The organism is Mucilaginibacter gracilis, from assembly GCF_003633615.1.
Taxonomy (GTDB): domain Bacteria; phylum Bacteroidota; class Bacteroidia; order Sphingobacteriales; family Sphingobacteriaceae; genus Mucilaginibacter; species Mucilaginibacter gracilis.
Genome location: NZ_RBKU01000001.1, coordinates 2479868 through 2537013, shown reverse-complemented (window position 1 = coordinate 2537013; position 57146 = coordinate 2479868). Strand labels below are relative to the sequence as shown.

Here is a 57146-nt window from a genome sequence, read left to right as displayed (position 1 = left end):
ACTGCGATAGCGATCAGGCCAAGGGAGGTTTCAGACATGGGCATGGGTTTACGGGATTTTGATGAATTGATTTTTAAGTTCAGCAAGGCGTTCAGCAGACCAATCGCCGCAGTGACGAAAGGCACCAGAATAAGTAATAGCTTCATATGCTAAATAGTATGTTTTGTGAATGAAATAGCGCCTGTGCAGACCATAGCACAGTCCCGCGCGGTTGTCAAGGAATTACCCCACGCAGAAAGACGCCTTTGATTTTTTTGAATAGTACTCAGGCTTCGCCGAAAGTTTCAGTAAGCGAAAAAAAACTTTACTACTCTTTCCTTAATAGATAAAATCCGGTATCCCCGTCTTAAAAAAACAATTCCAATCGGGCAGAAAAAAGACATTGCAGGATGCTTTTTACCCCTTAAACAGACATGATCAAAAATAAATCTGCCTGTTTATCAGATAGATAGCCGCAAAATGCTATTTATTTCAATTTTATTTGTGCGCGGCCGGCTCAAACGCAGCATAATAGCCCGGCAACTTGTTGGGGAAGAAAACACCATGCCGGCTTCTTGCAACAGCTGACCCGGCTTTAGCAGCCCGTGCTTTCATGGCCGTTTCCTACCTCAACGGCAGCAAGCTTAAAATTTCCCTCATTTTTTCTTCCTGATTATCAACAGGGTACCGGGGAACCACCCGGGCACCAGTCCAAATTGTGCTTTATGCGCCTTGCCCGTTCCGGCAACTTTGTACCAGCAACAAAACGGAATGAAACTCAACAACAAGACCATGAATAAACTACTCAACCCCATCAGCTGGAGCGCCTACCTCGAAACCGTCGCCGTGCTGGCCATCGCCTGGTACGCCTTCATCGGCTGGAAATATTACCGCCATGAAATCAGAGAACTCATCGCCCGCATCAGCGGCCAAAAGGATGACAGCCGCGAGCTGCCCGCCGCACTGCAATACCAAAGCGAAGCCGACGCTGACGCCACTGCGGCGCAAAGCGCCATCCCCGCTGAACAAGCGCAAAGCATTTATGAAGAACCCCTGCTTAATCAAGATGAGCTGGCGCAGGAACTGACCCGGTGTATCAGCGAGGCCACCGACAAACCCTACGCACCGGCCAGCCTCATCCCCAAACTCAAAAAGATACTCAACGATTACCCCGACGTCGCGGCCACACCCGACCGCGACGAGATCAACGCGCTCATTGTCCGCGAGTGTGAAAGAACAGGCACGGCGCTGCTGAGCGAGAGCGAAGTGGATATGTGGTGGAGCGCTTAGCGCCCGTGCCTTACCAACAAGCCAGTAAGCTGCCCCGGCCCGGTGCTGTAGAGCCATGACCGGAATTGTGGGCACCGGAGGCAGCCCGATTTCCCGCCCCTCCCGGCATACCGGGAGGGGTAAGGGAAAACCATGCCCGATTATTTAATAACAAACGATAGTGAAATGGAAAAGTGTAAAAGAACATCGTGGGGCAAGACCCTGAAAAAATGCGCGCTGGCCGTCCTTCTGACCAGCCTTTGTTACCTGCAAACCCGCGCCCAGGACGGCAACGCCGGCATCCAGCAGGCCAATACCCAGGTGCGCAGCTATTTTGAAAGCGGCACCAACCTCATGTACGCCATCGGCGCCATCCTCGGCCTGATCGGCGCCGTCAAAGTCTATTCCAAATGGACGGCCGTTATGCCTACCGGGAGCAGCCGAAGATGGAGAAGCAGGATATCGGCGAAGGCAAAACGAAGATGGTGCCGACAGGTGAAACCTACCTCGCCTGGAGAGGAATGGATTTCAAAAGCGCGGATGGGTACGGGAACTTTAACCCGAAAGTTATCTTCTGGGACCATGCTAAGGAAATTCAGAAATACCCGATCAAAGGTGTTGACGAAAAATATGACCTGAGCCGTATCCTGCGCGCGATCGAAAAGGGCAACCGGGTGGATATTGTGCTGCTTAGGGACGGGCAGGAAACGCCCGCCAAAATCGTGGCGAACCCGCGTATGATGCGTTTTGACTTTTATGACAGTAACGGGCAGACCATGGTTGTCCGTCAGGTAGAAAAGCAAAAGCTGGCGCAAACTGAAAAAGCGGAGCTGACACCGCAGGAAGTGCAGCGTGCGGCCATTGCCAAAGCGGCGGAGCAAAAACAGGGTGCCGGTCAATCGCAGTCGGCGGCTGAAGCGGCCAAACCAAAGGTTGCTGAACAACAGCAACAGGGCGAACGCCGCAGGCAAGGACAACGTGTTGCGTAATGGAAAGATGCCAGCCGCTATCGGTTTTCTTTGAAGCCATCGGCCGCGATGCACGGATCTGCATTACCCATATCGGGATATATGCGGCGCTGGTGCAGTACTGGCAGGCCAGCGGTTTTCAAAATCCGCTGCGCGCCTATGCGCATGAACTGATGCCACTGGCAAAAATCTCGGCAAGCACGACCTACCACCGATGTATCCGGGATCTGCATGATTTCGGATACATCTTATATGAACCTTCTTATAAGCGCAACGTTCGGAGCGCGATCTATTTAAAAACGGGGATGAGTGAGGATGGACAAAATAGAGATCATATGCCTCCAGAGTGAGGCGTTTTACAACCTGCTGGATACGGTAATTGAACAAGTGAAGCGGGCGCAACCGGCTGTCAGGGACAAATGGATATCCGGGCCGGAAGCCATGCAGATGCTGCGGATCAAAAGCAAAACTACCCTGCAGAAACTACGGGATGAAGGACGGATCAGGTTTAGCCAGGCGGATAAAAAAAATATCCTGTATGACTCCCAATCGATCTATGATTACCTGGAAGACTTTGTGTATGAGCCTTTCGATGCGCCGCTCAACAAAAAAAGGAAGCCCTGAGCTTCCTTTTTTTACAATGAACCCGGTATTTTCCGCTATTGAATTTGCGCTTCTTGTTTTTTTCCCTCACGAGCGAGGGCAAATTTAAACATAGTTCTACTTAATGTTTTTCCTCAAAATCTAAAAACGAGTTGTTACACTTACTTAGATGAATCCTTCCTGGCGGGATTGATTAGCGTTTCCCAACGATTCAGGGACAATATGCTCGTTCGATAAATCACCCCAGCTTTCCATGCTCGGATGCAGGGCGGCTGCCAGGCAGGGCCGTCAATTTTTTTAGCGGTCTGGGCGGAACGACTGCGTGGCTGCAAGGCAAAAAAATAAGAGGATCAGGTTTTTCATTGGGTAAAACACTAGTTAAATATAAAGAAGTTAATAGTCCCGCTTTTCCGTAAAACTGCTGCCGTCCTGGTAGACACGGACAAAGCCGGTCACTTTGTCTCCCTGCTTGGTGATCTTGAGCCGCAGGTAGGGTAGCGCGGGCACCTGGAAAAGATCTTCTGCTAAGGGTTCCAATGCATATTTGGGCTGTCCCGTCCGCTGGAAATACAGTTTGCCATCTTCCAAAAATAGTTTTCTGATACCTTCGGAATAACTGCCCTCGTATGAACGTAGCAGGTCTAATGGGAGGACCACCGGATATTGGGCCGCCTTCAAAGGCGCCAACGCCCATGCTGCATTGGCATTAGTCGGCTGTAACGCCAGCAAGCTTTCCAGGGCTTTGGCCTGTGCGCTGAGCAAGGCATCATTGACCGGAACAGCGATATCCGGGACGACACCTGTATTTTCCCAATCCGTCTTTGTTATGGGATCGATTGGCCGGCCGTACGGAATAAAAATGCTAAAGCGATCACTCAGGGCCTGGTGATGTACTGGATGCGCTCCGCCGCCGGTCTTTTCACCAATGATCGTCGCCCGCTTTCGGTTTTTAAGGAAATAGGTAAAGCTCTCCGCTGCGGAAAAGGTTTCCGGGCCGGTCAACACGTAGACGGGTTTTTCCGGCATCCGTTTACCGGGTACATAAGGCAGCGTCCAGTCCTGTTTGTGCCGGTCGTCTTCCCGGGAGTACAATTCCAGGATCAGCACCTGTTCGGTGTCGAATAAATAACTTGCCACCAACTGGACCATATCGCCGTAACCACCGCCATTGTGCCGCAGGTCGATGATCAGGGCGTCGGTATTAGCCAGGAAATTCATGGCGGCAGTTGCTGTTTCGGCCCCAAGGGCCGGGTCATAGAATTTAGTGAGGTTCAGGTAACCAATATTGCCATCAAGCACCCGCACTTCTTTAAAACCGAAGTTGTCTGCGCGGGCATTTGGAAAATCTTTATGGATCAGTTCCAGGCTGTCCTGTTTGCTGAGTGTCTTTTTACTGGCCTGCACCCAGTCGGGATCAAAAGTAATATTGAGGTGTCGGTCATGCGAGACTGCAACCAGATCTTCCCGAAGTTTGGCGGCAAAGGCAGAAGGATCTGAAATGAGATCGTAGCTTCCTTTTTTTTCGAGCGCAGACAGCGCGGTGGTCATTTTCCGGCTCATATCCGGGTATACGTAAACGTTGGTCAGTTTTTGTATGACGGCAGCGATTACCTGTTTTTTTTCCGCTGGGGTCAATAGCACGACGGGCTGCTGGCCGTAGACCACACCAGCTGTCATTAAAAGGAATAGCAGAAAGCACTCTTTCAAACGGAGATAATTGTACATAGATTTGTTATCTTAGGATACACAATGATACCGTTTAAATCGCGTTGCTATTTGTAAAAAACGGCCATTGTTCAATTATGGAGATTATCAAAACCTATCCCACGGTGCTGCAAGATCACATCAGATCCTTTTATACAGTAAAGGCGAAAGACGTGTCCTCTTTGTTAAAGCAAGGGGACTTACGCGGTCAGCATCGGCTGCCCGACGGCACTTTAGACCTGGTCTTTAATCTGGGTGATCCGGTGGAGATATCGCGGAACGGGGGCGCTTTCCAGGAAATGCCCACAGCAGCTGTTACAGGACTTTATCCGGATAGCAGCCTGGTTCGATATCTCGGGCGTGTTCATCTGGTCGGGGCTGTGCTTCTGCCTGGCTCCGCTCATTTGTTTATCCGTGAAGTATTGACGCAGTTCAGGGCCGCCACTATCGATGCGTCCTTGATCTTCGGCGGCAACGTTACATTATTGCTGGAGCAGCTGCATGAGGTGCAAGCCGAACCTGAAAAGCACAGATTGGTCGAAGGTTTCCTGAATGGTTATTTACGCGGCAACAGGGAGCAGGATACCTTTGACCGGATCGGCGCGGCGATCCGGCAGGTGCACCGGTATCACGGCGCCATAGATATGCGTGTCCTTCGGGCGCACTGTTGTATGAGCGAACGCAACTTCAGGCGAAAATTTAACGAGTATGTGGGCATGGGTCCGAAACAATATGCCGGAATCGTCCGCATTAAGGAATTAATGAAGCGCTATGAGCCGTCAAAGAGTAACTATCTTGAACTTCTTACAGATTCCGGTTACACCGATCACGCACATTTCAACAAGGACTTTCAGCGGGTTGTAGGTATGGGTCCAAACACCTATTTCAAAACCCAGGCGGCGGTGGATAAAGCATTTATAGATCTGATATAACGGGCCGGCGACACAGAAGAGCGTCCGGAAAAGGCAGCTCAATCATCACTGTTTTACTGCATTAATACCCGCTATGCCTGATAACAAATAAGGCCCGGCTAAGCCGGGTCCATAATTCATTTTTATAAACCTAACACAGCATCCAGGGCTTCATCAGCTTTCCGATGTGAAAAGTTGGATTGATATTTCATTGTCGTTAATATCGACTCGTGCCGGTATAACTTTTGTAATACTTTAGGGTGTACATCCTTTTCTTCAGCACGTTGCGCAAAAGCATGGCGGAACTTGTGTGGCGAAGTATTTTTGGTGCTGCCGATCATGCCCATCACTTCCTTGATCGCTTTATTGATGCGTCCTTCAGAACTATTTACCGCCCGCCGCAGGTTTGTCCTGTCCAGGAGGCTTTCAAGCCTTTTCAGGTCGGGGAATACCAGGTCATGAGCTGGCTTGTCGTCCTTATATTGATTAATGATCGCCATGGCTTTTTCAGGAATCTTCAGTGATCCCGGCTCGCCATTTTTGGACATGGTATAATGGAACCTGCCGTTCTGAAAGTCTGTCCACTTCATCAGCAGTGTATCGGTTATCCGCATACCCGCAAAATAATAACTGACCAGGCAGATGTTACGCGCATGATGAAGTCTTCGTTTTGTCAGTTCAATCTTTTCCAGCTTTTCGAGTTCGTCAAAATCAGGCCCTATTTTAGGTGACTCCGGGAATTTGATGGAAATCTTGCCTGCACCGAATGGGTAATCATCGCGCGAGGCCATTTTAGCAGTGATGGCGCGGTTCCAAAGCGTGCGGACGCCCAAAAGATGGTTCATAATCGTCCGGTTGCTGAGCGGTTTCCGCGGCGTATTTTCATTGCCGTTCCGGTTTTTATCCTTTTTGAGAAATATGACATAACGGCGCAGATACTCCACGGTTATTTCTGAAAACGGTATCTGCCCGCCATCGCTGAATTCTAGGAACCGTTTTATGCGACTTTTTTCGGAACGGTAAACATCAAGGTCGCCGCTATCAAGGGCGTCCTGCAAATACTGCCCTGCGATGTCGGCGAACATTAAGCGCTTCCTCCCGGCCTCGGTGTTTTCGAGCTCATTCTGAAAAACCTTCTTGATCCGCTGCGGCGAGGGGTTTTCCTTGTTGGTATCCATCTCAAGCGCTTGGTCGCGGACCTCTGTCAGTTTTTTGGTTAAATAGTTTGTTAATCTGGCTGCATTGGGTACGGCTTTTCTGACCTCCTGCTTCTTGGCGTTCCACGCATCCCTTGATGGTACGGTATGGCCTTCAAAGATGTAGGACGTCTTTCCGTTGTTGTAAATTTTGATGCCGATTGGATATTGCCCATCTTTGTTGGGGCGGCTCCATGTAATAATTTTTGCTGTTGCCATTGCTCAATTTTTTGATGAAAAAAATCTTGTTTTTAGCACTAGCAATCTATGATTTTGTTAACAGTTTTGTTAACACTTTTGCTGTATTAACCTGTTATTATGCGGTCTAAAATGGCATTTTCAAAAATCAAAAACCGCGTTTTTGACCATTTTAAGCCATTTTTCGATATTCAAAGGGAAATTCATAACCCTAAGGTCGGCAGTTCGATCCTGCTCCCCGCTACTTGAAAATGAGGCAGTTACAGTAAAACGTAACTGCCTTTGTTTTTTCTGGTCATACAGTGTTCATACACACCGATAAGCCATTGCATGAAGTTAATTAACGATTGCCGCAACCTCAATCGCGACATATAAATATACGCAAAATCCTCATTATTAGCGTATAAAACAGCGTTTTTATTTTCATTAAGCGTTAAATAACCAATGCCGTAACCATTTCTTTCACTTTATAATATTGGCAAATTTTGCCATGCTGTCTATAATGGCAGAGATTAATTTTTGGAGAGTAAAGTCGTGAAAGCAATTACAGTAACTAAGAGCAAAGTAACCGTTGAGATGACAATCGACAGTTTATATACTATTTTTAATTCGCTTAATGTCGTTGAGGAGCAATACGATTTATTGGGTTCAAAAGCGGTTAACCGTGCTGTCGAAGAAATCAGTAACGTTCTTGAAGAAGTAACCGATTTACTTGCAGGTATAACCGATGATAAAGGGAATCCGATACCAACCTTGTAGTAATTAAATAAGCGCAGATTGATCCCGCATTAAAAAGTAAACTGCGGCTTTGGATTATTCCACAAAGATTTTTACCTTCATAAAAACCTTATACACAGTGGAAGTAATCTGTTTTGAAGACCGCGCGTTTTACGCGATGATCGATAAGCTTGAAGCCTATATCGACAGCAAAAAGCCACAACAAACAATAAGCGACAAATGGATTTCCGGCACCGAAGCTATGAACATGCTGCGCATTAAAAGCAAGACAACTTTGCAGAAACTACGCGATGAAGGCAAAATCCGCTTCACCCAGCCGGAGAAAAAGATTGTGCTTTACGACCGCCAGTCAATCGAAGATTACCTTGAAGATTTCACCTACGAAACTTTTTAAACATGGAAGAAGAACAAGACCCATCGCCCGAATATATCAAAGGCTTTAACCAGATGTACAATCTGAAAAAAGAAATGCCAGAAGTTGCGCAGCAAATTCTATCCGCCAAAGCCGAAAACGACCGCTTCAAAGGCATGGTCGGTGGAGCAAGGCAATACGAACTGGAACGCATCCGGGAAGTTTCGCAAAAAGGTCGCGATCAAAATCGCAATCCTGAAAGATAAGGAGCTATCCGACTGGTTTTGTGAAATCGGGCTTGGCAATAAGTCATATCCCGTTTGATATTGTTGTAAAACTATACGTCGAATCTGTTACAGGAGATCTAACTTTGCCTCCAAACCTGTGTATTACTGTAAAACCCTGTCAACAAGTTTCAATCTCAGTTTTTTATTTTCGGCTTCCAATGCTTCAATCTGCGGCACGTAGAACTCCTTCAGCAAATCGTTTTGAAATTGGAGCAGTTCAGTCAATTGTTCTTCTTTCATTTGCATTCCTTTCGCGTAATTGGCAGCAGCCAGTATAATCATCGCCGCAATATTTTCAAGATTATTTGTTGTCACAATGCCTGTTATTAACTGATGGTCCCACCGCTTATATAAAACCGCATTTTTCCGGCTTTAAGATTGTTTATTTCATCCGCTATCCGGCCCTATTCTGCATGGCCTTCATATAACCTTTGACGAGGCGAATTTAATGCAATGAAGAAATTGCTGGATTTTCCCTTGCATCTTATTATGAAGTATTAAAAAATAATTTTTTCGGATTTATTTGTTTAATACCTTTTTCTATCTATTTTTATCAGGTCGATTAACAATAATACCCTGATTAGTTTATCAATTGATCTTTATAAGTAGTTAAAGAATCCCCACTTTAATTACTTATATGTATGCTGTATTTATTGCATTCTTTTTTTTGCTTTTTTTAAATTTTCACTAAAATTCATCTATCATAATTTATGTTGCAATTAATAATAAAGTATGGAAACATAGACTTTGTTACAATAAAGTTATTGAAGCTATTGCGAAAAGGGGTTAGTTATGAGGACGTAATTAACGAATTAGAAAAACACCCGGACTATCCCAGTCTTTTAACTATAAGTGATGTACTCAATTGGTTTCAGATCGATAATGCGGCCTATCGTGTAAATGCGGAAGAGCTAAACAGTGTGCCCGTACCTTTTATAGCACATACCAATGTGAACGATGATTTTGTTTTGGTAACTAAGCTTGGGGAGGATGGCGTGACGATCTCCGATCATAAAAGCAACAAACAAAAGCTATCACTTTCCGAATTTAAAAAGCGATTTAAAGGTGTTGTACTTACCGCCGAGGCACCATTAAATGGTGAAAGTGTATATAAACAGTCTCTGCCCCAACGCTTAGCACCTTACAAGTTTCCCGCTGCCATATCAATACTAACTATTTGTTTTGCATTAGCCATCACTTACCATAGCAGTTACTTATCAAACCTAAACTGGCAAGTATTATTACTAAGCATATTTAAATCTGCGGGGTTGGTAACATCCATATTATTGCTCATCCAAAGCATTGATAAAAACAATCCATTAGTACAAACGCTGTGCGGTGCAAGCGGAAGTAAAACTAATTGCAACGCTATACTTACCTCAAAGGCTGCAACGGTTTTTGAGGGTCTTAGCTGGAGCGAAGTTGGCTTTTTTTTCTTCGCCGGTACATGGCTTGCGATATTGTTTGGTGGTAACAGCGTTGCTGTTATGCAAGTTTTGGCTGTATTAAATGTGGTTAGCCTGCCATATACAGTATACTCTATTAATTACCAGGCTCGTATAGCCAGGCAATGGTGCTTGTTTTGCACATTTATACAAGGCTTGCTTTGGTTGGAGTTTATACCATTGGTAACAATATTTAAGCAACCTATACAACTGTTAAATACTGCTCAAACTGGTACGTTAATAATTTGTTTACTTGCGCCTATAGCTTTATGGTTGCTTATTAAACCAATGTTACTCAATACTCAACAACTAAAAGCAGTTAAGCAACAACTGCGTAAGGTTAAATACAATAGCCAGTTATTTTATAGCGCATTAAAAGAACAACCCAAATATGTTTTACCCCATGAGGACTGGAGTATTGTGTTAGGTAACATAGAAGCCAACACCATTATTACTATGGTAAGCAACCCATACTGCCCGCCATGCAGCAAAACTCATCAAATATTAGACGAGTGGTTGAACCGATTAGATGATATACAGTTAAGAATAGTGTTTACCGCTAACAATAACGAGAGTGATATTAAAACATCGGTTGTACGGCATTTAATGGCCTTAAACCACTTAACGGATAAAACCTTAATAAAACGCGCACTGCACGATTGGTACGAGCAAAAGCAGAAAAGCTATGAAGCCTGGGCCAAAGTTTATCCAGTAACTTTAGACGAAAGTAAATTTAAGGTTTTGGAAAGGCAAAGAGCTTGGTGCGATTTAGCCGAAGTAAAAGCCACGCCCACAATACTGGTTAACGGGAGCCGTTTACCTGATAGTTACCAACTGCACGATATTAAATACATGCTGGCACAGCAATAACGAAACTTTTGGCCAAAGTAGAGAAGTATGCACTTTAACAATACATACCGCCCAAATTGCCGGGGCGTGGTAATGGCAAAGCTAATTAAAATTACACACAATTTATTTATGGAAAAGTTTATGAAACTCAGCAGAGTTGAAATGAAAAATGTTTTAGGTGGTAACATGAGTGACGTCTGTGATGACGAATGTGGCGACGGTGATTCTTGTAAGATCAGTACAGATACTTGTACACAAGTACATTCAAGCTATTGCACAAATCCCGACTATGTTTGGATTTGCGTTCCAGCCGCGTTATAATTCTTAACTAAAAGATGCTGTCTTATCAGAAATTGAGGCTTTGAGAATTGTTTATTAAACCGTTATCAATCGATTCGATTAAAAAGCATGAGGCTGATCCTATACTTGTGGGACAGCCTCTTATCAACAAGTAACATTATTATTATAATGAAATATAAAACAACTTTTAGAAACATTCTTATTTTATATATTTTAATTGTAAATTTTGCTTACGCACAAAAAATTCCAAACATACAAACAACGTCGTTAAAAATACCCGACAACATAAAGTTTGATGGCAAGGCAAATAAATGGAATAATAATTTTCAAGCCTATAACCACGCTACCAATTTGTATTATAGCATTGCAAATAACGATAAACTGCTCTATCTAATTTTTCAAATCAAACAACCGGATATTATCACTAAGGTATTTTTAGGCGGCGTAACGTTAACCATAAGTTCTGCAATTAACCCGCAAAAATTTAAAACATCAGTTACATACCCGGTTTTTATTGGACAAAAAGCCCCTTTGTATTCTATTTTTAAAAATAAGCCTAAAAAATCTAACGATTCGATTCAATATGCTATGCAGGTTGATTCATTTATTTATAACCTTAACAATACCTTTTTGAATAATTTAAAATTGATAATAGTTGAAAAAAATGAAAATGCAACGGACACTATCTCTATTTATAATCAACAAGGAATTAAAGTTGCTTCGAGGTTCGATAATAACTTTTACTTTACCTGTGAAATAGGCATTCCCATTAAATTGTTCGATCAGAGTAGTTCGGCCTCCGAATATAATTATAATATTAGGCTTAATGGCTCGTCAGTACAGAAGGGGAAAATTCAATTTTCATCCAATGGTCGCTTTATAATAATTTCAAATGCCCAAGGTAAACCTGTAGACGCAATTCCAGTAATTCCTGAAACAATGAATACAACTTTCCCCACTGATTTTGGAGGAAAGTATAAAATGCTTAAATAAAAACGCGAATTGAAGCATTTATCGCCTGACGGAGTAAATTATAATTTAGGACATAACCACTCCAAAATATGAACATGGTTTATCCAACAGATTTTTGGGGCAAATATACATTGGCAATAACGTTATAACTAAATAGTGAAATCCTAGCCACGCCAGCAATTGTTCTTACTTGTAACCAATATGGTATAGGGAAGTTTTGTAAATTTTTTTTTAATATTACATAAATGCATCAAAACAAAATCTTCTTCCTATTATTCTTTTTTGCGGCCTTACAGGTGAATGGGCAAAAAATATCTAAGGTTAGTTTGTTCGGGACGTTAAAGAATTTTGATCGTCAAGTAGAAATTGAAGACCAATCCGCAATTTCCGATATTAAGAACTCCCCTACCGGGTTAATCATTTCCACCGATAGCGCAGGTAGGTTTTCTATTACGTTTAATTTATACGAGCCAAATTATTATCGAATAGGACGTAATATATTATACTTATCGCCAGGTGATAGCTTATACATGCTAATTGACCACAAAAAACATGCTGATGCAGTTTTTAAAGGAACCCATAGTGAAGAAAATAATTTCCTGAAAAATACATTGTTTCCGAAAGCTGGATCTTTTTTGGAATCCGGTACTCATATTAAGCCAACAGTACAGCAGACTATTGATTATATCATCAATGCTGCGGACCAAAAAGAAAATGAACTTCAAAACTATAAAAACATATCCCCTAAATTTAGAGCCTTGGAAATGGGCCGAATTCGGGCCGATGTTATTAGAAGCATAACTTTTATTAGATTTTATTATCCTTCAATTCATAAAATCCCAGTCGATTCTTTAAAAAAATTCGATGAGGAGTTTAGGTCAGTAGCCAATCCATATATTAATAAATATGCCAAAGACTTTATAAACCCAGCCTTTTTAGATTTGGCCGTTTATCGAAATGTGATTGAATATATAGTTGATAACAATAACGAAAACACTCCTGGTTATGAGCAAATTACAGACTACGTTAAAGCAAAAAACGTTTATAAAACGATGGTGAATTTGAAGGATAAAGATAAAATCAAATCTTATATTTCAAGTATTAACGAAATTAAAAACCCTACTTATAGAGAGATAGAAAAAAATGTTTATAATAACTTATTAGCTTTCGGAAACGGAGATAGCGCAATAAATTTTTCGGCCCGAAACTTAAAAGGAGAGCCCGTAAATCTCAACGATTTCAGGGGTAAAGTTATCGTTGTTGATTTTTGGGCAACCTGGTGTATACCTTGTTTAGAGGAACTAAAATATTGGGTAGCACTTGTGGATAAATATAAAGATGATCCCAATGTAGTTCTTATCGGTGTTTCGATAGACGATGATAAAAAAAAATGGAAAACATACGTTAACAATCATAAACTTCCAGGTATTCAAGTATTATTAAACAGATCAAGTATTCCCTCCTATTCAGTTAAAGAGATACCGAGAACTGTCTTTATAAACAAAAATTTTATAATTAGTGAAATTAGGGGAACTCTGCCATCTAATAAAAAAACAGTAGAGTACATTGAGACTCTGTTACACAAAAATAATTCCATTGCAACAGAATAAAATCTCTTAAAATATCGCTACTACGAGATTTGAAAACTATTATTAAAATGCTACAGGCGCGCAATTGTGATTGTGGCAGATATGATAAATAACTATTAAGTTAACCCGTAGTGCATTATCAGACTAAATTTATTTTAATGTGATTCATGTTCCTTTTAAAGATAAATTTGTTGAGGTATTGAATGGTGGTCAGGGCAGTTATTTTACTTAACGTCCTTGTCTTAAACCCCTCAAAAGTTTTGGCATAATTTCTTCTGATCATAAACTGATCGCACAGTTGCGAAAATAGCGTTTCAATCCTTTTCCTTGATTTTTTGAATAGGTATGGATACGGTTTGAATTTCTTTTGATTGTTTCTCATCGGGGTTTCCAATCTAATGTTTACAGATTCAAAAAGATTGACCTGTACCTCTGCGGACAAATAGCCTTTGTCTCCAAGTAGCACGCAATCAGTCATTTGTTGTTGTATATCTTTCAGGTAATGTATGTCATGTACGGAAGCAGGGCTTAGGTCAAAGTTCTCAAAAACACCATCTACTGAACAAACTGCATGCAGTTTGTATCCATAATACCTCGAACTTTGCGCAGCACAAAAACCATGGTTTGGAAAAGCGTATTCCTGTTCTTTGCAGATTTTACTTCTTGCTGCACGGGCATTTTTACATACCTCTAAAGGCATTGAATCGACAATGAAACAGTCCTGGACAGCGTTCAGTTTCTGAACAAGCTTTTTTCTCACCTCATTTATGTGCGGGAACAATTTTCTTTTTCTCTTATTGTAAACACTTCGTTCGATCAAGATATCAAGCGGGGTACCTTTCAGGTTTCTAAATAACTGATATTCAGAATCTATTCCACAATATTCAGCGGTCAAATTTAACGTAATTAACTCTAAATCAGACAGTCTTGGCCTTACTGGTTTGTAATAAAAGTCCTCTTTTATTGACAGTTTCCTAAACTCTTCTAAAATAAAAGTGTAATTTTGAATCAAGTTGTTCATGTTTGTAATTGATTGTCAGTCAATACAATATACCATTTATTGGCGAAATGAACAACTTTCTTTATAATGCACTACGGGTTAAGTTACATTAAATATACGTTATAATATTCGATATTTAAATTACCTTTTGTAAACATGAATACTTCTAACATTTCAAAGCACAATAAGGCAATAGTTGCTGCATTTTTAATAACATGTTTAGTTTTCTTTTTTCACGTTTGCAAAGCCGGTTTTAAAATTGATGTGCACGTTGCTGGTTGCAAAATAAATTTAAAAGCTTATCTAGTGTTATGTTAATCGTGTAATGACGGATAAAGTCTTTTCAGTTTTATTCGCGCATCTTTATTTTCGAACTGCCAGTTAATTTTGCTGTTCTTATTATTTCTGTTGTGTTGCCATGCCGCTACCTCTTCATTGATCTTCAGCATTGTTGAAATATGCCTGTTTAGGCATTGCCCATTCAATACATGCAATTCTATCTCGGCCATATTGAGCCAGCTTCCATGCTTGGGCGTATAAACAAACTCAAACCTATCCCATAGCCTTTTGGCTTCGGCTGGTTCAAATGTCTCGTAAAATGCAGAGGCCGAATGGGTTTTAAAATTGTCCATTACTAAAGTTATTTTTTTCGCTGTCGGGTACCATTCATCTGCTATTCTTTTTACGAATAAAGCCCAGTCCTTTTTGGTTTTAAACGCCGTAATTTCTACAAAGCGCTTGCCCCTCAAAGGCTCGTTGGCCATAAATATATTGACTACCCCATGCCTTATGTACTCGTAATCTACTCTTGCCTCCTGGCCAGGCTTCATGGCTTGAGAGGGCTGCCCTTCTTCTATCAATTGTTTTGGCGACTCATCCATACATACAACCGGAAATTCCTCATCATAAGGTTTTTTGTATACATCCAATACGCGTTCCATATTGGCTACAAATTCGCTGCTTTTTTCCGGTGGTATTACCCAGCCCTTTACTTTCCAAGGCTTAAGTTCGTTTTTTTAAGCACACTTCTTACTGTTACATGCGAAATACTTTCTACATATTCCAACTCTACCATTTTATCGGCGAGTAGCCTTAATGACCATTTAGCAAACCCCTCAGGCGGCTCGCTGCAACACAAGGCAACCAGCTTCGCTTCTACATCGCCATCTGATTTTGTTTCATAAACACGGCTGGTGGGGCGACGATCTAAAACACCTTCAAAACCCTCTTCAATAAACTTTTTCTTCACCCGGTCTATCGTTCGCATCCCTACTTTCAGGACTTTGCTGATCTGTTCATTTGTTATTTTCTCCGCATATTCCCCTTCATCACAATTCAATAGTATATAGGCTGTCCGGAATGTTTGAGAACTATGGGAGCCCTTGTTGATTATCGAGTATAACTCTCCAACCTCCTCTTTTGTAAGTTTTATCGTATAACGTACCATCTGTAATTTGTTTTACAAATATACGCTTTTATACGTCATATTATATTTAACTTAACACTAGTAAAAAATGTAAATGGTAACATTATTACCAATGTAATTGACAGTACAGTCATTAATAATGATACATTCACTTTAACAGGACACGTAAACGAACCGCAACTTTTAACCATATTTTTAACAAACGATGGCAAAGAGTTATTAAGTTCAACGCCTGCTATATGCTTATTCGTAGAAAATTCGGAAATTAATTTAGATGCGAATTTTGCCGACATCCCTCCATATTCTGATATTGTTGAAGGCATTTACCCTTATACAAAGCTTAAAGTAAGTGGTTCCGCATCCCACAATATATTAACTAACTATTTGGCAAAAACGGCTGTTATTCAAAAAGAATATGCATCACTTTTTTATAAATACGTGAATTACAACAAGTCGATCAAACCAAATTCACAAAAATATGTCTCCGGAGGCATCAAAATAGTAATGCAGTTGGATAGCGTTAAAGCCATAGTAAATAAAAACACTATAACTTTTATAAGCGAAAATCAAACAAGTCCGGTTGCAACATTTGTAGCGAAAAAATATTTATATCGTTTTACAACAGCCGAAATTAAAATAATTTATAATATGTTGCTCCGCAACCAAAAAAACAATCCGGAATTAATTGAGTTGGCTGCAAAGATTGAAATATATAATAAATGTAACGTAGGTGCCGCTTTTTCTGACTATACACTTCAAGATACTTCGGGTAAATCTGTTAAACTGTCGAGCTTCATCGGCAAAAATAACAAATATATTCTCCTTGAATTTTGGGCTTCCTGGTGTAATCCGTGCCGACAAGATTTCCCTCATTTAAAAACTGCTTATAACTTATACAAATCATCGGGATTTGAAGTGATTGGCATTTCCATAGATTCTGATAAAAAAAAATGGAAAAAAGCTTTAAAAGAAGATGGCAATCCCTGGATTCAATTGATAAATCCACAAGGATTATACGGTGATTTAATGACATTATATAATTTCAACTCTGTGCCAACAAGTATCTTAATTGGGCCAGATGAAACAATCGTAAATTTAAACATGAGAGAGTCGTGGCTTGATAACAAATTAATATCCCTTTTTGGAAATAAGTTTGGAGCATTATATTGATATACATAAAAGCACTTTTGGCCAAAGTAAAGAAGTATGCACTTTAACAATACATACCGCCCAAATTGCCGGGGCGTGGTAATGGCAAAGCTAATTAAAACTACACACAATTTATTTATGGAAAAGTTTATGAAACTCAGTAGAGTTGCAATGAAAAATGTTTTAGGTGGCAATGCGCCGGTTGTATTTGTATGTAAATATATAGGACAAGACGGCAAATCGCACAACATAAGTTTTACTGCTGATAATGCTGATGCGGCACAAGGCGCTGCTGACTATGTCGCTTATTCAGATGCTTACAGTCAAACTTACCCAAGTGGTATAGATTGCCCTGGTGCAACTGGTGCAGAATAATTAGTGCTATAGATAGCGATGGGTTAAACTCATCGCTTCTTAGAAACGCATCCCAATCTACAATATTCCCTACCGAACAATTTTAATTTTTAATATGAAGTCAGCGTTAACATTTTTCTTTTGCCTTTTTAGCACTTTAGTTTTTCCCAAAAAAACTGTTTTAATCAAGGGACTCGTAGCCAATGACAATATTAAATATGTTAATGTTTCATCTCCGTTAAGGGACCCTATTGAAGGTTGGATATCCTTAGCGCATATCCCGATCGACAAAACACGTCATTTTAGTCAGGAAGTTATTATTGATGGGCCAATGGTCATTTATGTCAGTTGTCTTGATTACGTCGAAACCTATGTTGTTCCTGGAGATTCTCTTATTATTAATGTTAGTGAATTATCTATTCCGAGGCAATCTTTCAACGGCTCCTTTCAGACGGATAGCTACTACCAATCAGATGTAATATCGAGTCACTCTTATAATATATTTTTTTCACTATTGGAAAAGAAGACATTTAAGATGGGAGATCTTCCCTTTTTAATTGATAATAAGTTTGATAGTAACTACAAAAGGAAATTGGTCAAAGACCTTTGTAATCAAAGGCTAGATTTCCTAAATGATTTTATTAAAAAGAATCCAGGTTTAAGTGAGGACTTCAAAACTGTAGCCAAAAGAGAAATTATTGGCACCTATTTTGGCTATATTAATATGTCGTTCTCAATTAATCCACCAAAAGACTCTTTAACGACCGCATTTTTAAAAGAAGCAGATGATCAAAAATATGATTGGCCTGGAATCAGCACTTCTCAGTATTTAAATTCCGCAGCATACAGTTATTTCAACTATTATCTGAGCACTAAACTTGGTCATCGGTATTCAACGAAAAAGATTGAAGAAGATTTTGACATCATTCAGGAATATAGCACAGATAGTAAGGTAAAAGACTATTTTCTTACATCATTATTAATTCGCTTTCTGGATAAAGAGCCGGATAATTATCAGGAAATTTTCGAAAAATATAAGATGATTTGCAAAGATGCCGAGTACATAAAGGGGGTTACAGAGCTTTATTTGACTAAACAAAAAGTAGAGCCCACAGCAAACATCGTTTTATCACAAGTCGCACTGGGGGCACTTGTGATTGATCCAACCGGAGAAAGCCGCACGTTATCTTCTATATTAAATCAATATAAAAACAAACTGATATTCGTCGATCTATGGGCAAGTTGGTGTGGACCTTGTGTCATACAGATTCCTTATTTAAAGGAACTTGAAAACAAATACCACTCTAAAATTGCTTTCATCAGCCTTTCAGAAGATAAAAGTAAAGATGACTGGCATGCTGCACTTAAAAAGTATAACCTTTCAGGAAATCAATATCTATTTGATTTTTCCGTAAAACCCATACTTCTCAGCCAGTTAAATGTCAAAACAATTCCCAGATATATCCTAATGACATCAACTGGAGAAATAATAGCAAATGCTTTGCCTAAACCCCAGGATGTCAATTTTATGAATAAAAATATTGAAGACGCTATGAAAAACGCTAATATTCGATTCGAAAAGTAACAAGTTATTCGTTGTCTCTGCTTTTCGAATGTCTCTGAACCGGAAAGCGATGTAAACGAGGTGATTATTACCATCCCACCCATAAAACAAACTATTAATATGGGCGTATAAGATTAGCTATTATGTATCTTACTGTAGTCGGGGACTACAAAGCACACAGATTCGTAAACACAGTTTACTAACTGCGGTTGGATTTTTACCTTTTCGCTAACTAAACGAAATTGATGTCCTGTAATTTATTTTTATGAAGACAAGTATCTTTTTTATTATTATAACCAGTAGCTGTGTTGCCCAAAATAGATATACAATAAACGTCGATATTGAAAATTCTAATGGCAAGACGATTTATCTAACAGATGGCTATGGAGGCCCGTTGGATCGGCCAAAATCCATGATTACCGAGACTCAGTGTCTTTTCACGGGCCCCAATTGCAAAGCAACCGATGGTCAAGGATGTGCCACCTATGCTTATAAGTCTGATACAGGTAGAGAAGATGTAACGGATGCGGTGATTTGTTGCGATGAGTTTTGAGAATATTACACCAAGCAATGCTTGAGGTATTCTCAATAGTTCTTTTTGTAAATTTAGTTACTCCTAATTATAATATACTTTGAACTTTCCATTTTATAAACAACTCGACCAAATGGATTGCGGTCCAACCTGCCTTCGCATGGTCGCAAAGTATTTTGGTAGGAATTTCAAGCTACAGACGATACGTCAACTGTGTGAGATTAATCGTGAAGGTGTTTCGCTATTGGGTATTAGTGATGCCGCGGAAAAAATTGGTTTCCGTTCGTTGGGCGTCAAGTTAAATCCGGTTCAGCTAAAAGAAGCAGAGTTACCTTGCATTTTGCATTGGAGGCAAAACCACTTTGTTGTTTTGTACAAAATAAAAAAATGGAAATATCATATTGCCGACCCGAGCAAAGGCTTAATTACCTTAACTGAGCAGGATTTTAACCGCCAGTGGTTGAGCGATACCGATAAAGGCGAAGGAATAGCATTGCTTTTAAGCCCCGCACCACAATTTTATGAGCAGGAAGATGAAAAAGGTTCGGAAATCCGCTGGTCATTTTTACTGCGCTATTTAATTACCTACCGGCAATTGGTTATTCAGTTGTTGTTTGGTTTGGGTATAGGCAGCGCATTGCAATTGATAGCCCCTTTTTTAACCCAATCGGTAGTTGATATTGGTATTAATACCCGTAACATCAACTTTGTTTACATTATTCTAATTGCGCAAGCCGCGTTGATCGTAGGGCGCGTTAGTGTCGATTTTATTCGCTCCTGGATATTATTGCACGTAAGTACAAGGGTCAACATCTCAATCCTCACGGATTTCCTGATCAAATTGATGAAACTCCCCATGAGTTTTTTTGATACTAAGATGACTGGCGACATCATGCAGCGCATGAACGATCAAAAAAGGATAGAAAGTTTTTTAACAGGGTCAACATTAAATACTTTATTTTCGGCATTTAACCTCATTATATTTTCTGTAGTTCTGGTTTATTATAACGTCATCATTTTTTTTGTTTTTTCAGTAAGTAGCATCTTGTATATTGCCTGGATACTGGCCTTTTTAAAAAGCAGGCGCGAACTGGACTACAAAAGTTTCGACATATCATCAAAAAACCAAAGCAGTATTGTACAACTGGTTAGTGGTATGCAAGAGATCAAGCTCAACAACTGCGAACAACAAAAGCGCTGGGAATGGGAGCATTTACAGGCTCGTTTATTTAAATTTAAAGTAAAAGGTTTGGCATTGAGCCAATACCAGCAAGGTGGCTCTACTTTTATCAATGAGAGTACCAACCTGGCTATTACTTTTTTGAGTGCTAAAGCGGTTATCGATGGTAACCTCACCTTAGGTGGCATGATAGCAGTTCAATATATTATTGGACAGCTAAATAGTCCGATACAACAGTTTCTAAGTTTTATACAAGGCTTTCAGGATGCAAAGATCAGCCTGGAGCGTTTAAACGAGATACACCAAATGGATGATGAAGAATCTGTTGATAAAGACTGGAACCATATTCTACCGAGTGATAAAAGTTTAAGTTTAAATAAGTTGACATTCCGTTATCCGGGGGCGGGCAATGATCCGGTTTTAGAGCATGTTGATTTATATATACCGCAAGGCAAAACAACCGCCATTGTAGGCATGAGCGGTAGCGGAAAAACTACCATATTAAAATTACTACTTCGCTTTTACGAACCCGAAAAGGGTGAGATACGTGTTGGCCAACAGGCGTTAAGTGGTATTAGTTATAAAACATGGCGCGGCCAATGTGGAGTAGTAATGCAGGAGGGTTTCATATTTTCGGATACTATTGCCCGTAACATAGCGGTTGGTGATGATTATCCTGATAAGGATAAATTACAACATGCCATCAAGATAGCCAATATTCAGGATTTTATTGATAACCTACCGCTTGGACTAAATACTAAAATAGGTGCTGAAGGAAACGGTATAAGTCAGGGACAAAAACAACGGATGCTTATTGCGCGTGCGGTGTATAAAAATCCTGAATATATATTTTTCGATGAAGCAACGAATGCGCTGGATGCAAATAATGAACGAATAATCATGGATAATCTTTCCGAGTTTTTTACGGGTCGTACGGTGGTTATTGTTGCTCACCGTTTAAGTACCGTAAGTAATGCCGATAATATTATTGTGCTTGATAAAGGCAGTATTATTGAACAAGGAACCCATGAGGTCCTAACTGCTTTAAGGGGGGACTACTATCGTTTAGTGAAAAACCAATTAGAATTAGGGAACTAAAGATATGCCGGAATTATATACCAAGACCAATGATGAAATTATACATACTGATGATATGCAGGATATTATCACTGCCGTGCCCTCTTGGATATTAAGATGGGGCATTACGGTGTTTTTCATTGCGCTCGTGTTGATATTTAGTCTTTCAGCATTCATCCGCTATCCTGACATTGTCAAAACGTCGATTAGGATTGAATCGCCAAACTCACCCAAACTTATTGTCACTAAGATATCAGGTAAATTAGAAAAGCTATTAGTTAAAGAAAATGATCTCGTTTATAATGGTCAGATATTGGGTTATCTTGAAAGCACTGGTAACCATGACGCGATCCTGAGACTTATAGAAAAGCTAACCCAAATACAGCTTGAAGTTAATTCAGGAAAACTTGTTGCCGACGGTTTATTTGCAGAAACCGATCTATCGCAATTGGGGGAGCTTCAATCCTTCTATCAAACTTTTTATCAGCAATACATTGATTATCATTCTGCTATTAATAATGGGTTTTATTTAAGAAAGAAAGCGTATTTACAAAAGGACCTGTTAAACCTGAACCAACAGCGCGACCAATTAATTGCCCAAAAAGAAATTGACCAGAAAGATTATAAACTGGCCAGCCAGGAATATGAGATGCACCAAAAACTGGAGCATGAAAGGGTAGAAAGCCCGGCGGAGTTCAGAACGCAGGAAAGCAAATATCTTGCAAAAAGATCCCCATTATTACAAACGGAAAGTGCTCTCATAACAGCATCTGCAACCTATGCAGCTAAACAAAAAGACATATTGGAACTGGATAATCAAATTGCCGAAGCAAAATCAAAATTCCAACAATCACTCAATAGTTTGATTAGTCAGGCGAAAGACTGGAAAAATAAATATGTATTAACAGCCTCACAGTCTGGCAAACTTACTTTCGCCGGCATAGTACAGGAAAACCAAGTTTTAGCGACTAATCAAGACGTGTTTTACATCAATCCTGGTAATGAGCAATTTTTCGGAGAAATGGCCATTCCGCAAATTAATATGGGCAAAGTAAAAGAAGGCCAGGAGGTTCTGATAAAATTGAAAAGCTATCCATTTGAAGAATATGGTATGATACGCGGCAATATTAGTTATATATCGGATGTGCCGTATCGTGACAGTGTGTTTTTTTCAAAAGTTACTTTTAAAATTAAAGGTGCGACCGATATGCGTAAGCCGATACATCTCAAACAAGGGATGTTAGCAGATGCAGAAATCGTTACACAAGATGCAACGATTTTGAAACGAATAACTTATAATTTATTAAAGGTTATTAATAAAGATTAATAAATTAAGAAGATTGAAACCTGCCTTTAAAATATATGTTTTGTTTTTCTTGTCTTATTAAAAAGCTCTGCCTTTTATTGCGTGGTAAAACCTTTGCCGCTTGGTACACCATCACCTGAAATATGAATTTATGCCTCCAGATGAGTGGGTAACTTCTTGTCCTGATATTTTCTTTACCTAATCTAATTCATTCCATGGCTTCCCCGTGATGCTTAAATTGGGTTGAGCAATACATGGTTCTTTATGTCGTCCTAACGCCATAAAAATTATTGTATTACCTTTCAGGTCAGGATTTTCGTTTCAATCCTTATTTCGATTATTAATAGGGGAAGTTGTTTTGATGTTATTTGTGGGGATTGGTCAAATTGCACGCTGCCATAAATCATTGCTTGAAAAGGTGCTCGCATAATGCGACAATTCCCTTGTAAGCAGCTCCGCTTATTTCTTTAATCACCACAGGAACACCACGGCTACCACCAGGAAAAACGAAAAGTTTCGGTTGATTTAAATTGTTGGTAAAACAGTCATATTTGGCACCTATAAATTATGCCCTCTCCCCTTGTGGGATATTTTACCGGTATTTAACACGTTTTAATGCGCATATAGCAAGCATTAATTGTTAAGTACGATCAACGATTTAGTCATCGAAACCGGCCTTAACGGGTATTATTCCCACCGGCCCGTTTTTACTCACCAGGGGAGAACCGTGGCTGCACCGACCTAACCCACAGGAAAGGCTACCGATGACTAAAACTTTTAACTTTACCATCTCTGAATTAGATAAACTGCCAATACCAGCCAAAGGCAACAGAAGCTATCACAAGGACACCCAGGTAAGAGGGTTATTCTTTGCCATCCAGCCCAGCGGTGCAAAATCATTCTATGTGATCAAAAAGATTGCCGGTAGAACCGAGAAGATCTTTTTGGGTAAATACCCCGATCTGACCATCGAAAACGCCCGAAAACTCGCTAAAATCAAACTTGGCCAGATTGCCATGGGCATCAACCCGCAAAACGAAAGGCGCAAAATTCGTAATGAAATGAATTTCGGGCAGCTATTCGACCAATATTTGCACCGTTACAGCAAGGTTCATAAAAAATCCTGGCTGGCCGATCAGCAGGATATTACCCGCTTTGTACCGCACTGGTTCAAGCGGAAGATTTCGGACATCAAACGCCCTGAAATCAAACGGCTGCACGAAACCATTTATCGTGACCACGGGTTATACCAGGCCAATAAAATGCTGCAGCGCATCCGGGCGATTTACAATAAGGCCACCGAATGGGGTTGGGAGGGTAATAATCCCACAACCGGCATCAAAAAGTATAAGGAAAAGTCCCGTGACCGGTTCATATTACCTGCCGAGTTGCCGTTTATTTTGCAAGCGATCAATGATTACGAAAGCGAGACGGTACGGGATTATTTATGGATGTTGTTTCTCACCGGCGCACGCAGAACCAATACTTTGATGATGCGCTATGAGCAGATCAATTGGGAATATTGCGAGTGGCGCATCCCGGATACCAAGAATGGCGACCCGGTAACGGTGCCACTGATGCCCCGCGCCATGGAAATTCTGCAACGCCGTTTTGAGGTAGCACAAAGCCAATGGGTGTTTCCGAAAAAAGGAGATTGTGAAAAACATACCGCCAGCGTCAAAACTGACTGGCAGAAAATTACAGAACGGGCGACCTTGTTGTTATGGCAGCAGAATGAAAAAAATGCTTGCTGGTTAGATAGCCTCGGAAAACGAATGTCTGGTGCGTATGATGGTGGCATGCCATTCAAGCAAATCATCAAACAGGCGGAATCGGAAAACTTTCAGCTTCCCCAGGGTGTCACCGATATTCGCTTGCATGATATCCGCCGAACCTTTGGCAGTTACCAGGCTATCAGCGGAGCGAGCCTCTCGATCATCGGCAAGAGCCTGGGGCATAAATCATCACAGGCAACCGAAATCTATGCACGGTTAAATCTTGACCCGGTACGGGCATCTGTTGAAACAGCAACCAATCTGTTTCTATTACAACCGGCGTAATCAGCGATCTAAAAATCCAAACTATCGAATCTGTTTCATGACAGGTTCGATAGTGATTCGGTGTGAAAAAACCGACGATGTAATAAAATTCGATCTACACGTACCTACCCATGTATGCCGACGGTTTAATGTTCATTATTCTTGATGGATGAATGACGAAAATTGTGATTTTTACCTTAGAAATGAGGTATGACATCCCCCGTTCCTTTGCAAGATTCGTCTTGAATTTTGCAACTGATTTTTTCTTCAACAATGGAGGTGTTAAATATGACGACAAATAAGCCTGATGAATTACTGACCAGAAAAGAAGCGGCACGCATGCTGAAATTTTCGCCGGAGACCCTGGCCGTTTGGGATTGCACAAAACGGTATAATCTCAATCCGATAAAAATCGGCAATTCGGTTCGTTATCGCCGTTCCGATTTAAATAAATTCCTCGAACAGTGCAAAACGATTAAGCGGCCTAAAAAGTAAGCCGGAACATCGTTTTACTGTCCCTTTAAAAATCACAAAACTTTGGAGATCGCCAATGAATATTGATGAAGCGAAATGCGTACCCATGTCTTTAATTTTGGAAAAGATCAATGCTTTTCCAGTGAAGCAAAACGAAAAAGAAAGCTGGTATCTGTCACCCTTGCGGGAGGAAAATACTGCAAGTTTTCATGTAACCGGCAATCTTTGGCACGATTTCGGGGACGGCACCGGGGGCAATAGCGTCGATTTTGTTTGCCATTACTTAAAATCCACGCAGGAAAACAACACGGCTTCGGATGCCTTGCGCTGGATAAACAACATGACGGCAAATTCCAAACCCTTGCTGATTATTCCCGATGCAGTGCCAAGAAATGCAGAGAGCGAGCGATCATTGGTTTTAACCAAGGCCCATGCCATTCAGGAGCCATCATTGATCGCCTATCTGCAAAAGCGGGGCATATCCTTAAACTACACGCCGAAATGTCTGAAAGAAGTCCATGTGTACAATAAAAAAACACAAAAGAGCTTTTATGCTTTGGGCATTAAAAACGAAGAAAATGGCTATGAATTACGGAACCCTAATTTCAAAGGCAATATCGGGACGAAGGATATTACCTTTATCCGGGGAACCATTCCCAAACCCGATAAAATCCACCTGTTCGAGGGCATGTTTGATTATCTGACGTTCCTGACGATCATGAAAACCCGCAATCATACGGATGATATGATCGTTTTAAATTCGCTGTCCTGCCTGAATTTAGCGGTGCCCTACATTAAAAACTATGGCTACCGCATGGCCTATACCTGGTTGGATAACGACAAGGCTGGGTCAAAAGCCACGGCAGAATTGGCCGGATTTTTTGCGACCGAACAAGACTTACTGCATAAAAAGATGAATGACGTCTATTGCACCAGCAAGGATTTCAACGCCTGGCACATGCACAATCTCAACCTTGGCTTGTAAGGAGATAGAGCAATGACAGCATCACAAACGGCCAGCCAATTTAAGGTAACCGAAGTCGAATTGGTTTATCGCAATAAAGTCCATCCATCCGAACGGGTCAGGATCAATAAATCAGAAATCGCCTATCAAGTATTGAAATCAACCTGGAACGAAAACCGGATTGGCTTGGTTGAGGAGTTTAAGATCCTATTATTGGACCTGCGTAATAACTGCCTGGGTATTTCTGAAATCGCCAGCGGCGGAATGACCATGGTTTCGGTTGACCCGGCGCTGATCTATGCCACGGCATTGAAAGCGAAAGCCAATAAAATAATCCTGGCCCATAATCATCCTACAGCACATTTAGACCCCAGCGAAGCGGATATTGATTTAACCAACAAATTGGCGCAGGGCGGTGAGATTTTGGGCCTCAAGGTAGTGGAACATATTATTTTGTCTTCGCATGGCTATTACTCTATGGCCGATCATGGGTGGATTCCATGATCGAATTGACCGACGGTTAGGTTTTAAATGTGGGCGTTACCTCCGGCCCCGGCTTTCCGCTCATACTGCACCGGCATTAGCCACGGGGCCGGTATCCGCTTCACTCCATAACGCAAAATAACAGCCGATTCCGGTGCTGTTTTAAGCAATTCCCTTTGGTTACCTTCTCCTGATGAAAACAAAGCGGATGGTTTTTACAAGAGATTAACCGGGGCCGTTCCCGACACCAACTAAAATTTTCCCCGCCCTTGCGGGCTCCCTCGCGCAATCAAAATTTCAGCCGGTTTGGTCACTAATTCCCGGTTGGGCATCTCCTGTAACCATCAACTTTTAATCAGGAAAGGCAACGACAATGCAAAACAAGGCATCAAAAAAACCAACTGCAAATACAATCCAGCGTAAAGATATTTACCAAACCGTCACCGATACGATCATACAGCAATTGGAGGCCGGTACGGTGCCGTGGCAGCAACCGTGGATAGGAAACGAAAGATCGTTGTTAGGCCTGCCGTTGAATTTTACTACCGGAAACCATTATCGCGGTATAAATATCGTTTTGCTCTGGTGTTCGGCAATCAAGAACAGCTATCAATGCGATGAATGGGCCAGTTTTAAGCAATGGCAATCCAAGAAGGAATACGTCCGCAAAGGCGAAAAAGGCAGCTTGATTGTTTATTACGACACCATCGAAAAAGAGAATGATGGTGAAATCGAAAAAATCCCGTTCCTCAAATCCTCCTATGTATTCAATAGAAGCCAGCTTGCAGGTTATGTTGCGCCGGAACCATCACAAGCCTCAAAAGAAAACCTGGTTGAGAAAATTGCAATCGTTGAAGAATTTGTTGCCAATACCAAAGCGATCATTGAACATACCGGCGACCGGGCCTTTTACCGCCCATCCGAAGATAAAATTTATATGCCCCCAAATGAAAGTTTCCAGCCCACACAGAATTGCACGGCGACCGAAGGATATTATTCAACCCTGATGCACGAATTGACACACTGGACAGGTCATGAAAAACGTTTAAACCGCACAAAAGGCAAGAAATTCGGCGATCAAAATTATGCCGTTGAAGAATTGGTTGCCGAGTTTGGGGCGGCGTTTCTTTGTGCTGGGTTTGGCATTGCTACCGTCGATAAAGGTAATCATGCCGGTTATATTGATAACTGGCTAAAGGTGCTTAAAGTGGAGATTATGATGAATGAGACCACACCATTTCGGCGCAAGCCCAGAGGATCAATCGCTGCATGTCCTTGTCCGATAAAAAATAGGTGTATTGATTTTGAAGTATGGATGTAATTAACTCTTTACTTCCTGGGTAGTTATTCGATTTTAGTAGGTCATTAATTTTTTCTGTAAATAAAATCCAGTAATCATTCTCTACCACATAAGCTTCTATCAACTGGTTTAGTCCACCAAAATAGCGACCGATTAGCTTCCTGTCTACACCAGCAATTCTGGCGACCTTGCTGGCGCTTTTTAAAGCGACAAAACCCTCAGTTTTGATAATCTCTCCAACAGCCCATACCAATTTCTTTTTGGTGACTTCTTTGTTTTTAATAGTTTTTAGTGGTTCGTTGTTTTTCATAATGATTGGTTAGGTTTAGGGTGTATTATCAATTAGTTTTCTTCATCTGAGTAGCCTATAAGCTTGTTCTGAAACGGAATTTTTGCTGGTCAAAAATCCAGTTAAACGCCTCAAATCACTTATAAAGGACTTCGAGATTCTTCCGCTTAGGGATTGCAGCTATCAAGATCACAGAAATCGACAGCGTTCATTCCGCATATAAAAACTAAGCATAAATAAATCTCTTAGCAGTTCCGCCCGATACTTTGCCTGTGTGAGTATTTACTCAACAACAGATATGACAAAACTAATTTCTGTTTGATTGAATTGAAATTTTAGAAATTTATTCAACTAAAAATCTAAGCAACCTTATATTATATTTCTGACAGGATAGGTGTTTTGCCCCTGAAAATTTCTGAATCGACATCATCAATAAAGAACTTTGCTAACTGTTTACGGCTCATTTTGAACGGTTTCGGTGTTTTACTATAATTTACGACCAATTCGCCGATGTTTTCATTTTCATTCAATCCGACCGGCCTGGCAATTGTCCAATCCAACCCGGAATTTTGAATCAGGCTTTCCTGTGCGTTGTGATCCGCGAATACGATCTTAAAATTAGTCAGTTTTATGATCATCTTCATAAACCATGGCGCATATTCGAAGGAGTTCCCGGCACCGATGGAAGAAAGTGTCAGGATTCTCTTAACCCCGTATTCCCTCATTACCTGCAGTGCGTTGCCGATACTTTTTTTTAGGGTATGGGGAGGAATTATTTTTTTAATGGAAAAGCTTTCCTTATCTGATAATGCGCTTAATAAACTAATCACGGCGTCACAGCCTTTCATAGCTTTGCGGAGATCTTCAATATTTGTCGGGAGCCCTTTTATCACCTCCAGGCTATCAGATTTGAACTTGATTTTATCGGGGTTGCGCACCAATGCGGTTACCGCGTATCCTTTTGCTAAAGCTAATTCAACAGCAATTTGGCCAGTTCTTCCAGTCGCACCTAATATTAATATTCTTTTTTGCATCTTTATTTCTGTAAGAAATTTAAAATATGTTTGACTGTTCCTTCCGGGTTCTCTTCGGCCAGGGTATGTCCACAATTTTCAACCAGCGCGGTTTCGTAATTGTCAGCCACCTGCTTAATACTATTAATTGTTAAAAATTGTGGGATGCCCTGATCACCACTTATAATTAAAACCGGCAGTTGTAATTTTCGGTTCGGATTTTCCTTATTAAATTTCGAGTCGTTAGCCAAGGATTCATAGTGAAAGAAGCCACCTCTGGATCCTTCTACATTGCCATAAAATTTCAAATAGGGTTTTACAGATTCTTCCGTTATACCTTTTACAGGTGACATCAGTTGCCAGAAGTGTTCGTAATAGATTTTCTCATTTCCTGAAATGACACGAGCGGCAAATTCCGCATTGCTTTGAAAGCCGAAATGCCAACTTCCGCCGGTAGCCGGATTCATCATTTCTTCCAGACCGAAACCAGGAAGAACCGCTTCTCCTAATATTACTTTTTTCACCTTGGCAGGATAAGCAGCCGCGAAAGCGTATGCTACCATCATGCCGATGTCAACCCCCATCAAATAAAGGGTTTCTATTTTTAGCACTTCCGTCAGCAGATAAAAGTCTTCAGCCACGTCTCTTTTCGTATAAATGTGATTTGGCTTCCCGGAATCACCGCAACCCCTCATATCTGGAGCAATCACGGTATATCCCGCTTGTGCTAAATCAGGTAAGATGTTTTTCCATTCATTCCAGGTGTAGGCCCAGCCATGTATGAGCATAATAACAGGTCCGCTTCCTCCGATAATATAATGCAGGCGTATGTTATTAATGGTAACGAAGCAGCTTTGGAATAATGGTAATCCGGAAACATCGTTTTTTTCAATATTTATCATTATAATTAAATAAGTGATTCAAAGTTATCTAACTTCGCTTACTAACAATAAGTACTAAACTTTTTGTTAGCACTAAACTTAAAGTAAGTAAAGGGTAAATGATAGATTTAAGTCAAACAGCATCTTGCTCCACCAAAGATTTGAGAGCGGTACGCGATGCATTGGAAGTGTTGAATGGAAAATGGAAACTACAAATATTGATTGCGATTCTTAGTGGAACAAAAAGATTTAAAGAAATTGCCCGTGAGATTGAGGGGATCAGCGACCGAATGTTGTCAAAAGAGCTAAAGGAATTAGAAACTCATCACCTTGTGGTGCGCAAGGTCTATGATTCTTTTCCTCCTGTAGTTGAATACAGTGCAACTGCTCACACTTCATCATTGGATAAAGTTATCTATGCTTTAAAAGAATGGGGATACCTGCATAGAGAAAAAATCATTCATGCTTCAGACGTTTAAAACCGGGGAACTGGATTGCCCTTTATACATTTCATTGGTTTGATATTTTTTCAAAAAGCATAGCAAAAAAAATTTCGCACATAGTCAGATGTAGAGATTCCGAATGTATAGAGAAGGCCATCTTGTTAAGCATTGCTTTTGATTCCTACAATTTGATTATTATCGATAATACAGGTCTCTCAGTATTGTTTTTTCCTCTAAAACAGTCTCGAGAACTCTTCCGTAACATTCATCACGTTGGTCAAGAAGCGTTTTAAGCCGATCTTACTCGGAAGAGCGAAGTATCATATATCCTAATGAAATTCAGAAACCGATCGCCGGGGCAGTTGGCATTGATCCGGTCATCCTTGTTTGAATCCGGGGTCTGGTGGCAAGTATAGAAATGCGGCTTTTAGAAGCTCCAAACTTTATTCGGGTTTTGCAGCTTCGTAAGCCCATCCGACAATTTGTTCAATAGCATTTAATATCTGTTCCTGTCCCTCGTTAGAGGTAACATCCAAATCACTAAATTTTCCGCCGTTATGGATAGTATGCAAAATCGTATAATAAATACCCCCAACCAACAGTGCACCGATAGCCCGGAAATTTACTTTCGAGCCGTTGAAGTGTGCGTCCGTTGTCTCAAGTAATTTTTGCCCCATACTTTCCCTTGCATTATGGATGCTCTTCATCAGCGGACTATTGGATGTTAATTCCTATAGAATCAATCGCTGCATATCCTTGTCAGAAGAAAAATAAGAGAATTGATTTTGAAGTATTGAAGTAATCAATTCTTTACTTCCCGGATAACTATTTGATTTTAGGAGATCATTCATTTTTTCGGTAAACAAAAGCCAGTAATCGTTTTCAATCACATAAGCTTCTATCAACTGGTTTAATCCGCCAAAATAGCGTCCAATCAGTTTCCTGTCTACGCCAGCGAATCTTGCAACTTTGCTGGCACTTTTTAGCGAAGCAAAGCCATCAACTTTTATAATTTCGCCAACTGCCCCTATCAATTTCTTTTTGGTGAGTTCTTTGTTTTTGATAGTTTGTGGTTCGTTATTTTTCATAATGATTGGTTAGGTTACATTTATATGCCTTATCGTTTTATGCTTTTAAGAAAAGGCAGGAACGATATGGAAAAACTGATATAGGGTGAAGAACCGTTACTTGTCCTGAAAAAATAATCGCTGGATTTGTCATTGTGGTCAAACAAGCGTGTAGAGATGCCGGTGTAGACTCCTCCGCTGACACCAAGAATCAGTTTTTTTGTCGCCAGATATTCAAATGATGCACCGGACCTGATATCGACTGTTTTTAATATCGCTTTATCCGGTAGTGCAGGCTGGTTTAGCTCAAAAAAATAGAGGTTGCTCCCCAATTCGCTTCCTACCACAACCCAGCTCCTTTTAGTGAGCTGTTTTTTTACCGCTATTTTAGTGGGCAGTTCCACATACAGGTCAAGGTCGGCAGTTTGAAATTTATGCCAATAACTGATGATCGGGATCACCGGACTAACAGCGGACGGATCGATGACCACAATCAGTCCTACATTAAATGAGGAGTACTTGCTTTTGCTGATCGGGACACTGATCAATCCCAGGTAATTAACTCTTTCTATACCTTTATCATCTGCCAGGCCTGTTAAGCTCCCGGAATAATTGACCGGATGACCAAAGATCGAATCTGCCCTACTAAAACTCAGGGTGATACCAACCGTCGATTTATTTATGCTTTGATCGGTGTTTGGAAACTCAGGGCTAAAACTCGTGATCTGACCTGTTTGAAAATGGACGTGCTGATAGCTGATCGTTCCCGTGATGGAATTCCTGGCCCATTGTACGACAGGAATATTAAAATTTTCCCGGATACGCTCCATGGCCATTTTGCCTTCGTATAGCTTTTTTCCGTTGAGTTCCCCCGTGATGTTTCTGCCCGCTATAATATCAGTGGCTAAAAATCCTTGTCTTAACCGGGGGTAGCTGATCGCATATTGCGACATAATTGGCATCGTTGTCGTATCGGTCAATTTTTTGGTACCTTTTTGGTTTTCAGTTTGTGCAGTTGCCGTAAGTGCATGGAAAAGTAAAATCAGCAAAAGGAGACGTTTTATGTTCATGTTAAAATTTATTTTGCCGTTCAGAAACCGGGGTGCCGGAACCGCAGATTGGAAGATTAAACAACTGTGTTTTTCCGAATATCCGGTAACCCGGTCCCGATTGGCGTTTATATAGATTAGTGATGGGGCTGTAATTGCAGGCTTTCTCTGCGTGTTTTTCTTCTTGAGACCCAGTCGATCAGGTGATCGATGATCAGGTACATCGACGGCACTACGAAAAGAGTTAGCAGCATTGAACTTGTTAACCCGCCAATAATTACCCAGGCCATGCCGTTTTTAATTTCAGCACCGGCACCAGCAGCCATTGCAATAGGCAGCATACCAAGGATCATCGCCAATGTTGTCATCAGGATCGGGCGGAGTCGTTCTTTACCGGCTTCTACCAGGGCTTCTTTTACAGGGCGTCCTTCGCTTTTGAGGTGATTGGTAAAGTCTACAATCAGGATGGCGTTTTTCGATACCAACCCCAGCAACATGACCAGTCCGATCATTGAGAATATATTCAATGTCTCCATACTCAGCGCCAGTGCCAGAAATGCGCCGATCATGGCGACAGGAATGGAAAACAAGACCACGAATGGATAAACAGCATTCTCATAAAGCGCTACCATAACGAGATAAACCAGTAAAATAGCGACTATCAAAGCGAATCCAAGACTTCCAAAGGCATCCTCCTGGTTCTTTACAGCGCCTAGGTACTCAATCGATACGCCGGCAGGTAATGAAAATTTGGCTGCCTTGGCTTTAATGTCGTCGGCCACCGATCCGCTGGGCCGGCCGGCTACATTGGCGTTTACAGTTATAGAACCTAAGCGATCAGTCCGTTGTAGGACGGTTTCACCTAAGCCCTCGGTTACCCGGGCAAACTGGCTTAATAAAAATGTCCGTCCATTGCTGTTGGTGAAAGATAGGTTGCTGACATTGTTAATATTCGACCGGTCAAAACCGTCGAGGCTGATCATGATCTTGTATTCGTTACCCAACTGCTTAAATTTACCTTTGTCGTTTCCGCTGAAGGCGTTTTGTATCGCTGCGCCTACCTGGCTCGCATCCAGTCCCAGCAGGCTCATCTTTTGCCGGTCAAGGTTGATCTCTACCTGTGGCTTCTGATCCTTTACAGAAAGGGCAACGAAACGGGTTCCCGGAACAGAGGCTATTATTTTCTTGTATTCTTCTGCAACCTTGCGCACGGCTTTAAGGTCTATCCCTTTAATCGCGACCTGTATTGGCGCGGCAGTAGCTTCCCCGGTGATCGACGTTGGCGTTGCTGTTATTTTTACGCCTGCTATCACCTTGCTCAATTGTTCCTGCATACGGTTGCCAAAGTCATCAGCGGTAATTTCCCGTTTGTTTTTATCCACCATACTGATCGTGATTTCCGCCAGGTTGGCGTTATTAGAGGTTCCCGCCACGCTTCCCCTTACAAATCCGATGCTGGAAAATACGTGTGTAACCTCGGGTTGAACCATGATCAGCTTTTCAGCTTGCTGGCATATCATATTCGTTTGATACAATGATGCAGATGGAGCCAGTTCCAGGTTAATCACAACTTCGCCCTGATCAGCGCTAGGTACAAACGTGCCGCCTATAAATCCCAGCGGCACTAAGGCAATTGCACCGATGATCATGACAATAACGGCAGACAATAAATATCTTTTTTTAGTGAGTACAAACTTCAATACTTTTCCGTAATCCTCTTTGAGCGTATCCAGGAAGTGCTCGAAGCCGAGGTTGAGCTTACCCCAAAGCGTGTTTTTATCCAGCTTTTCGATCTTGCCGAATGTACTGGCAAGTAATGGTGTAACGGTGAAAGACACGAACAAACTCATCAGCGTCGAGAATACGACGACCAGCGAAAATTCCTGTAAGAATGCACCAATGATGCCCCCGGCAAATGCGATGGGCAGGAACACGACCACATCAACCATAGTAATAGCTAAGGCGGTGAATCCAATTTCGCTCCGGCCTTCAAGTGCCGCTTTTTCCTTATCCGAGCCCATCTCCAGGTGGCGGTAAATATTTTCGAGGACCACGATAGAATCATCGACCAGGATACCCACGACCAGCGACATCGCCATCAGCGTCATTAAGTTGAGCGAAAAATGCAACGCATACATCGCGATGAATGTAGGAATGATCGATGAGGGTAAGGCGACCAGTACAAACATGGAACTGCGGAAACTATGCAGAAAAGCCAGCATGACCACACCAACAATCAGCACGGCCATACCGAGGTCTTCCATCACGGCACTGGCCGAATGAAGCGTATAAACACTTTGATCTGATGCTACCGCGAACTTTAAATGTTCTGATCTATATTGCCCCTCGATTTCCGTAAACTTTTTTTTCACCTTGTCACTTACCGCTACGGCGTTGGCATCATTTTGCTTAATGATCTGAATGCCGATGGATGGAATTCCGCTGATATGATTAATGGCAGTTGTTTTCACGGTACCGTCTACTACCTCGGCGATATCTTTCAGGTAAATACTCCCGCCATTTGGCTTTTGAAAGATGATCAGGTTGCTGAGCTGGTCTACAGAAACAACATTGGCATCAAACTGAATCGACATCTGCTGGTTCCTTGTCTCAATACTTCCAGCCGGAAAAGATTGGTTGGATTTGCTGATCGCATCGGTCACCTGAGCAATACCCAAGCCGTAAGCCTTCAATTTGTCCTGGTCAATATTAACCTGTATTTCCCGCTCATCCCCCCCAATAATGTTAACTTGCCCCACACCGGGCACATTTTGCAGCATAGGTAATAATTGCTTATCCACGAAATCATAAAGGTCACGGGGCGATTTATCAGAAGTAACACCCGCTTTGATAACCGGCACATCATCCAGGTTAATTTTGTTGACAATAGGTTTGTCAATATTGTCGGGCAAGTCGTTTTGCGCCTGATCTGCTTTGCGCTGAATATCACGCTCAGCCTGGTCTATGTCAGTACCGCTTTTCAGCTGAACTACGATTTGCGACACACCCTGCTGTGAAGTAGATGAGATCTTGTCGAGTCCTTCGACGGAAGAAAACGCATCTTCCAGCTTTTTGGTAACTGATGTTTCTACCTCTGTTGCAGCCGCTCCGGAATAGGTGGTACTCACCGAAACGGTCGGCACATCGATCTTTGGCAGCAGGTTATAGTTCAGGCTGAAGTAGGACCGTATCCCGAAGATGAACAGCACGGTAAAAACGACAATGATTAATAAGGGCCGCTTAACGGCAATTTCTGTTATTGATGGCATTACAGTTTTTATTTAGAAATAATTACCCTGGAACCTTCTTTTAAATTGATCTGCCCTGCGGTAACGACGACCTCGCCGGCATTAATCCCGCTGATCACCTGGATCATGCCGTTCATTTCAATGCCTGTCCTGATCGGCTTTTGATGAACGACATTGTTTTCTACCACATAAACGGATGCCTCCTTTACGCTTTGCGTTAAAGCGGCGCGTGGAATAAGCAAGATCTGCTGACTGGTCTTATGCGAGAAGTCAGCATAAACAAAAGTTCCCGTCCGCAGCAGTGCGCTTTCTTTATTATCAGCCATGATCTCCACGCTGTAATTATGTGTTTCATCAGCTTGAGGGCTGATAAAGCTGATCTTACCTTCAAATAACTGACCCGGATAAACATCTGTGGTGATTTTAACCCGCTGCCCGTATTCTAAGACTTTTCCAAATTTATTTTCTTCATCTTAACTCGACAACAAAATTCTCATTTTGGCCGGAACCCGTCAAGGGTACATAAACAGCACGGCCACACAAGCCCGCCCTTCGCTGCCCTTGACAGAACCCGTCCAAAATAAGAGGAGTTGTTTAAGAGTTTAGATGATAAACCCTAAGCTGCATATTTCATCAGATCCACATAGCCCGAGCCGCGATTGACAACAGCAAACATTCTGGAAATGATCTTATTGCGTATAACATTTAGCGTACTCATCTTATTTTTCCCCTCGCTCACTCTTCTTTTATAATAGCTTTTCATCTCTGGATTATATGCGCAAGCACATATAGCCACCATGTGGATTAATTTTTTTAGCTGCTTGTTGGATAAACTACTGACTCGTGTTTTTCCTTTTATACTCGTGCCAGACTGATGTTCAAAAGGGGCAGTTCCCACATAGCAGGCGAACTTTCGCCAGGTAGCAAAACGGGTAAAGTTGTGCGTATAAGCAATCATATTTGCGGCCAGTACAGGTCCTACACACTTAATACTGGTCAGTAATTGATAGTTTAATTTAACTGCTTCATCACTTTCTATTACCGCCTTTATTTGTTCTTCAATCTTTTTAACTTGAACCGTTAGGTTCATTATCAGGCTTTTATAAACTTGAAATATCTCCTTGTGCTCTTTTCCTTCCAATGCCTTTTTCCGTTCTTTCCATGTGGCTTCATACCCTCCACGATCACATACCAAGCGATTTCGTAATGTAAGCAGCGACTGAAGTTTGAGAATACTTTTGGCTGGTAATAGAGTTTCCTGAATGGTTTCGCGGTGTAGCCAAGCATATTCAGCGATTCTTTGTGCATCGATCTGGTCATTCTTTCCTCTTCTGATCCCTATAGATTGTTTGATCTGAAGCGCAGGAAGCATAGCGAATGGGATTTCAATATCATTTAGATAGGTGGCAAGTTTAATTGAATACATACCGGTATGTTCGAAGCATATGATCATCTCCGCCGGTTCCGATTGTTTACTATACTTTTTTACCCAACTTAAAAATAAAGCAAATCCTTTTTCCTCGTTACTGAATGTTTTAGAAGCACCGATTCCGTGCAGGTGGGCATCAATAGTAAGCTTTGATACATCGATGCCGATAAATACTTTGTATTTCATACTAAATAAATTAATGTGATGTACTCAGACTAAAACCTTTATAAGACCTGGTGTCTAAAATTCTAACTTGTCATTGACATCGACTTGTGACTCGGAACAGGGACTAATACGGGCCATAGGTCTTTAGCCTGGGCCTTGACTTGGTTCACCCTATTCTTTGTCAGCAAGATAGTTTAATAGTAATCACAAAGAACATCTAAAGGACTTGGAATAGGGACTAATACGAAGCATAGGTCTTGAACCTGGGCCTTGACTTGGTTCACCCTGTTCTTTGTCAACAAGATACTTTCAATTATAATCACAAAGCAAATCTAAAGGGTCTTGACCTGGTAAACTTCGTCCTCCGTCAGATTTAGCTGAACCTTCGCCTGTGATATATTGACGATGGTGGCTATCCGCGTTCCCGCATTGGCAAAGACTCCTTCCTCGACCGGTTTTTCTGCGATCATACCGCTCGTTGGTGCCTTTACTGCTGCATCGGCTATTTGCTTTTTATCGTGGGAAACCTGGTTGACAGCATCGAGGTAATTCTGACGAACCTCGTTTACTTTTTCCTGGGTGGCGGCCTGCCCCTGTAATAATTCAGTATAGGTTTGGAGGTCATGACGGAGTTTCTCCGCATTGGTCACTGACTTTTGCAGATCCAGCTCCATTAAGCGTGTGTCTGTAACCGCTAATACCTGGCCCTGGCTTACATGGTCACCTAAATTAAAGCGCAGCTGTTGAATAGTGCCCGAAGCTGTGGTAAGTACCTTTGCTTCTTTGAAAGGGGCTACGGCCCCTGTTTTTACCAGGCTGATTAGCTCAAGCTGCGTTTTCGCCTGGATAGCTTTAACCGGAATCCGCACCACGGTGTCTTTCGACGGCTGTTTTTTTTGGTTTAAAGTGCGCTTATTGGAGGCGAGCCGGAAGGCGATCAATGCAATGATGACTACAATGATCAGCCCGAAAATGTATTTACGTTTCATAGCTTAAAGTGAGGAATAGAAATTTTTGAGGTTGCCCGAGGCTTTTTCCAGGTCTATTTTGGCCTGGTAAAAGGTGTAAAGTGAGTTGAGATAGTTGTTCTGCGCATCTTTGACAGAGGTTCTTGCATCAAGCCAGTCAGTTAGGTCAGTCACCCCTTTTTTATATTGTAAGTCAGTCGTCATGAATACAGACTCTGCAAGCTCAATATTGCGTTTGTCGCTTTCCAGGTTGCTTTGCGCTTTGACTAATTTTGTGATCGCGCTCTGGTATTCCAGCGCATATTTACCGGAGTCCAGTTTGAGATTCTCCAGCGCGTTCATGCTTTTATATTTGGCTTGATTATATTGTGCGTTTCGCTTATAAAAATTGAATAAGAGTATGGATAGTTTTAATCCGATCGCGGAGTAAGGGTTCAAATGATTGAATGCCGGACCTATGGTAGTTCCATAGCCATATTCGCCATATTTGGCGTAGCCGGTCAGCGTGGGCAGAGCCCCTGCCTTGATCCGCTTTTGATCGATGTTGAGCAACTGAGAATTAATTTCTGAAAGCTGATAATCCGTCCGATTTTCAGGGGAAAAACGGGTGGCTTCAACGTTGGTAACCGGAGGATTAGCGAGGTTCTCTTGGGCAACGGTATCAACGGGCAGTTCAGTACTGATCGGGAAACCCATATCATATTTAAGCTGGTTCCGGGCAAGAGTCAGGTTGCTTTCGGCAACACGGATCTGTGATACCGCATTATTGTAGTTAACGGTCACCCTATCCAGATCTTTTTGCAGCGATATACCCTTCTGCACCTGTAGTTGTGAAATCTTCATCTGCTTGTAGTAGATTTCCAGGTTACTCCTTAACAGCCTGAGCTGTTCACGGTAAACATAGGTTTGATAGTAATCATTACCTATATTGTAGATGACCGTTTCTTCATTTTTTTTGATATTCAGGTCAGCCTGCTGCCTGCTGTATTTATTGGCTTTGAGCCCGGTAAGCAGTGTCTGGTCAAAAATTGTCTGATCAAGTTCAGCGACGCTATTAGTGTTATACCTTTGTGTGAGGGATATTCGAAGGGGATCCGGACCAAATATTCCTGCCGGAATGATGGATTGCTGAACTTTTAAATTATCATCAAAAGAGCTGCTTACATTCAGCGATGGCAGGTAAGCAGCAAGTGCTTCCTTCGCTTTAGCATCAGCGGCCTTTTTTTCGTTTTCATAGACCACACCGCTGCGGTTATTTTTCAGCCCATAAGCAATGCAATCCTTCAAATCCCACTGTTGCTGGGCAAACAGTTTAAACGGAAGGATACAAATAAGTATTAATATCAATTTCACTTTCATGCTGCATTAAATTCATTTTACCATTTATGCCTCATCGGAGGCGTGGTAATTGATTTGTTGCAGCAAAACTACCCGGGCAATGCTTTAAACGGGGGTATTTTAAAATGAAGTAGCCAAAAAGAACAATGAAGTGATCACTTCATCAGAAAATTGGTTTTTTTTCAAGAAATGTGTCGAAGCAAATCTTACCTGGAGTCTATTCTTCCATCCATTTAAAAAAAAGCTGGGCCTTGATTCTGCTGATGATAACCTTTTCCGGCGTCTCCGTATGCATAATCACATAGAGTTTACGGTTAAAATAATGCTCAATATTCTTGATCGAATCGCGGTTGATGATAAACTGCCTGTTTGCCCTGAAGAATTGGCGGGGATTGAACATAGACTCCAATAGCTCAATAGTATAGGGCACCGGATAACTATTGGCATTTAAATCGTGGAGGTAAACTGAGCCAAAAGCAGCGTAAACGAACTGAATGTCGGTTATACGTAAAGGGATGATCTTTTCCCGGTAATTAACCAGGATGTTCTGTTTGTAACCGGTGGTCATTTCTGCCACTACCCTCCGCAGGTTATTGGTGTATTGATTGTGATTTAACAGATGGGATTTAAACCGCAAATACTTTTCCATGCTTCTATGCAGCATTTCTTCCTCAAGGGGTTTCAACAAATAATCTATACCGTTTGATTCGAACGCCCTGATGGCATATTCATTGAATGCTGTACAAAAAATAACGGGGGCCTCGATAGTGATCTCCTTAAAGATTTCAAAGCTTAATCCATCTCCAAGCTGAATGTCGGAAAAGATCAGCTCAGGCGATATATTTTCATTTAACCATTTGATTGATGAGGACACCGAAGGAAGGATGGCTTCCACATTAATTTCACTGTCCAACTGGCGCAGCATGCCAACCAACTCTGTCGCAGTTTTCTTTTCATCTTCGATTATTACAACTCTCATGGCTTTAATAATGGTAAAGTAACTTCGAAATATCCGGCATCGTCACTGATCTTCATCGGACGGTCAATTAATAATTTATACCGGTCGTAAATATTTTTGAGGCCGGTACCTGTCCCTTCCTCCGGCGTTTTCTTCAGCTGCAAATTATTGGTCACAATGAGGGCCGGCGAACGGTCGGTCCTTATTGTGATGTGCAAGGGCTGATCAGGAGAGATGATGTTGTGTTTGATCGCATTTTCCAATAACAACTGCAGGGAAAGCGGCGGGATCAGCAGCCTAAGATCTTCCTCCGGTACGTCGATAGTAACCTGCAGCGTTTCTTCAAACCGCTGATCCATGATATAGAGATATGATTTGATAAAAACCAATTCATCTTTCAGGGGCGTAAGATAATGTTCATTAAAATTTAGCACGTAACGGTATACAGCCGCCAGCTGAACGATGTAATTCTTGGTCGCCTGGTCGGGAGCAATCGTTTTTAGGGTGCTTAATGAATTAAACAAAAAATGCGGGCTGATCTGCTGCTGTAATGATAGAAGCTGCGCCCGGAGATGGGCTCGTGCGAGAATCTCGTTTTCGAGTTTAGAATTCTGTAAAGCATTGTTGGTATGTATGCTGTAAAAAACAACATAGGAAATAATGCTCGCTAAAAATGCGCCCAGGAAATGTACCAAAAAGTCCGAAAAGGTTTTAAAACCGACGCCATTTTCAAAGAGTGTAGTTCTGGGTAAACAAGCATATAGAACACCAGTCAGAATAATCGCAGAAATGGTAGCTAAAAGATTACTCAGAAAATGCTTTGCATAATTATTTAGCCAGGGCAATTTGTGCAGTAAGAAAAAGCCGTGGATCAACCAGCAAATTAATAAGGACAAGGATATTTGCAGGACATATTCCGGGTATTCCCACCATTTGATTTCCACAGTATTATTGTGGCGAAGCAATGTACTCAACAGCCCAACCATAGCTAAAATGCCGGTTACTATAAAATACCATTTGAACTGATAAGCTCTGAGCATATATTAATCTAATTAAACCTGCAATTAAATCGTAAAGCGTTTTTAACTGGCCAAATCGGCTTGTAAAAGCACTAATCAGCATCATGAATTTTAAACCTGTCAGGGTCCCAATTTCAGAGCAGAATTACTCCCGGTAGTCATCAAAATGTAATAAGCGGCGACCGTGAGAAATTTATAGGATAAGCTTTTCGACATTATTTGCTTATATGCTCAAAGGTACGTAAATTTGTTTCGTACAATTACAAAATATGTCAAATATTATTAAAGACGAAGAAATTCAGGAGCAACTGGTTAAGGCAGCGAAGCAGTTATTTGAGCTTCACGGCTTTCGCAGGGTAACCATTGACGACATCGCCAAAGCTATTGGGAAGGCCAGAAGTTCGTTGTATTATTATTATAAGACCAAAGAAGAGATCTTAGATGCAGTTATAGCGGCCGAGATCCGGGAACTGGTAAAGCTGATTGCTACCGCGATCAGCGAGGTAAAAACCTCAGAAGAAAAGATTAAAGCATTTTTCCTGACAGACCTGCGCGCTATCCTTGAAAAAAGAGGATTCTTTAATGCCCTGGATGAAGGCATGAATGCCGGTGAACTTTCAGGATTTCAAAAAACCAGGTTCGCGGTCTATCAACAGGTCCGGTTACAGGAAAGCACCTTGCTCCGCCAGATCATTACGGAAGGTATCGGGCGCGGAGAGTTAATGGAGTTGGGGCAAAAAGAGAAAGAGGACTTCATATTTGTTATTTTAAGCAGCCTGCATGGCATGAAGCGCGAAATGGTGATCAAAAACGAATTTGGCAACATGGAATCCTCGGTAAATTTCCTTGTTCATTCCCTTATTCATGGATTGAAAAAATAAAAACTATATAATAAATAAAAAAATTTGCGCCGGTTTAAACATTTAGGCACAATATGCTGATAAGCTTATGAACTTAAATACAAAAAAAATAACCAATGTTTTCCGGGCATTCCGTAACCGCAACTATAGCTTATTTTTCAGCGGGCAGTCGGTTTCGCAGATCGGCAGCTGGATGCAGCGTACCGGCGTAAGCTGGGTGGTTTATACCATGACCCATTCGGCCTTCATGCTGGGCCTCACCATATTTGTATCACAGTTCCCATCTTTTATTTTTTCCCTTCTGGGCGGGATTGTTGCTGACCGTTACAGCCGGTTCCGGGTATTGATGGCCACTCAGATTGCCTCAATGATACAGGCGGCGTTGCTGGCCTTATTAGTGTTTACCCGTCATTATACCGTTTGGGAAATATTGTTACTGAGCGGCGTTCTTGGCGTGATCAATGCCTTTGATGTACCGGCGAGGCAACCACTGATCCATGATATGATTACAGATGAGGCAGATCTGCCCAACGCGCTGGCGCTGCAGTCCTCAATGGCCAACCTGGCGCGCCTTATAGGACCCGCGATTTCGGGTTTGGTTCTGGTGAAATTCGGTGCAGGCGTGTGTTTTCTGCTGAACGCGCTCAGTTTTGTAGCGGTGACCATATCCCTGCTCCTGATCCATCTACCGGCTTATGTGCCGCCACCAGTAGAACAAAAGATGAAAACTGAACTGAGCGAGGGTTTAAATTACCTGAAAAAAACGCCCTCGATCACTATGATCCTTTTGATGCTTTGTTTTACCAGTTTACTGGTGCTGCCCTACAATACACTAATCCCTGTATTCGCGAAGGAGATCTTTAAAGGCAATGCTGCAACTTTTGGTTACATCAACAGTTTTATCGGCGTTGGCGCCATTGCAGGATCGATCTTTCTGGCAGCTTTAAAAAAGGACGCGGACCTTCAATTTATCTTATTGGTAAACACGATCATTTTCGGGATAAGTCTGCTGGCTTTCTCACACATGGTCAGTTTCCCATTGGCCATGGTATTTTTCGCAATGTCCGGTTTCGGCATGATGTCGCAAACCACGATCAGTATGACCCTTATTCAGCTGTATTCAGCTAAAGAAATGAGGGGGCGTGTAATGGGCTTTGCCGCCATGGCATATTTCGGTATGCTGCCGTTAGGCAGCTTGCTGATCGGGATCTTATCCCAAAAAATAGGAACACCAACGACTATCCTTTGCGAAGGTATAATAACCCTGATTATTGCGGCTTGCTTTTCCGGGTTTTTAACAAGCGGCCGGCGGAAATTAAAAGGCAAAAATCAATCAAATTTTAATAATTAAACTAATTTAGTATGCACTGGTATCATTATTTCAGCGGTTTTTTGGCAGGGATGTTCCTGTCCAACTGTGTTCCACATTTTGTTAAAGGCGTCTGCGGCGATCCTTTTCCCACACCATTTTCCAAGCCTCCTGGCAGAGGACTGTCCGCCCCGATTGTGAATGTGCTATGGGCCCTGTTCAATTTAGCAGCAGGTTTTCTGCTTCTCAGGTTCGGTAAAGTATCTACCGATGATAATTTATCTGTCCTCATCTTCTTTATTGGCTTTATCTGTATTAGCATTATGAGCGCTATGAACTTTGTACATAAAGACAAAGCGTAGTTTTCGAAACCACTTCATTCTGCAATAAAAAAGAACGTAGAATATATAAGGGCGCTTCGCTATTGACTAAACATGCGCGGAAGCGCCCTTATAATGCCGTTAAGCATAATGGGCATGGTGAATCACAAACTGAGATAAAGGCGTACGTGGTAGAAAACGATAGCCGTCTTTAGCAATGACCTGAATGCGCTGAAAGGCCCTTGCAGTAAATGTTAAGTAGTATTTATAGATTTGCATCAAAAAACTCTTAAATGTGAATCACTCTTTGCTTTTTCATCGCTTCATCGTTACAAAGTCAGCATTCGGGCCATAAATGGCATTTAAATTTCCGGTAAAAAAGGTGGAATTCTACCCAATCTGAGGAGCAAAGGTGGGTTAACTGACCGATGTATTTATTTACCAAATGGTAAATAAACTGCCCGCAATAAATTCGATATTTAACTTATGGAAGAGTTCATCAATTATATATTGAAGTTTGGCAATCTGAATAAGCAGCAAACTGATTTCCTGATGAGCAAAGCAAAAACGCTGGAACTTCATAAAGATGAATATTTTTCAGAAGCCGGAAAGATCCCCCGGCAGGTTGGATTTCTTCTGGAAGGGGTGATTCGTTTCTGCTATTACAACAATAAAGGCGAAGAGATCACTTATTCATTCAGTGAAGAAAATCATTTTGTTTCGGACCAGCAAAAGTTTGAGGCGCAAGTGGTAGCTTCTGAATATATACAGGCTGTTACCGATTGTAAATTGCTTGTTTTTTCAAAGAAAGATTGGGACGAGATCGGAAATACAATAGTTGGCTGGGAAGCTATAAAAGGTCTGATAGAAAAAAATTGTTTGTTAAAAACAATTGAAAGAAGGAGCCCATTAGTTTCAGAAGATGCGACCACCCGTTATTTATCTTTTATTGAACAATTCCCCGGCCTTGTCAATCGTATTCCTCTTTCTCATATCGCCTCTTACCTCGGGATCACCCAACAGTCATTGAGCAGGATAAGAAAAAATATCCGTTGAAATTGCTTTTTACCAAATGGTAAATGGTTCCAATTTTTAGATACCAACCTTTGCATCATTATTTTAAATAACAAAAAAATGAGCAAAAAAGTTGTTTTAATTACAGGAACGAATAGCGGTTTCGGATGGCTTGCCGCCAAATCCGTTGCGGCTTTGGGGCATAAAGTGTATGCTACCATGAGAGATACCGAAGGTAAAAATGCCGACAAAGCAAAAGCCCTGGCTCAGATAGAAAATGTTACTGTTCTGGATGTGTCACTAACTGACGAAACAAGTGTAAAAAAAGCTATTGATACGATCATCGCAAAAGAAGGAACGATTGACGTTTTGGTAAACAATGCCGGTGCCGCGATGTTCGGTGTAGCCGAAAGTTCTACCACTGATGATGTGCAACGGATGTTTGATATCAATGTCTTTGCACCATGGAGATTGGTAAAGTTAGTATTACCATTTATGCGCAAACAATCAGAGGGCTTAATTATTAACGTTTCAAGCGGATATGGCAGATTTTCCGCGCCTTTTTCTGTGGTATACAGTGCTTCAAAGTTTGCTTTAGAAGGTTTAAGCGAAGGGTTGCATTATGAATTAAGACCTTTAGGGGTTGATGTAGCCATCATTCAGCCAGGAGCTTTCCCTACGGAAATGTCCCAAAAGATGCAGGTTGGTTCTGATGCATCAGTTGCTGGCGAATATCAAGCAATCGCTGATATTCCCAATAAAATGTTCGCCGCCATCGGACAAATGTTTGAAACAGCAAAGCCAGATCCGCAGGAAGTTGCGGACGCGATAGTAAACCTGATCAATTTACCAAAAGGTCAGCGGCCATTAAGGACAGTTGTTGATTCTTCAACAGGAGATATCACTAAAAGGGCCAATGATGCCGTTAAAGTTGAATTCGAAAAAGTATTGACGGCATTCGGGATGGAAGACTTGTTGGTGTAAAAGATTATTATTATAAATGCCGATTTCAAATGCCTCCAGTCAAACACTTATTACTGGGCTACAAAAGCCTCCAGCGAAAGTTGGAGGCTTTTTGAGTCTATTAGCAGAGGCTCTTTTCGCGGGTGTGGACACTTGTAAGATTTTCGGTTAAGCGGTGCGCTTAACCGGGCGAGGGAGCCGCAAATCGTAGCGGCTTCCATAATACTTCATGGCATCCAACTGGGTGTTTCTCGAACTACTTTGTGGCAGACTTAAAGAGTTTGGCTTCTTTAGCACATAATCAATTCATTGGTTCGAGCCCAGTTTAATTAAAAAATGCCATCACTTGAAAAATTGATGGCATTTTTTATGATTACATCTCTTACAACATTGTAGAGTCAATATTGCAAAATTCATAAATTATCGAAGAAATTGATTTGAGGTCAATATGGCGTATAATGTTCTTAATGGTATTTTTAAATTTCTGGCACCAAAATAATACTACCTGTAGTTTTACGTCCTTCCAGATCAGCATGTGCCTGGTTAGCATTTGGCAAAGGATATATTAGTGGCTTTTCTAATTGGAATACTCCGTTTCGCACTAAGGAGAATATCTCGGGCAATGCCTTTCCTGACTTATCCTGGTAAGCCGGATAATTATTTAATATAGCCTGTACAAAGTGTATTTTTCTTTGCTCGATAAACGCAGTATTAATTTCCGGCATACCGGATGCCCAGCCGTACAGCACTGCACTTCCACCAGGTTTAACCAACTCAAGCGACTTTTGAAATGTAGCAACGCCGATACTATCGTAAAATACATCGATACCCTTATCATCGGTAATTTGCCTTACCCTTTCATCAAAGTTCTCGGCCGACAGATCAACAACGTGCTCAAAACCTCGCTTTAAGGCAAGATCTTTTTTAGCTGCGCTGCCTACAGTGCCGATTACGATAGCGCCAATAGATCTGGCCCATTCACTTAATAAAGATCCAACACCGCCGGTCATAGCATGGATAAGCACAACTTCCCCAGCTTTCAATTCATGACTTTGTTTCAATAACATGTGTGCAGTCATGCCTTTTATCATGATTGAAGCCGCCTGTTCAAATGATATATCGTCCGGAAGTTTAAAAGTTTCTTTAGCAGGGAGGATTTTTTTTTCGGCGTAAGCCCCATTTGAGCCGTAGTAAGCCACCCGGTCGCCGACCGCAAATTCTTTGACGCCGTTGCCAATTTGTTCAACGATTCCTGCCGCTTCTAATCCTATTAACGCCGGATACGCAGGCATCGGGAAAGTACCATTACGAAAGAAGATATCCAGAAAATTTACACCAATTGCTTTTTGGCAGATCAATACTTCTCCTTCTCCAGGTTGCTCAATTTCAGTTTGTTCATATCTGAGCACTTCGGGTTTTCCTGGTTGTTCAATGCGGACAATGCCGCTTGTTATTGTGTTCATCTGATTTTATTTATTGATGCAAAGCTACTATGATCGGCTTCCCTTTGGGTATTACTTTCCCAAAGGGAAGTAGTATCCTTCGGGGAAGTATTGTATTTTTGTAATATGGGAACAAAGTTGGTTGACGGAAGTATATCGGTAGATTGCTGGGAGCGATTAAGAGCGATCAACGATACAAAGGATATATTAAGCGGCAAATGGAAAGTTATGATCATCGCCTGTTTAGCTTCATTCGGAAAAAAGCGGTATATGGAACTACAGCGGTTATTAGCTGGGATCGGTACCAAAATGCTTTCCAAAGAATTGCAGGAATTAGAGATAAACGGTTTAATAACCCGCACTGTAATGAACACCAAACCCATTACGGTTGAGTACGAGTTGACCAACTACGGCCATAGTTTAAAACCCATCATTGACGAAATGGCTTTGTGGGGGAAGAGCCATAGGGGGAAAATAATTGATGAAATAGCTAAAAAAGAATAATTGCGCACGAACTTTTCAAGACAAAGACAAATATTGCGCCTCTGGAGTTCCCGGATTTCTAAAAATAGAATATTTTGAAAATAGAGACATCCGGGCAGTAGTCTTAGTTAAGTTAAGACGCAATGGGATTAAGATAAAGTGCAATTAAAAAAAACTATTTTTTATTATACCACTGGATGAATTCAAGAACATTATGGTCAGGATCAGAAAAATAAACCCAGGTTTCTTCGTTTTCAATCTCCAATGGACCTCTAAGTATCGGAATCTCCATTGCTTCCAGATCACGCACAGCTACCTCCAAGTCCTCAACTTCGACGCATAAATGCGGACAGAATGGTTTTTTCAGTATAGGTAATGTATAGTCATTAGTCAAATCTTGGATTAATTCAATACGGACATTGCCAGCGGAGATAAAAGCGTATTCCTCTTGTTCCTCTTGATTTATAGCTCTGTGATTTAAAGTAAAGCCTAACTTTTCTGTATAGAATGCAATTGCTCTGTCCATATTTTGAACTTGTAAGGCGGCATGATCAAACTTCATAATAATCTTATTTAAGTATTTAATTTAGAAATCCAATATCCGTCTTAATTGCAAAGAACGTGTTTAACTATTTTAAGATTATAGGTTAAAATTATTTAATATTGAACTGACTTCTCCTGATCATACTTAAAAACACAGGAGTGATTCCGAGATAAGAGGCAATGTGCTTTTGGGCTAAGCGACTTTCAACCTTGGGATATTTAACCACTAGTGCATGATACCGCTCTGCTCCATTCATTGAAATAGCGTTCAAAATCCTTTCACTCTGCGATAAATTGAAATTTTGATTTAGCAATCGCCAGAATCTATCGAAGACCGGATAATCAAGATAAAGTTGATCTAAGGCCTCTTTTTCTATTTGCATTACGATTGTTGGTTCGTGTGCAATAATATTTATTTCGGAGGGCAATAATTGAAGAAAACTTTTAGAGTCAGAAATCCACCAGTCTTCGAAAGCAAAATTGAGGGTATGTTCAGTCCCAGGGTCATCAACAAAAAATGAACGTAAAAAACCTTTAATTACAAAAAATTCATATTTACAAATGTCCCCTTGCTGCAATAGATATTGCCTTGGTAAAATTTTTCTTAAGGTAAACAGTGAGGTAAAATGTATTTGTTCATCCGTTGATAGATTGATTCTTTTCAATACATGATTTATCAGCAAAGTATCAGCATGTGTTTTTTCCAAAGCAAGCAAAATATAAATGTATTGCCAATAGTATGAATATTAGCCGACTTTTCTGCCTCCTACAGTTACTATCACTATTCCCTCAAAATTTGATAATTAGGTTGGCTCAAAAATATTTGACTTATATCTTCTTTAACACTTCTAAATCCACAAAGGGCCTTTTTTCGCCAAGTATAAAGGGCTATCCAATCGACGCATAAGGGTTTGGTGTCAGGCGGATGTACTCACCAGCTTATAAAAAGTGTTTAGACTATCAATGTCAATCAGAGTTGACCTGCATAAGTTCTCTTAAATCCTAAAAAGCATAGATTTTACTTTATTGGTTAATCTGAACGAACATTACGTAAATATGTTTAAAACAAAGACCAACTTGTCACCTTTGGAATTTAGACGGTCTTTCAACTAACCATCCAGGCACTACATTAATGCTCACAATAAGACAGTATAACGACGACGCCCGTTATTTTCATCACGTCATCATCTCCAAGATCAGCATTTGGACCGTAGATAATCCCGTTATGACTACCACTAACTTTGTTTTGGATACCTTTTTGCGCTATTTACAGCTCAATTTTGATCTCATAAAATCAAAGAAAAATGAGCAATCAATTAGAAAACAAAATAGTGATCGTAACAGGCGCATCAAAAGGGATCGGTGCCGGGATCGCCAAACAGATGGGAGCCGCAGGTGCTAAAGTTGTGGTAAATTATGCTTCAAGCAAGCCTGATGCGGATGTCGTTGTTAACGAGATCATGCAGGCAGGCGGTACCGCAATAGCCCTTCAAGGAGATATGTCAAAGCAGGCCGATGTAAAAGCGATTTTTCAACAAACCCTGCAATCTTTCGGCAGATTGGATGCACTGGTCAATAATGCCGGCATTTACGAGTTTGCACTATTGGAGCATTTTACTGAAGATTCTTATCAGCGGATCTTTGATATCAATGTTTTAGGTATCCTGTTAACTTCGCAGGAAGCCGTGAAAGCATTTGGCGATCATGGTGGAAGTATCATCAACATCAGTTCTTATGCGGGTAACAGGCCCGATCCTTATTCACTGGTTTACGGAGCTTCGAAAGGTGCTGTGAATTCGATCACTACATCGCTTTCACAGGAATTGGGTTCTAAACAAATCCGGGTAAATGCTATTCAACCAGGCGGTGTACTGACGGAAGGTGTACAGAAATTCGGGGCTACGGCGGAATCTGAACCTGTAAAACAGATGATAAGCAAAAGCGCGCTTGGGCGTATGGCCACCCCTGCAGACATAGGAAAGATGGCTGTATTCCTCGCTTCGGACCAATCAGCAATCATAACTGGTCAATTCATCGAGGTTTCCGGCGGCTACAAATAAAATGGAGATCAAAAAGTAAGAACTTACAAACAGGAAAGATTACTTTCCTGTTTGTTTTTAATTTTAAGCATGAAAAAAGCAGAGCAGCCAATCAAGATAATTAATTCAGTTTCAGAATTACACCGGCTATTGTGTTTGCCGCCACCAAAGAATACGCTCATTACGCTGATCGATCATACGGGTGAGAATCCTGGGCATGAAAACAAAACCCATCGTTTGGTTTTGAACTTTTATCATATCTGTATCAAGCGAAGCTTTCAGGGGCAAATGAGATACGGCAGAAACTATTATGATTTTGATAAGGGAACGATGGTCTTTTCAGCACCTAATCAGGTCATTGCTGTCGATCAGGGCGATGAAGCTGATGATGACGGCTGGTCATTGTTATTCCATCCCGATCTGATCAGGAACTATCCTTTAGGTAAATCCATTAAAAACTATGGATTCTTTGCTTACGAAGCCGACGAGGCATTACATCTTTCAGACGAAGAAGAAAAACTGATCGAGAGTTTAGTCAGGAACATCGAAAAGGAATACCAGTCAAGGATCGATAATTTTAGTGCGGATGTTATTGTATCAAACCTGGAGCTGCTGTTAAATTACTGTAACAGGTTCTACAGTAGGCAATTTGTGACCAGGAAAATGTCGAACAACGATCTCCTTTCAAAATTTGAAAATAACCTGTCAAAACACTTTGACAATCATGCAAGAAACGGTTTACCAACAGTGAACAGCCTGGCAGAAGAACTGAATGTTTCCGCAAGCTATTTAAGCGATATGTTGCGAACGCTTACCGGCCGGAATACGCAGCAGCACATTCACGACAAACTCATAGCAAAAGCACAGGATATTTTAGCAACCACCGACTTGTCAGTAAGTGAAATTGCCTTTCAATTGGGATTCGAGCATCGCCAGTCATTCAACAAGTTGTTCAAGAATAAGACCAAGTTCTCGCCGCTCGCCTTCCGTCGATCCTTTAATTAAATAAATCATGAAATTGTGGGTAAATAAATTATTGTACATTTGCATTGACTGACTGAACAGTCACTAAATTAGTAAACATGCAAACAAAGGAAATAGCAGAAAAATATTTCAATGCAATGGTGGCCGGAAAGTTCGATGAAATGAACACATTAAAAACGCCTGATTGTGTTTATTGGTTGAGTGGTGAGCGATCCTGGCCGTTTGGAGGTTATCAATCGCCAGAAAATCAGGCAAAATTATGGGGCACCGTAGCAGAACGATTCCCGCAGGGAATGAAAATGACGCTTCAATCTATCACGGCAGACGAAGAGCGGGCAGCACTTTATGTTCATATTCGGGGAACGCGAAAGGATGGTCGTATTTACGAAAATAAGGTGATGCTGCTATTAACCTTTAAGAATGGCTTAATTAGCGGGCTTTATGAATATTTGGATACCATTATGGTAAATGAATTATTCTGTGGCCCGATGGACGATGTGAAAAATTAATCTTAAGCGATGGATAAAAGAGAAAAACTACTTCAAACCGCATTGGAATTGTTTGTATCACAAGGATTTAATGATACACCAACAAGTAAAATTGCAAAAGAGGCAGGTATAGCAACGGGGACTTTGTTTTATTTTTTTCCGACTAAAGATGAGTTGATCATTTCACTTTACTTAAAAATAAAAGGACAGGCAGCAGAAAGTATAAATCTTGCACTGGCAGAAGTAAAATCAACAAAGGAAGTCATCAAAACTTATTATGTTGAATCGCTTAAATGGTCGCTCCGTAATCCCAACGAATTTTCATTTCTGGCACAGTTCTCCAATTCCCCCTATCTGAAGAAAATCGGGGCTGATGAAATTTCGGCTCAGATAGCGCCCGTATTACAACTTTTTCGTGTGGCTATAGGGGAGCAACAGATCGCCGATATGGATGTCAACTTATTGTACGCTTTGATCAGTCATCAGGTATTTGGTGTAAATCAATACCTTTCTTCCAATAAATTCACCAAAAAAGAACAGCACAACATCATTGAGGATACATTCTTGATGTTTTGGAAAATGATTGAATGCTGATGAGCAACGTAATATCAATAAGGAATTGAAAATAATCATAACAGGAGCCACAGGAATGATTGGGGAAGGCGTTTTGCTGGCTGCTCTTGATCATCCCAATGTTACCAAGGTATTGATGGTGAACAGAAGAGCGTCGCCGTTAAGGCATCCCAAACTTGCTGAACTGATCGTAAAAGATTTTACAGATTTAGCCGCCTACAGCGCTCAATTAACTGGCTACGACGGCTGCTTTTATTGCGCAGGAATAAGTTCCGTTGGTATGGGTGAGCAGCAATACAGCCACATCACTTTTTATACCACCATCATATTTGCAAAAGAACTTGCCCATTTGAATCCGGATATGGTTTTCTTCTACTTATCGGGAGTTTATGCCGATAGCTCGGAAAATGGAAAAATAATGTGGGCAAGGATAAAAGGCAAAACAGAGAACGCATTAAATGAGCTACCTTTTAAAGCTGTTTACAGCTTCCGGCCAGGTTTCATTATTCCGTTGAAAGCGCAGAAAAATGTGCGGTTGATTTATAAAGGACTTAACCTAATTTATCCTTTTCTTTTTCCAAATCAAACTTTAACTTATGATGAGATCGGAACTACATTAATGCGAATACTGACACTTGGATACAACAAAAATATTTTAGAAATAAAAGATTTAAAATCAATTGCCAAACAGGCAGAGCTGGACAAATAAAATCGAAACGATAAAAGTATGTTACATGCTGTAATCCATATTCCGCAGGTCGGTCATCAGGTGATCAAAATTAATAAAAATAGCGGCCACATTTAAGTTGCCGCTATTTTCACTTAAAAAATCTTACTTATTTTTTAGCAGCGTATACGCCTTGCAAAAATTCCTCCGCGGAAACTGGTTTTCTGCCTAAAAGCGTTTCCAGGTCTGTTTTGTCGGTTTCAAATTCACCCTGCCTGATCGCTTCTGAGAACCCTGCGAACATCCCGACAAATTGTTCAGGCATTCCTGCCTTAGTCATCGTTTCAACAAATACTTCTGCTGTAGGACTGACATAGCTGATTTCTTTGCCGACAATGCCACTCAAACTTCTTACAATTTCCGGGATGGATATATTTTCCGTATTACTGATGCCGTAGTCTTTGTTTTCGTGCCCGGTAGTAATCAAAACATTGGCGGTAGCTTCCGCCATATCGTCCCGCGTTGCAAATGCAGCCCTGGTTTCACCTGTTGGTAAAAACACGCCTTTTTCTAACACCTGCTGACCTAAAAAAATGGGTACCATATCAAGGTACAGGTTGTTCCTGAAAATGGTATAGGGTATGCCGCTTGCTATGATGATATTTTCCGTTTCGATATGTGAACCGGTCACAAAATGAATAGGCGAAGACGCCGTTTCGTTTTTGCGCTCGGTACTGGTGTATAAAATATGCTTTACGCCCGCTTCTTTTGCTGCCGATACCACATTCCGGTGTTGCCCGGTACGATCCACTACATCAGAACTTGATACCAATAAGAGTTTATCGATCCCTTTAAAAGCTGCAGTCAAAGAATCGTAATTATGGTAATCCCCGGTTTTGATCGTAATACCTTTTGCTTTTAAATCTTCGGCTTTTGCTTCGTCTCTTACCAATGCAACGATGTTGGTTGAAGGAATGCCTTTGTTTAATAGGAAATCAATGGTTGATTTTCCAAAATGTCCTGTTGCGCCTGTTATTAAAATCATTTTTTGCTTTTTTTATAAATTGATAAAGCAAAATTCCATGAAATAACTCCCCAAAAAATGCACCTGGGTTAACTAATCAGAACTGGGTAAAAATTCTTTTCCGGATACGGCTAAGTGATTGCGGTTTTACCCCGACAAAAGAAGCGATATGATACTGGGAGATCCTTTGCTGCAAATCTGCATGGTTTTTTAAAAACCGCTCGTAACGCAATTCAGGTGTTTCTGCATATAATGCACTGATGTCCTGCAGCATTTTCACGAAGACCGATTCAATGGCAACCCTGCCGAAACGTTCCCCTCCTTCTATATTGGCATAAAACAGTTGCAGATCCGCGTGCGAAATAACAAAAACTATACTGTCTTCTAAAGCCTGAATGTTTTTCGACGAGGGAAGCTGAGGAAGAAAACTTTCATAATTGCATACGAATTCATTTTCCTGGGAAAAGTCATAGATCTTTTCCTCCCCATCCTGGTTGATATAGAACCGCATTAATCCCTTTGCCACAAATCCTACCTGTTTACAAACTCGCCCTTCTTCTAAAAAGAAGTCTCCCTTTTTATAAATCTTTTCCTTAAACAAAGATGTCACGATATCGATTTCTGCCGGGCTTAGCGTTATCACCCTTTGTATGCTGTTCAATAAGCTGTTTATCATTTTGGGTATTGCTTTATTACCGCCAACATCTTTATTTATATCGTCACTCACAACAAAAATAAATAAATAAACTTGTATGCCCTCTGGGCAATGCGATGTCTGCCTTGGGCAGTAAGAAATACCGCCAAGAGTACAGTACTCTTTTACAGAAACAGGCCTGGCTCTCTTCCAATCTTAATATGCCGAAAGAATGGGAATTAAGATTTGAGCAGAACTTAACAGAGGTTGTGTCAGTGGCGGTATAATGTAGGAATCAGCTATCGTTAAATCAAAAGTTAGTCATTTTAATTGATCCGTGTGGATAAACAATCATAGAGCTCTCACATCATCCTTTACTTTTCTCATCTTTGTTTGTTTAATGAAAGGGCATGCAAGAAACTAAAAGGTCATCAGATAAGATCGGACGCGCTGACCGGCTGGATCTTACAGTGAATGAAAACTGTAAGCTTGATATACCACAGGATATTTTAGAAAAACTACTTAAGCCACACAAGCTGACTTATTATTGTTTTGTTTTTTTAGACCAGGGAACAGAAACTTATAAAATAGACTTACAGGATATTACCATTTCTGATGGGCAAATGATTTTTGGCTTACCCAACCAGATATTCTGTAATCCTCCTAATGGCCCCCATAACCTGAACTACAAAGCTGCATTTGATGATAATTTATTGGCGCTGCTTCCAAATTCATTTCCATTTTTGTTAAATCCTCTGAATTCGAATACCATTACATTTACACCGGATGCTAAGGAACGGGTTAAGTCAGTTTTTGCCCACTTATATCAATTGCTTCATCATACAGAAGCCCCAAGAGACACTGAAATTATTTTGGCGTATATGAATACGCTTTTAACTGAATTTAACAGCGCTTACTTCGAACAGGGTGTGCAGGGGAACCTGCCAAATTCAAAATTGTCCAAATACATTGCTTTTAAACTTGCCGTAGAAACGCACCTGACCGAGCAGAACGATGTGCAAACTATAGCCGATAAATTAGCGATGACTACGAGTAGTCTATATAGTGTTGTGAAAGAATTTTCCGGAGTTTCACCAAAAGAGTGGATGACGAACCGGCTGATACTGGAAGCGCAGCGGAAACTGCAATACTCTACGCTTTCGGTAAAAGAGCTTGCTTATGAATTGGGTTTTAACGACCCTGATTATTTTTCGCGGTTGTTTAAGAAGACCACGGGTAAAAGCGTTAGCGAATTTTTAGCAAATTATAACGATTTGTCCAGTAACTAAAATGATTTGTCCACCCTGCATGATTTTCTGCAGATTACTTTTGCTTCATTAGTTAAAACCATTAATCAAATGAAAATAGCATTAGTAACTGGAGCAAACAAAGGCATAGGATTGGAGACCGCACGGCAACTCGCCCAAAACGGCCACTTCGTTTATATAGGCAGCCGTAACCTTGAAAACGGTTTATCAGCAGTAGCAAAGCTTAAAGCCGAGGGTAGCATTAACATTGAAGCTGTACAATTAGATATCACCAACAAGGAGTCGATTGCGGCGGCCCGCGCAACTATAGTTCAAAAAACCGGGGTGTTGGATGTATTGGTGAATAATGCAGGTATTTCTGGTGGATTTCCGCAATCCGCACTCCAAGCAACCATTGATCAGTTCAGATTGGTTTATGAAACCAATGTGTTTGGCGTGGTTGGCGTCACGCAAGCTTTTA

General features: G+C 41.2%; 60 protein-coding genes and 3 pseudogenes (2 of these 63 running past the window's edge). 38 read left to right on the top strand and 25 right to left on the bottom strand.

All coding sequences use genetic code 11. From position 1 onward, the window contains the following. Positions 1-146 carry the 5' portion of a hypothetical protein gene (locus tag BDD43_RS29700; RefSeq protein ID WP_147425613.1) on the bottom strand. It extends 49 nt beyond the left edge of the window, so only the first 146 of its 195 coding nucleotides appear in the window; the start codon lies at positions 144-146; its stop codon lies beyond the left edge, outside the window. Between the two features lie 604 nt (positions 147-750). Here BDD43_RS29700 and BDD43_RS10910 point away from each other — a divergent pair. From BDD43_RS10910 to BDD43_RS10890, 5 genes and pseudogenes are all read left to right on the top strand, one after another. Then, positions 751-1269: a hypothetical protein gene (locus BDD43_RS10910; RefSeq protein ID WP_121197697.1), complete on the top strand. Its 519-nt coding sequence runs from the start codon at positions 751-753 to the stop codon at positions 1267-1269. Between the two features lie 132 nt (positions 1270-1401). Next, a pseudogene (locus BDD43_RS10905) lies at positions 1402-1608 on the top strand (DUF4134 family protein); the annotation flags it as partial. Between the two features lie 50 nt (positions 1609-1658). Next, positions 1659-2237, top strand: coding sequence for a hypothetical protein (locus tag BDD43_RS10900; RefSeq protein WP_162846934.1), 579 nt, complete (start codon positions 1659-1661; stop codon positions 2235-2237). After that, complete coding sequence (locus tag BDD43_RS10895; RefSeq protein ID WP_121197695.1) at positions 2237-2566, top strand: hypothetical protein; 330 nt, start codon at positions 2237-2239, stop codon at positions 2564-2566. Before BDD43_RS10900 ends, BDD43_RS10895 begins: the two co-directional genes overlap by 1 nt. After that, entirely contained in the window at positions 2532-2840 is a 309-nt protein-coding gene (locus tag BDD43_RS10890; RefSeq protein ID WP_246001541.1) for a MerR family transcriptional regulator, read from the top strand. Before BDD43_RS10895 ends, BDD43_RS10890 begins: the two co-directional genes overlap by 35 nt. A 372-nt stretch (positions 2841-3212) precedes the next feature. On the opposite strand, the gene BDD43_RS10885 is transcribed toward BDD43_RS10890, so the two are convergent. Beyond that, on the bottom strand, positions 3213-4544 hold the full coding sequence (locus BDD43_RS10885; RefSeq protein WP_121197694.1) for a S41 family peptidase: 1332 nt from the start codon (positions 4542-4544) through the stop codon (positions 3213-3215). Positions 4545-4621: 77 nt separating this feature from the next. Here BDD43_RS10885 and BDD43_RS10880 point away from each other — a divergent pair, with 77 nt between their 5' ends. Beyond that, a complete protein-coding gene (locus tag BDD43_RS10880) occupies positions 4622-5455 on the top strand; it encodes a helix-turn-helix domain-containing protein (protein WP_121197693.1) in 834 nt (277 codons plus the stop codon). Positions 5456-5577: 122 nt separating this feature from the next. Here BDD43_RS10880 and BDD43_RS10875 read toward each other — a convergent pair whose 3' ends face one another. Continuing rightward, complete coding sequence (locus BDD43_RS10875; protein WP_121197692.1) at positions 5578-6849, bottom strand: site-specific integrase; 1272 nt, start codon at positions 6847-6849, stop codon at positions 5578-5580. A 513-nt stretch (positions 6850-7362) separates the two neighbouring features. Here BDD43_RS10875 and BDD43_RS10870 point away from each other — a divergent pair. The 3 genes from BDD43_RS10870 (at position 7363) to BDD43_RS10860 (ending at position 8184) form a co-directional block, all read left to right on the top strand. Continuing rightward, positions 7363-7587, top strand: a complete 225-nt coding sequence (locus BDD43_RS10870; protein ID WP_121197691.1) for a hypothetical protein — start codon at positions 7363-7365, stop codon at positions 7585-7587. A gap of 97 nt (positions 7588-7684) precedes the next feature. Continuing rightward, a complete protein-coding gene (locus BDD43_RS10865; protein WP_121197690.1) occupies positions 7685-7960 on the top strand; it encodes a helix-turn-helix domain-containing protein in 276 nt (91 codons plus the stop codon). 2 nt (positions 7961-7962) lie between these two features. Continuing rightward, positions 7963-8184, top strand: coding sequence for a hypothetical protein (locus BDD43_RS10860; RefSeq protein ID WP_121197689.1), 222 nt, complete (start codon positions 7963-7965; stop codon positions 8182-8184). Positions 8185-8307: 123 nt separating this feature from the next. Here the strand turns inward: BDD43_RS10860 and BDD43_RS10855 are convergent, their stop codons facing one another. Beyond that, positions 8308-8520, bottom strand: a complete 213-nt coding sequence (locus tag BDD43_RS10855) for a hypothetical protein (RefSeq protein WP_147425611.1) — start codon at positions 8518-8520, stop codon at positions 8308-8310. A gap of 395 nt (positions 8521-8915) precedes the next feature. On the opposite strand from BDD43_RS10855, the gene BDD43_RS10850 reads away from it, so the two are divergent. From BDD43_RS10850 to BDD43_RS10835, 3 genes are all read left to right on the top strand, one after another. Further along, on the top strand, positions 8916-10520 hold the full coding sequence (locus BDD43_RS10850; RefSeq protein ID WP_121197687.1) for a cysteine peptidase family C39 domain-containing protein: 1605 nt from the start codon (positions 8916-8918) through the stop codon (positions 10518-10520). Positions 10521-10967: 447 nt separating this feature from the next. Beyond that, positions 10968-11792 (top strand): hypothetical protein, encoded by an 825-nt coding sequence (locus BDD43_RS10840; protein ID WP_121197685.1) that lies wholly within the window; start codon positions 10968-10970, stop codon positions 11790-11792. Positions 11793-12016: 224 nt separating this feature from the next. Continuing rightward, on the top strand, positions 12017-13381 hold the full coding sequence (locus BDD43_RS10835) for a TlpA family protein disulfide reductase (protein WP_121197684.1): 1365 nt from the start codon (positions 12017-12019) through the stop codon (positions 13379-13381). Between the two features lie 118 nt (positions 13382-13499). Here BDD43_RS10835 and BDD43_RS10830 read toward each other — a convergent pair whose 3' ends face one another. Together BDD43_RS10830 and BDD43_RS10825 are read right to left on the bottom strand one after the other, a co-directional pair. Beyond that, on the bottom strand, positions 13500-14381 hold the full coding sequence (locus BDD43_RS10830) for an IS982 family transposase (protein WP_121196630.1): 882 nt from the start codon (positions 14379-14381) through the stop codon (positions 13500-13502). Positions 14382-14674: 293 nt separating this feature from the next. Then, positions 14675-15807 (bottom strand): IS630 family transposase gene (locus BDD43_RS10825; RefSeq protein WP_233276784.1). Its coding sequence is split into 2 segments (ribosomal slippage): positions 14675-15378 and positions 15378-15807, totalling 1134 coding nucleotides; the frame shifts between segments, so codons are not numbered across the junction. A gap of 18 nt (positions 15808-15825) precedes the next feature. Between BDD43_RS10825 and BDD43_RS31055 the strand changes: the two are divergent. The 11 genes and pseudogenes from BDD43_RS31055 to BDD43_RS10770 all read left to right on the top strand — a co-directional run. Then, positions 15826-16143 (top strand): annotated as a pseudogene (locus BDD43_RS31055) (DUF4369 domain-containing protein); the annotation flags it as partial. 27 nt (positions 16144-16170) lie between these two features. After that, positions 16171-16956, top strand: a complete 786-nt coding sequence (locus BDD43_RS10815; protein ID WP_121197683.1) for a TlpA family protein disulfide reductase — start codon at positions 16171-16173, stop codon at positions 16954-16956. An 81-nt stretch (positions 16957-17037) separates the two neighbouring features. Next, the gene (locus tag BDD43_RS10810) at positions 17038-17310 is read left to right on the top strand and encodes a hypothetical protein (protein WP_147425610.1); all 273 of its coding nucleotides are present in this window, start codon (positions 17038-17040) and stop codon (positions 17308-17310) included. A gap of 94 nt (positions 17311-17404) precedes the next feature. Continuing rightward, positions 17405-18874 (top strand): TlpA family protein disulfide reductase, encoded by a 1470-nt coding sequence (locus BDD43_RS10805; RefSeq protein WP_121197681.1) that lies wholly within the window; start codon positions 17405-17407, stop codon positions 18872-18874. A 244-nt stretch (positions 18875-19118) separates the two neighbouring features. After that, positions 19119-19406, top strand: a complete 288-nt coding sequence (locus tag BDD43_RS10800) for a hypothetical protein (RefSeq protein ID WP_121197680.1) — start codon at positions 19119-19121, stop codon at positions 19404-19406. A gap of 79 nt (positions 19407-19485) precedes the next feature. Then, complete coding sequence (locus BDD43_RS10795) at positions 19486-21663, top strand: peptidase domain-containing ABC transporter (RefSeq protein WP_121197679.1); 2178 nt, start codon at positions 19486-19488, stop codon at positions 21661-21663. Positions 21664-21667: 4 nt separating this feature from the next. Next, the gene (locus BDD43_RS10790; protein ID WP_121197678.1) at positions 21668-22969 is read left to right on the top strand and encodes an HlyD family secretion protein; all 1302 of its coding nucleotides are present in this window, start codon (positions 21668-21670) and stop codon (positions 22967-22969) included. 743 nt (positions 22970-23712) lie between these two features. Next, complete coding sequence (locus tag BDD43_RS10785; RefSeq protein WP_121197677.1) at positions 23713-25008, top strand: tyrosine-type recombinase/integrase; 1296 nt, start codon at positions 23713-23715, stop codon at positions 25006-25008. 267 nt (positions 25009-25275) lie between these two features. Continuing rightward, positions 25276-25482, top strand: a complete 207-nt coding sequence (locus BDD43_RS10780; protein ID WP_121201955.1) for a helix-turn-helix domain-containing protein — start codon at positions 25276-25278, stop codon at positions 25480-25482. A gap of 55 nt (positions 25483-25537) precedes the next feature. Continuing rightward, positions 25538-26446 (top strand): toprim domain-containing protein, encoded by a 909-nt coding sequence (locus tag BDD43_RS10775; protein WP_121197676.1) that lies wholly within the window; start codon positions 25538-25540, stop codon positions 26444-26446. A gap of 12 nt (positions 26447-26458) precedes the next feature. Next, positions 26459-26929, top strand: a complete 471-nt coding sequence (locus BDD43_RS10770) for a JAB domain-containing protein (RefSeq protein WP_121197675.1) — start codon at positions 26459-26461, stop codon at positions 26927-26929. Between the two features lie 23 nt (positions 26930-26952). Here the strand turns inward: BDD43_RS10770 and BDD43_RS30010 are convergent, their stop codons facing one another. After that, on the bottom strand, positions 26953-27111 hold the full coding sequence (locus BDD43_RS30010; RefSeq protein ID WP_162847037.1) for a hypothetical protein: 159 nt from the start codon (positions 27109-27111) through the stop codon (positions 26953-26955). Between the two features lie 170 nt (positions 27112-27281). On the opposite strand from BDD43_RS30010, the gene BDD43_RS10765 reads away from it, so the two are divergent. Next, positions 27282-28229 carry an ArdC family protein gene (locus BDD43_RS10765; protein WP_121197674.1) on the top strand — a complete coding sequence of 316 codons (948 nt, stop codon included), beginning with the start codon at positions 27282-27284 and terminating at the stop codon, positions 28227-28229. On the opposite strand, the gene BDD43_RS29695 is transcribed toward BDD43_RS10765, so the two are convergent. From BDD43_RS29695 to BDD43_RS10755, 3 genes are all read right to left on the bottom strand, one after another. Then, on the bottom strand, positions 28123-28518 hold the full coding sequence (locus BDD43_RS29695; RefSeq protein WP_147425609.1) for a TetR/AcrR family transcriptional regulator: 396 nt from the start codon (positions 28516-28518) through the stop codon (positions 28123-28125). The genes BDD43_RS10765 and BDD43_RS29695 overlap by 107 nt on opposite strands. Before the next feature lie 353 nt (positions 28519-28871). Further along, entirely contained in the window at positions 28872-29531 is a 660-nt protein-coding gene (locus tag BDD43_RS10760) for an NAD(P)-dependent oxidoreductase (protein ID WP_121197673.1), read from the bottom strand. Between the two features lie 2 nt (positions 29532-29533). After that, positions 29534-30412: an alpha/beta fold hydrolase gene (locus BDD43_RS10755; protein WP_121197672.1), complete on the bottom strand. Its 879-nt coding sequence runs from the start codon at positions 30410-30412 to the stop codon at positions 29534-29536. 98 nt (positions 30413-30510) lie between these two features. Between BDD43_RS10755 and BDD43_RS10750 the strand changes: the two genes are divergently transcribed. Next, complete coding sequence (locus BDD43_RS10750) at positions 30511-30870, top strand: winged helix-turn-helix transcriptional regulator (protein WP_121197671.1); 360 nt, start codon at positions 30511-30513, stop codon at positions 30868-30870. Between the two features lie 407 nt (positions 30871-31277). On the opposite strand, the gene BDD43_RS10745 is transcribed toward BDD43_RS10750, so the two are convergent. The 10 genes and pseudogenes from BDD43_RS10745 to BDD43_RS10700 all read right to left on the bottom strand — a co-directional run bounded on the left by BDD43_RS10745 (position 31278) and on the right by BDD43_RS10700 (position 42096). Continuing rightward, on the bottom strand, positions 31278-31541 hold the full coding sequence (locus tag BDD43_RS10745) for a hypothetical protein (protein ID WP_121197670.1): 264 nt from the start codon (positions 31539-31541) through the stop codon (positions 31278-31280). 24 nt (positions 31542-31565) lie between these two features. Further along, complete coding sequence (locus tag BDD43_RS10740) at positions 31566-31922, bottom strand: TetR/AcrR family transcriptional regulator (protein WP_121197669.1); 357 nt, start codon at positions 31920-31922, stop codon at positions 31566-31568. Positions 31923-31951: 29 nt separating this feature from the next. Next, complete coding sequence (locus BDD43_RS10735) at positions 31952-32971, bottom strand: hypothetical protein (RefSeq protein ID WP_121197668.1); 1020 nt, start codon at positions 32969-32971, stop codon at positions 31952-31954. Positions 32972-33087: 116 nt separating this feature from the next. Next, positions 33088-36219 carry an efflux RND transporter permease subunit gene (locus BDD43_RS10730; protein ID WP_121197667.1) on the bottom strand — a complete coding sequence of 1044 codons (3132 nt, stop codon included), beginning with the start codon at positions 36217-36219 and terminating at the stop codon, positions 33088-33090. Positions 36220-36227: 8 nt separating this feature from the next. Next, a pseudogene (locus BDD43_RS10725) lies at positions 36228-36632 on the bottom strand (efflux RND transporter periplasmic adaptor subunit); the annotation flags it as partial. A 182-nt stretch (positions 36633-36814) separates the two neighbouring features. After that, on the bottom strand, positions 36815-37813 hold the full coding sequence (locus BDD43_RS10720) for an IS110 family RNA-guided transposase (RefSeq protein WP_121197665.1): 999 nt from the start codon (positions 37811-37813) through the stop codon (positions 36815-36817). Between the two features lie 311 nt (positions 37814-38124). Then, positions 38125-38733 carry an efflux RND transporter periplasmic adaptor subunit gene (locus BDD43_RS10715; protein WP_162847036.1) on the bottom strand — a complete coding sequence of 203 codons (609 nt, stop codon included), beginning with the start codon at positions 38731-38733 and terminating at the stop codon, positions 38125-38127. 51 nt (positions 38734-38784) lie between these two features. Then, entirely contained in the window at positions 38785-40119 is a 1335-nt protein-coding gene (locus BDD43_RS10710) for a TolC family protein (protein ID WP_121197663.1), read from the bottom strand. Between the two features lie 196 nt (positions 40120-40315). Then, entirely contained in the window at positions 40316-41077 is a 762-nt protein-coding gene (locus BDD43_RS10705) for a LytR/AlgR family response regulator transcription factor (protein WP_121197662.1), read from the bottom strand. Then, the gene (locus tag BDD43_RS10700) at positions 41074-42096 is read right to left on the bottom strand and encodes a sensor histidine kinase (protein ID WP_121197661.1); all 1023 of its coding nucleotides are present in this window, start codon (positions 42094-42096) and stop codon (positions 41074-41076) included. The genes BDD43_RS10705 and BDD43_RS10700 overlap by 4 nt, the downstream gene beginning before the upstream one ends. Before the next feature lie 248 nt (positions 42097-42344). On the opposite strand from BDD43_RS10700, the gene BDD43_RS10695 reads away from it, so the two are divergent. The 5 genes from BDD43_RS10695 (at position 42345) to BDD43_RS10675 (ending at position 46562) form a co-directional block, all read left to right on the top strand. Further along, positions 42345-42956 carry a TetR/AcrR family transcriptional regulator gene (locus BDD43_RS10695; RefSeq protein ID WP_121197660.1) on the top strand — a complete coding sequence of 204 codons (612 nt, stop codon included), beginning with the start codon at positions 42345-42347 and terminating at the stop codon, positions 42954-42956. A 67-nt stretch (positions 42957-43023) separates the two neighbouring features. Then, a complete protein-coding gene (locus BDD43_RS10690; protein WP_121197659.1) occupies positions 43024-44286 on the top strand; it encodes an MFS transporter in 1263 nt (420 codons plus the stop codon). Positions 44287-44297: 11 nt separating this feature from the next. Beyond that, a complete protein-coding gene (locus BDD43_RS10685; RefSeq protein ID WP_121197658.1) occupies positions 44298-44606 on the top strand; it encodes a hypothetical protein in 309 nt (102 codons plus the stop codon). Between the two features lie 444 nt (positions 44607-45050). Next, entirely contained in the window at positions 45051-45620 is a 570-nt protein-coding gene (locus BDD43_RS10680) for a Crp/Fnr family transcriptional regulator (protein WP_121197657.1), read from the top strand. A 78-nt stretch (positions 45621-45698) separates the two neighbouring features. Then, positions 45699-46562: an SDR family oxidoreductase gene (locus BDD43_RS10675; RefSeq protein ID WP_121197656.1), complete on the top strand. Its 864-nt coding sequence runs from the start codon at positions 45699-45701 to the stop codon at positions 46560-46562. 455 nt (positions 46563-47017) lie between these two features. On the opposite strand, the gene BDD43_RS10670 is transcribed toward BDD43_RS10675, so the two are convergent. Beyond that, positions 47018-48004, bottom strand: a complete 987-nt coding sequence (locus tag BDD43_RS10670; RefSeq protein WP_121197655.1) for a quinone oxidoreductase family protein — start codon at positions 48002-48004, stop codon at positions 47018-47020. Between the two features lie 105 nt (positions 48005-48109). Between BDD43_RS10670 and BDD43_RS10665 the strand changes: the two genes are divergently transcribed. After that, a complete protein-coding gene (locus tag BDD43_RS10665; protein ID WP_121197654.1) occupies positions 48110-48487 on the top strand; it encodes a winged helix-turn-helix transcriptional regulator in 378 nt (125 codons plus the stop codon). A gap of 154 nt (positions 48488-48641) precedes the next feature. On the opposite strand, the gene BDD43_RS10660 is transcribed toward BDD43_RS10665, so the two are convergent. Next, entirely contained in the window at positions 48642-49028 is a 387-nt protein-coding gene (locus BDD43_RS10660; protein ID WP_246001537.1) for a VOC family protein, read from the bottom strand. Between the two features lie 91 nt (positions 49029-49119). Next, a complete protein-coding gene (locus tag BDD43_RS10655; protein WP_121197652.1) occupies positions 49120-49716 on the bottom strand; it encodes a Crp/Fnr family transcriptional regulator in 597 nt (198 codons plus the stop codon). Positions 49717-50313: 597 nt separating this feature from the next. On the opposite strand from BDD43_RS10655, the gene BDD43_RS10650 reads away from it, so the two are divergent. The 5 genes from BDD43_RS10650 (at position 50314) to BDD43_RS10630 (ending at position 53802) form a co-directional block, all read left to right on the top strand. Next, positions 50314-51069, top strand: coding sequence for an SDR family NAD(P)-dependent oxidoreductase (locus BDD43_RS10650; protein ID WP_121197651.1), 756 nt, complete (start codon positions 50314-50316; stop codon positions 51067-51069). 69 nt (positions 51070-51138) lie between these two features. Continuing rightward, complete coding sequence (locus tag BDD43_RS10645; RefSeq protein WP_121197650.1) at positions 51139-52053, top strand: helix-turn-helix domain-containing protein; 915 nt, start codon at positions 51139-51141, stop codon at positions 52051-52053. 77 nt (positions 52054-52130) lie between these two features. Next, positions 52131-52541, top strand: a complete 411-nt coding sequence (locus BDD43_RS10640; RefSeq protein ID WP_008504398.1) for a nuclear transport factor 2 family protein — start codon at positions 52131-52133, stop codon at positions 52539-52541. 9 nt (positions 52542-52550) lie between these two features. Next, the gene (locus tag BDD43_RS10635) at positions 52551-53114 is read left to right on the top strand and encodes a TetR/AcrR family transcriptional regulator (protein ID WP_008504399.1); all 564 of its coding nucleotides are present in this window, start codon (positions 52551-52553) and stop codon (positions 53112-53114) included. A 25-nt stretch (positions 53115-53139) separates the two neighbouring features. Further along, a complete protein-coding gene (locus BDD43_RS10630) occupies positions 53140-53802 on the top strand; it encodes an NAD-dependent epimerase/dehydratase family protein (protein ID WP_008504400.1) in 663 nt (220 codons plus the stop codon). 127 nt (positions 53803-53929) lie between these two features. On the opposite strand, the gene BDD43_RS10625 is transcribed toward BDD43_RS10630, so the two are convergent. Further along, positions 53930-54805: an SDR family oxidoreductase gene (locus tag BDD43_RS10625; RefSeq protein ID WP_008504401.1), complete on the bottom strand. Its 876-nt coding sequence runs from the start codon at positions 54803-54805 to the stop codon at positions 53930-53932. A 76-nt stretch (positions 54806-54881) separates the two neighbouring features. After that, the gene (locus BDD43_RS10620) at positions 54882-55511 is read right to left on the bottom strand and encodes a Crp/Fnr family transcriptional regulator (RefSeq protein ID WP_246001535.1); all 630 of its coding nucleotides are present in this window, start codon (positions 55509-55511) and stop codon (positions 54882-54884) included. A 317-nt stretch (positions 55512-55828) separates the two neighbouring features. Here BDD43_RS10620 and BDD43_RS10615 point away from each other — a divergent pair, with 317 nt between their 5' ends. After that, positions 55829-56707: a helix-turn-helix domain-containing protein gene (locus BDD43_RS10615; RefSeq protein ID WP_121197649.1), complete on the top strand. Its 879-nt coding sequence runs from the start codon at positions 55829-55831 to the stop codon at positions 56705-56707. A 69-nt stretch (positions 56708-56776) separates the two neighbouring features. Further along, on the top strand, positions 56777-57146 hold the 5' portion of the coding sequence (locus BDD43_RS10610) for an SDR family oxidoreductase (protein ID WP_040627014.1). 359 nt of this gene lie beyond the right edge of the window; only the first 370 of its 729 coding nucleotides appear in the window; it begins with the start codon at positions 56777-56779; its stop codon lies off the right edge, out of view.

Coding starts and splice junctions, on each gene's coding strand:
- BDD43_RS10910 (WP_121197697.1), top strand. CDS start 751: ATGAAACTCAACAACAAGACCATGAATAAACTACTCAACCCCATCAGC.
- BDD43_RS10900 (WP_162846934.1), top strand. CDS start 1,659: ATGGACGGCCGTTATGCCTACCGGGAGCAGCCGAAGATGGAGAAGCAG.
- BDD43_RS10895 (WP_121197695.1), top strand. CDS start 2,237: ATGGAAAGATGCCAGCCGCTATCGGTTTTCTTTGAAGCCATCGGCCGC.
- BDD43_RS10890 (WP_246001541.1), top strand. CDS start 2,532: ATGGACAAAATAGAGATCATATGCCTCCAGAGTGAGGCGTTTTACAAC.
- BDD43_RS10885 (WP_121197694.1), bottom strand. CDS start 4,544: ATGTACAATTATCTCCGTTTGAAAGAGTGCTTTCTGCTATTCCTTTTA.
- BDD43_RS10880 (WP_121197693.1), top strand. CDS start 4,622: ATGGAGATTATCAAAACCTATCCCACGGTGCTGCAAGATCACATCAGA.
- BDD43_RS10875 (WP_121197692.1), bottom strand. CDS start 6,849: ATGGCAACAGCAAAAATTATTACATGGAGCCGCCCCAACAAAGATGGG.
- BDD43_RS10860 (WP_121197689.1), top strand. CDS start 7,963: ATGGAAGAAGAACAAGACCCATCGCCCGAATATATCAAAGGCTTTAAC.
- BDD43_RS10850 (WP_121197687.1), top strand. CDS start 8,916: ATGTTGCAATTAATAATAAAGTATGGAAACATAGACTTTGTTACAATA.
- BDD43_RS10840 (WP_121197685.1), top strand. CDS start 10,968: ATGAAATATAAAACAACTTTTAGAAACATTCTTATTTTATATATTTTA.
- BDD43_RS10835 (WP_121197684.1), top strand. CDS start 12,017: ATGCATCAAAACAAAATCTTCTTCCTATTATTCTTTTTTGCGGCCTTA.
- BDD43_RS10830 (WP_121196630.1), bottom strand. CDS start 14,381: ATGAACAACTTGATTCAAAATTACACTTTTATTTTAGAAGAGTTTAGG.
- BDD43_RS10810 (WP_147425610.1), top strand. CDS start 17,038: ATGGCAAAGCTAATTAAAACTACACACAATTTATTTATGGAAAAGTTT.
- BDD43_RS10805 (WP_121197681.1), top strand. CDS start 17,405: ATGAAGTCAGCGTTAACATTTTTCTTTTGCCTTTTTAGCACTTTAGTT.
- BDD43_RS10800 (WP_121197680.1), top strand. CDS start 19,119: ATGAAGACAAGTATCTTTTTTATTATTATAACCAGTAGCTGTGTTGCC.
- BDD43_RS10790 (WP_121197678.1), top strand. CDS start 21,668: ATGCCGGAATTATATACCAAGACCAATGATGAAATTATACATACTGAT.
- BDD43_RS10785 (WP_121197677.1), top strand. CDS start 23,713: ATGACTAAAACTTTTAACTTTACCATCTCTGAATTAGATAAACTGCCA.
- BDD43_RS10780 (WP_121201955.1), top strand. CDS start 25,276: ATGACGACAAATAAGCCTGATGAATTACTGACCAGAAAAGAAGCGGCA.
- BDD43_RS10775 (WP_121197676.1), top strand. CDS start 25,538: ATGAATATTGATGAAGCGAAATGCGTACCCATGTCTTTAATTTTGGAA.
- BDD43_RS10770 (WP_121197675.1), top strand. CDS start 26,459: ATGACAGCATCACAAACGGCCAGCCAATTTAAGGTAACCGAAGTCGAA.
- BDD43_RS10765 (WP_121197674.1), top strand. CDS start 27,282: ATGCAAAACAAGGCATCAAAAAAACCAACTGCAAATACAATCCAGCGT.
- BDD43_RS29695 (WP_147425609.1), bottom strand. CDS start 28,518: ATGAAAAACAACGAACCACTAAAAACTATTAAAAACAAAGAAGTCACC.
- BDD43_RS10760 (WP_121197673.1), bottom strand. CDS start 29,531: ATGCAAAAAAGAATATTAATATTAGGTGCGACTGGAAGAACTGGCCAA.
- BDD43_RS10755 (WP_121197672.1), bottom strand. CDS start 30,412: ATGATAAATATTGAAAAAAACGATGTTTCCGGATTACCATTATTCCAA.
- BDD43_RS10750 (WP_121197671.1), top strand. CDS start 30,511: ATGATAGATTTAAGTCAAACAGCATCTTGCTCCACCAAAGATTTGAGA.
- BDD43_RS10745 (WP_121197670.1), bottom strand. CDS start 31,541: ATGAAGAGCATCCATAATGCAAGGGAAAGTATGGGGCAAAAATTACTT.
- BDD43_RS10740 (WP_121197669.1), bottom strand. CDS start 31,922: ATGAAAAATAACGAACCACAAACTATCAAAAACAAAGAACTCACCAAA.
- BDD43_RS10735 (WP_121197668.1), bottom strand. CDS start 32,971: ATGAACATAAAACGTCTCCTTTTGCTGATTTTACTTTTCCATGCACTT.
- BDD43_RS10730 (WP_121197667.1), bottom strand. CDS start 36,219: ATGCCATCAATAACAGAAATTGCCGTTAAGCGGCCCTTATTAATCATT.
- BDD43_RS10720 (WP_121197665.1), bottom strand. CDS start 37,813: ATGAAATACAAAGTATTTATCGGCATCGATGTATCAAAGCTTACTATT.
- BDD43_RS10710 (WP_121197663.1), bottom strand. CDS start 40,119: ATGAAAGTGAAATTGATATTAATACTTATTTGTATCCTTCCGTTTAAA.
- BDD43_RS10705 (WP_121197662.1), bottom strand. CDS start 41,077: ATGAGAGTTGTAATAATCGAAGATGAAAAGAAAACTGCGACAGAGTTG.
- BDD43_RS10700 (WP_121197661.1), bottom strand. CDS start 42,096: ATGCTCAGAGCTTATCAGTTCAAATGGTATTTTATAGTAACCGGCATT.
- BDD43_RS10695 (WP_121197660.1), top strand. CDS start 42,345: ATGTCAAATATTATTAAAGACGAAGAAATTCAGGAGCAACTGGTTAAG.
- BDD43_RS10690 (WP_121197659.1), top strand. CDS start 43,024: ATGAACTTAAATACAAAAAAAATAACCAATGTTTTCCGGGCATTCCGT.
- BDD43_RS10685 (WP_121197658.1), top strand. CDS start 44,298: ATGCACTGGTATCATTATTTCAGCGGTTTTTTGGCAGGGATGTTCCTG.
- BDD43_RS10680 (WP_121197657.1), top strand. CDS start 45,051: ATGGAAGAGTTCATCAATTATATATTGAAGTTTGGCAATCTGAATAAG.
- BDD43_RS10675 (WP_121197656.1), top strand. CDS start 45,699: ATGAGCAAAAAAGTTGTTTTAATTACAGGAACGAATAGCGGTTTCGGA.
- BDD43_RS10670 (WP_121197655.1), bottom strand. CDS start 48,004: ATGAACACAATAACAAGCGGCATTGTCCGCATTGAACAACCAGGAAAA.
- BDD43_RS10665 (WP_121197654.1), top strand. CDS start 48,110: ATGGGAACAAAGTTGGTTGACGGAAGTATATCGGTAGATTGCTGGGAG.
- BDD43_RS10660 (WP_246001537.1), bottom strand. CDS start 49,028: ATGAAGTTTGATCATGCCGCCTTACAAGTTCAAAATATGGACAGAGCA.
- BDD43_RS10650 (WP_121197651.1), top strand. CDS start 50,314: ATGAGCAATCAATTAGAAAACAAAATAGTGATCGTAACAGGCGCATCA.
- BDD43_RS10645 (WP_121197650.1), top strand. CDS start 51,139: ATGAAAAAAGCAGAGCAGCCAATCAAGATAATTAATTCAGTTTCAGAA.
- BDD43_RS10640 (WP_008504398.1), top strand. CDS start 52,131: ATGCAAACAAAGGAAATAGCAGAAAAATATTTCAATGCAATGGTGGCC.
- BDD43_RS10635 (WP_008504399.1), top strand. CDS start 52,551: ATGGATAAAAGAGAAAAACTACTTCAAACCGCATTGGAATTGTTTGTA.
- BDD43_RS10625 (WP_008504401.1), bottom strand. CDS start 54,805: ATGATTTTAATAACAGGCGCAACAGGACATTTTGGAAAATCAACCATT.
- BDD43_RS10615 (WP_121197649.1), top strand. CDS start 55,829: ATGCAAGAAACTAAAAGGTCATCAGATAAGATCGGACGCGCTGACCGG.